The organism is Gordonia sp. NPDC003585, from assembly GCF_040610755.1.
Taxonomy (GTDB): domain Bacteria; phylum Actinomycetota; class Actinomycetes; order Mycobacteriales; family Mycobacteriaceae; genus Gordonia.
Genome location: NZ_JBEXMX010000025.1, coordinates 1 through 57,671, shown reverse-complemented (window position 1 = coordinate 57,671; position 57,671 = coordinate 1). Strand labels below are relative to the sequence as shown.

Here is a 57,671-nt window from a genome sequence, read left to right as displayed (position 1 = left end):
CGGTGTGGTCGCGGCGCCGACCGTACTGGGCGTTGAGTCCATGGCCACTGCGGCACCCCAAACCTGGTTCACCTCAACGACGAACCTCGGCTACAGCTACGGTCTGTCGCGGCCGACCAAGTCCGGGCCGGATCAGCTGACCATGCGGACACGGAAGAACTGCCTGGTGTACTTCAGCCGGGTGTCTGCACCGGGCGTCGGCAAGAAGACCATCGTCACGATCCGGGGGCGCAACGACGTTCCCGGCCGATTTGACTCGGTGCCGTCGAAGGCCGAGTTCCAGGCTGCAGCAGTGCGTCTCGGCTGCGCCTGACGCCTACGCCACCGGGGCAGCGAACCCTCGATCGGCCTCGCTCACGTCGCCGCGTTCGCCCGCGTTGTAGGCCCACCGTCCGAGCGTGAAGACGTAGGCGAAGAAGGCCGCCCACACGGCGATACCGATACCGACTCGTGCCCAGGTGGGCAGGCCCGATGGCGTCACGAACGCTTCGATCACGCCGCTGATCAGCAGCAGCCCAACGAGTCCCAACGCGACGCCGATGGCCGAGCGGCCCTCTTCGCCCAGCGCGGTCGCGCGGGATCTCGCCCCTGGCGCCACCCACGCCCAGAACAGACGCAGCCCGACTCCCGCCGCGATGAACAGGCAGGTCAGTTCGAGCAATCCGTGCGGCAGAATCAGTCCGAAGAACAGGTCACCGCGACCGTGCCGGATCATGATCGACGCGACGATCGCAATGTTGATGACGTTGAAGACGAGCATGAAGACGACGGGAAAGCCGAAGATTCCCAGCGCAATACACAGCGCGGCCAACCAGAAGTTGTTGGTCCACACCTGAGCCGCAAAGGACGTCGCGGCATGCTGGCTGTAGTAGCCCTCGAAGTCATTGTTGACCAGCCGCTCGATCTCGTCGGCCGATGCAAGGGAACTCTCGATGCGCGGATGGTCGAGCAACCACCACGTGACCGCGACGGTCAGGACCATTGACGCGCCCATCACCGACAGCCACCACCACCGCATCCGGTACAGCGCTGCCGGAAACGACTGGGTCACGAACCTCGCCATCTCGGCCCAGGTGTCCCCCTTGGTGCCTGCGGCACGGGAGCGGGCCCGGGCGAGCAGCGCAGACAGGTAGGCAACGAGCGACGCGTCGGGCGCGGCCGAACGAATCACCGACAGGTGCGTGGCGACGCGCTGATAGGTGTCGATGATCTCGTCGGCCTCGGCGCCCGAGAGTCCGCGTCGCCTCGACAGCTCGTCGAGTCGTTCCCACGTCGCACGGTGCGCGTTGACATAGGCATCGAGATCCACTCGGACAGCCTAGTGGTATCGAGTCGTTTGTCGGGACGGTGTCATTCGCTGGTAGGTCATTCGCTGATAGGTCATTCGCTGATTGCACAACCGCTTGTGACGAGGGCGGTGGACCCGGCGGTCCACGCTGGTGGTGTGTCTCGGGAATACGTGACCAGTCTTCGGTGGAGCGATCGGCGTTCTGGCAAGGCGGAGGAGGGAGCGATAGCGGCGCTATCGTGACCGACGACAACGTGGCCAGGCGTCGATCGAACGCCGGAGACTAGTTACGTATTTCCGAGACACACCATTAGGGTGGCGCTATGTACGGACCTGTGCCGCCGCACCCGCCTGGATTCGGCCCGGTCGTCGGACCGCCGGCGGCTCTGGCCTGGGGACGTGGCAGCGCCACCGTCGGCGTCGGGCGCGACGATCAGGTGTCCGGTGAGGCGGTCGCCTTGGAGTTGCCGCCCGCCAATCTCGGTTTGCGGATCTTGTCCGGCATCGTCGACGTCATCGTCGGCGTCGGCCTGTACGTGCTGCTCAATTGGGTGTTCGGCAGTGTGTTTGCGCAGGCCGACTCGGCGTTGAAGGATGCGCTGAGCACCGTGGCCGTGGTGATCGCTCTCGTCGCGGTACCGACAGCGGCCGAGACCGCCACCAAGGGAAAGAATCTGGGTCATCTCATCGTCGGCCTGCGGACGGTGCGCGACGACGCCGGACCGGTGGGCTTTCGCCATGCACTGGCGCGGGCGTTGATCGGGGTCGTCGAGATCTACGGCTGTCTTGGCCTGCCCGCGCTGTTCACCGCGGCGATCACGTCCAAGGGCAAACGCATGGGCGACCTCGTGGCCGGAACCTACGTCATCCGTGATCGCCGACGCCTGGAGATCCCCGACCCCGTCGTCATGCCCGCCGAGCTCGCGACGTGGGCGTCGTCGGCCGACATCGGCTCACTTCCGGCGCCGCTGGCCGTCATGCTGCGCCGATTCCTCGGACACCGCGAGAACATGCGGCCGCAACCGCGAGAGCGACTGGCACGTCAACTGATCTTCGACGTCGCACCGTTCGTCTCGCCCGCGCCACCGCCTGCTCCCGACGAGGCGGTGCTGTGCGCGGTGATGGCCGAACGCAGCCGGCGCGACGCAGCGCGGATCGAACGAGAGAACCGGCTTCGGGAGCGTCTGTTGCGATGAGTGTGTGGCCCTATTTGAGGTCGGCGCTGGACTTGCCGAGCACGCGTCGCGCGATGATCAGCTGCTGAATCTGCTGCGTGCCTTCGAAGATGTCCAAGATCTTGGCATCGCGCGCCCACTTCTCCAGCAGCGAGGTCTCCGAGAAGCCGGCTGTCGCACCGATTTCCACGGCCTTGTTGGTCAGTTCTGTGACCATGCGGCCGGCCTTCGCCTTCGACATCGACGCCTCAGCCGAGTTGGGCTGGCGGTTGTCCGCCATCCAGGCAGCCCGCAGGGTGTGCAACCACGAAGCCTCCCAATCGGATTCGATCCGAATGAACTCGCTCACCGCAGCGTGTTGAGCGGCGGCCGGCTTGTCGTAGTCGATGGTGTGGCCGGCCTCTTCGAGCATGCGGCGCATCTCCTCGAGGGCCGCGCGGCCCAGGCCGACGGCCATCGCGGCGACGACGGGTCGCGTGTTGTCGAAGGTCTGCATGACGCCGCCGAAGGCCTTCTTGGTGTCGATCTCCGGCGAGCCGAGCAGATTCTCCTTGGGCACGCGGGCATTCTCGAACCGGACCACCGCGGTGTCGGACGCCTTGATGCCGAGCTTGTGCTCGAGGCGCGCGATGCTGACGCCCTCGGTGTCCATCGGGACAACGAAGCTCTTGATCGCGGCACGGCCGATGCTCTTGTCGAGGGTCGCCCAGACCACCACGTGGTCGGCGCGTGAACCCGCGGTCACGAAGATCTTCTCGCCGTTGATCAGATAGTCGTCACCGTCGGCGGTCGCGGTGGTGGACACCGCCGCCGAGTCCGACCCGAAGCTGGGCTCGGTGATCGCCATCGCGGCCCAGACGTCGCCGAAGCGGTCGAGTTGTTCCTCGGTGGCGACCGCAGCGATCGCCGCGTTGCCCAGCCCCTGGCCGGGGATCGTGAGGAACAGCCCGACGTCGCCCCAGCTCATCTCACGCGCCGCGATCAGGGACCGCAGGTTGGCGCCGTTGACCGACGGCGCATCATCCTTCTTGTCGCCGCCCTTGTCGTCGGAACGTTCCGCGGAACGCGACTGCTTGGCGAGTTTGCCCAGCTCATCGAGTTCGACCGGGTACTCGTGCTCGGCTTTGTCGTATTTGCGGGTGATCGGCCGGAACATGTGCTCCGCCGCCAGATGGGTGCGCTCGACCGTCGAATCGAACTTCTTCGGGAGCTCCAGGTTGATCGCCATGCGGCTACCTTACTCCAGAGTAAGATCAGGCACCAGTCCCGACCTCGCGGCGTCTTGAGGTCCCCGCTGTGCGGTCTGAAGGTCACAGTCGTGTGCACCCTCTGGCCGCACGGACGCGCGGCCCCTACCCTCGTACCCGTGGCCTACGACGAGGATCTCGCCTACCGGATACGCGCTTTGCTCGCGACGGAATGCGGGCTCGACGAGAAGTCGATGTTCGGCGGTCTCGCGTTCCTGATCAACGGCAACATGGCGGTCGCCGCGAGCGGCCGTGGCGGGCTCATGGTGCGGGTGAAGCCCGAGGACACCGAGGGGTTGCTCGAGCATCCACACACCGAGCCGATGATCATGTCCGGGCGCGAGACGCGCGGCTGGCTCCGCGTATCCGATGAAGGGATCGCCGGCGACCGCGCGTTGAGCCGATGGGTCTCCATCGGCGCCGACTATGCGCGCAAACTGCCCCCGAAGTGATCCCGTGGGCGGTTTTGTAGCAATAGTGCGTGCCAGGCGCGCACTCTTGCTACAAAACCGGACGACCGGCGGGGCGTGGGTCAGGGAACGACGTTGACCATGCGGCCGGGTACGACGATCACCTTGCGGGGCTCGCCGTCGAGCAGCGCTGCGATCTTCTCGTCGGACAGCGCGGCCGACCGCACGGTGGCCTCGCTGGCGTCGGCGGCGACGGTGATTCGGCTGCGCACCTTGCCCTTCACCTGGATCGGGATCTCGATGGTGTCCTCCACCAGCCATGCCGCGTCGGCTGTCGGGAAGGGGCCGCGCACCAGGAGTTCGTCGTGGCCGAGCCGGCGCCACAGTTCCTCCGCGATGTGCGGGGCGAGCGGCGCGAGCATGATCACCAACGCCTCGACCGCCTCCCGTGGAGCGCCGGTGGATTCGAAGTTCTTGGTGAGGTGGTTGGTCAGAACGGTCAGCTTGGCGACCGCGGTGTTGTTGCGCAACGCGGCGTAGTCCTCACGGACCCCGTCGATCGTCTTGTGCAGCACACGATTCGTCTCGTCGTCGAGGGCGGCGTCCGAGACACGAACGACTCCGGACTCCTCGTCGACCACGAGTCGCCAGATGCGCTGCAGGAACCGCTGCGACCCGACCACGTCCTTGGTTGCCCACGGCCGGGACTGATCCAGCGGACCCATGAACATCTCGTACACGCGCAAGGTGTCGGCGCCGTAGTCACGGCAGATGTCGTCGGGCGCAACGGAATTCTTGAGCGACTTGCCCATCTTCCCGTATTCCTGGTTGACCTCGACGCCCTGGTAGAAGAACGTGCCGTCGCGCTCGGTGACCTCGTCGGCGGCCACGTAGACACCACGCGCGTCGGTGTAGGCGTAAGCCTGGATCATGCCCTGGTTGAACAGCTTTCGGTAGGGCTCGCGACTGGTCACATACCCGAGGTCGAAGAGCACCTTGTGCCAGAACCGCGAATAGAGCAGATGCAGAACAGCATGTTCGACACCGCCGATGTACAGGTCGAGGCCGCCCGGGTCGTTCTCCCCATGCAGCGCCGGACGCGGACCCATCCAGTACGCCTCGTTCTCCTTGGCACAGAACGTTTCCTGATTGGTGGGGTCGATGTAGCGCAGCTGATACCACGAACTGCCCGCCCACTGCGGCATGACGTTGGCGTCGCGCGTGTAGGTCTTCACACCGTCGCCGAGATCCAGTTCGACGGTGATCCAATCGGTGGCCTTTGCCAGCGGTGGGGACGGTTCGCTGTCGGCGTCGTCGGGGTCGAAGGACACCGGCGCGTAGTCGTCGACCTCCGGGAGCTCCACCGGCAGCATCGATTCCGGCAGCGCGTGCGCGTTTCCGGCCTCGTCATAGACGATCGGGAAGGGCTCCCCCCAGTACCGCTGCCGCGCGAACAGCCAGTCCCGCAGTTTGTATTGCACGGTCCCGGTGCCGGCCCCTTCGGACTCCAGCCAATCCACGATCTTGACCTTCGCGTCGTCGACCGAGAGTCCGTCCAGGAAGGACGAATTCACCAGCGGACCGTCACCGACAAAGGCCTCGGATTCGACGCCCTGCTCCGATCCGATGACCTCCCGGATGGGCAGGCCGAACACGGTCGCGAACTCGTGGTCTCGGCCGTCGTGGCCGGGGACAGCCATGATCGCGCCGGTGCCGTAGCCCATCAACACGTAGTCGGCGATGAACACCGGAATCGATTCACCGTTCACCGGATTGGTGGCGTAGGTGCCGGTGAAGACACCGGTCTTCTCCTTGTTCTCCTGGCGCTCGAGATCCGACTTCGCCGCGATCGCCGCACGGTAGTTCTTGATCGCTTCGGCGGGGTCTGTGGACTGATAAGTCCACCGCGCGTCGACGCCGTCGGGCCAAGCGGCAGCGGTCAATTCGTCGACCAGCGGATGCTCGGGCGAGAGCACCATGTAACTCGCACCGAACAACGTGTCGGGGCGGGTGGTGAACACCTCGATCCGTGCGTCGGTCTCGGGCACCGGGAAGGCCACCCGCGCGCCGCGGGATCGGCCTATCCAGTTGCGCTGCATGGTCTTGACCTTGTCGGGCCAGTCCAGCAGATCCAGATCGTCGAGCAGTCGGTCGGAGTAGGCGGTGATGCGCATCATCCACTGCCGCAGATGCTTGCGGAACACCGGGAAGTTGCCGCGATCGCTGCGCCCGTCGGCAGTGACTTCCTCGTTGGCCAGCACCGTGCCCAATCCGGGACACCAGTTCACGAGCGAATCACTCTGATAGACAAGGCGATAGCCGTCGACGACGCCTCGGCGGTCGGCCGGGGACAGATCGGCCCACTTCCGGCCGTCGTCGAGAGTTCTTGCTCCCGAATCCAGCTCGTCGACGAGCTCGGAAATGCGACGGGCCTTGCCGGCCTCGGCGTCGTACCAGGCGTTGTAGATCTGCAGGAAGATCCACTGCGTCCAGCGATAGAAGTCGACATCGGTGGTCGCGACCCGGCGTCGTTCGTCGTGGCCGAGCCCGAGCTGCCGGATCTGGGCCAGGTAGCGCTCGATGTTGGCCTCGGTGGTCGTCCGCGGATGGGTTCCGGTCTGCACCGCGTATTGCTCGGCCGGCAGCCCGAACGAATCGAAGCCCATCGTGTGCAGCACGTTGCGACCGATCATCCGCTGGTACCGCGCGAAGACGTCGCTCGCGATGAAGCCGAGCGGGTGTCCGACGTGCAGTCCGGCGCCGGACGGATACGGGAACATGTCCTGCACGAACAGCTTGTCGGCGGCCTGCGGACCACCCCCGTCGAAAGCACTCAGGTCGCCGGCGAGCGGCCCGACCGGATTCGGCGCCTCGTAGGCGTGCCGCTCGGTCCATTCCTGCTGCCACCGCTGTTCGATCTCACCGGCCATCTCGGCGGTGTAGCGGAACGACCTGCTCGCGGATTCTGAAGTCACCCGACCAGCGTAAATCGTGTCCATCGTGGGACAGAAACCCGGTGCGATTCGGTGTGGTACGACGCACGGTCGTATGGTTGAGCTCGTGAGTGTGGTGTCCGTCGTCGTCGCAGTGCTGCTGCTGGTGGTTGCCGTCGCATGGGCGGTCACCGGTGTGCTCGGCGTGACCGGACGCCTGCGCCGCAATCGGCGGCTCGGCGTGCGCGCCGATGATTCCATGGCCTCCGACGAGGCGTTTGCATTGGCCAATCGCGTTGCCGGCCCCGGTCAGATCGGCGCGGCAGCGATCTTGGTGCTGGGGGCTGTACTGACCCTGGGCGTTGACAGCGCATGGTCGGTCGTCTTCGGGGTGGCCGCGTTCGTCGCGGGATTGTTCATCGTCGGCCTGGTCAGCGCACTCGGTGTCCGCGCCGCCGCGGCTCTTCCCGTCGAAGACTCGGGTTGTGGTTGCTGCTCGAGTACCGACAACGAGGCACCGGCCGAAACCACAGAGCACGACGACCCCGCTTCGGACTGTGGCACCTCGAGTTGCGGGTCGTGCTCATTGCGCGGCGTCTGCTCCGACGAGACCGCCCAGGCCTGAGGCCGGGCGCTCCCAGCCGCGATGTCGATCCCTGCCACCCTGCGTCGATGGTGGGCTCACTCCCCCGTCGACGGTTTCGTCGTGGCCATCGTCGCGGCCGTGGTTGTCGCGGCCTTCCTGCCTGCACGAGGGGCCGCCGCCGACATCCTTGACTGGGTCGTCGTCGCGGCGATCGCGGCACTGTTCTTCCTCTATGGCACCCGGCTGCATCCGCGGGAGGCGCTCGAAGGTCTCAAGCACTGGCGACTGCATCTGACGATCCTGTCGTTCACCTTCGTCGCTTTCCCGCTCATCGGCCTCGCTATGCGGCCGGTGGTCGAGCCGATCGTCGGTGACGACCTCTATACGGGGCTGCTGTTCCTGTGCCTCGTCCCGTCGACGGTGCAGTCGTCGATCGCGTTCACGTCGATAGCCCGCGGCAACGTGCCCGGCGCCATCGTCAGTGCATCGGCGTCGAACATCCTCGGAGTGTTCCTGACGCCACTGCTCGTGGTCGCGCTGATGAGCACCAGCAGCGGCATCCACGTCGACGCCGGTTCGGTACTCAAGATCGTCGCGCAGATCCTGGTTCCGTTCCTGCTGGGGCAACTCGCGCGGCCCTGGGTGGGACCCTTCTTCAACCGGCACTCGGCACCGACCAAACTCGCCGATCGAGGCGCGATCGTGCTCGTCGTCTATGTCGCGTTCAGCGAGGGCGTCCGCCAGGGCATCTGGTCGGCGGTCGGGGTGGGCCAGGTGATCGCGGTGGCGGTGATCTCGCTGATCCTCGTGGTGGTGATGCTCGTCGTCACACGGTGGGTCCCACAACGACTCGGCTTCTCCCGAGCCGACGTCATCGCCATTCAGTTCTGCGGCACCAAGAAGAGTCTCGCCACCGGACTACCCATGGCGACCGTGCTGTTCGCCGGGTCGGTGGTCGGGATCATCGTGCTGCCGCTGATGATCTTCCATCAGATCCAGCTCATCCTGTGTTCGTGGCTGGCGACGCGATACTCGCGGGAGGTTGTGGACTAGCGGGAGTGATCTCGACACGGTGCCTCGCTCCGCTCGGTACCGGCTCGATCAGCGGGTCGACACGGTGCCTCGCTCCGCTCGGTACCGGCTCGATCAGCGGGTAGGAAGTGGTGTGGAGAGTGGCAGATTCACGAAGCTCGGATGTGTGGGATCGAGCTGGATGTGCTGTGGTGCCAGTCGTGATTCGTTGAGCAGCGGCCGAAGCGGCAGTCCACGAGGGAAATTCATGGCGAACACGTCGACGCGCAGTCGGTGGCCGGGCCGGATGAGGGCCTCGGTGGGCAGCAGCCCGATGTCGATCGCGACCGGCCGACCGGGTGTGACGCGCTGCCGGGTGGACAGGGTCAGGTTGTAGAACGGGTCGATGACGTCGCCGTTCGGTGCGAACTGCGACCGCGCCGGATCGTAGCTGCGCAGCGACGCCATCACCTGTCCGGAGCTGATCACCTTGGACGTCCCGTCGGGGGCAACATCATTGAGGGTTGCGGTCCAGTAGCCGTCGGTCGCGTTCATCACCGCATTCACCCGGACGTTGCTGTACCCGGACACGCTGCGCGTCGTGGTCATCGGCGCTGTGGTGAAGGAGAGCGCGTTACGTTCGGAGATGCGGGCATCCTTGGCGCAGAACGGGAACAGCGCCAGCGCACCGGCCAACTGCTGCGACGCATCACGCGAGCAGGCCGTCAGTACGCCCGGCGAAACCGTCAGTCGCCCATGCGATCCCGGCGTGGCCGTCACCAGGCTGCCGTCGCGGACGGCGTACGGGGCGGTGCCGCTGCGTCGGTCACTGAGATAGAGGCGCTGGCGCGACATACCGGCCCGCGGGAACTGCTGGGCGGAGATCCAACTGTCGCCCACCTGCTTGAGCTGGACCGGACCGTAGGCGTCGATGCCGTTGTCCTTGCCCTTGATCCACTTGTCGAACCACGCCTTCTGCAGCACGTCAAGGCGTGGTGGGGTTCCCGCCCGACCGGTCTGTCCGCCGCCGATCGTGAGGTGATAGCCGTCGCCCATGATCAACTGCTTGCGTCCCGGGGCCAGCGGGATGTTGTTGTACATCCGCACTTCACTGTTGGTGAACAGATCGAACCAGCCGCCGTAGATGAACGTCGGTGTGGTGATCCGCTCGGCGTGGTCTTGCCAGGCCTTGCGGGGACCCGAGTTGGTCTCCAGGAGTTCTTTCAACTGCGGTGGGACCGAGGGGATGTCGGGCGTCAGCAACGCAGCGAAGAGTTGCGGGTAGAACGTGAACGGGTCAGATATGCGGTCGGCCAACCACTTCCAGTCGAAGGTCCCGTTCAGCATCGACGCCACATTCGGGATCATCTTGGTGGTGTTGACCAGCGTCAACCACATCGGCAGGAAGCCGACGCCCAGCGCACCGCCCGGCGCGACGATGTCGCGGATCAGATCGCCACCCGGCTCGACCGGGAAGATGGCCTTGAGCGCTGCCGGCCGTTTGCTGGCCGCCTGGATCTGATTGATGGCCGAGTACGAGACCCCGGACATGCCGATCTTGCCGTTGGACCAGCGTTGCCGGGCGGCCCAGTCGATCACCTCGACGGTGTCCTGTTGCTCGCGAGCCTGGAAGACATCCCATTTGCCCTGCGAGAAGCCGGTGCCCCGGACGTCGACGACGACCTGCGTGTAGCCGCTGCGCACCAGATTCTCGTCGACCAGGAACGTCCGGGCACCCTGATCGCGGAGCGTGTTGGTCAATGTCGAAAGATCGGCGAAACCCTGGATCGGCCGCGAGACCTGACCGACTGCCGTGGCGACCTGCGTGAGGAACGGCCCGAGCACCGGATTCTGCGTCACTGCGGTGCCGACGGCGGTGATGAGCTTGGTGTAGGGCGTCATGTTGACGATCACCGGCGTCTTGCTCGACGTCGGTTGTTGGCGCGCGTTGGCGGGCCGATAGACGTTGGCGCGCAAGATGGTTCCGTCGCTCATCCGGATCGGCACATCCCAGGTGACGTTGACGCCCGCGTAGGGTTGCGGGCCGTCGTGACTTGCCTGCCAGCCACGCGCCGCAGCGCCGCCCGTCGGGTCGGCGGCTGCCGTCCCCCCGATGCCGACGACCAACGCCCCGATCGTCACCAGTGCTCCGACTACCACCCTGAGTCGCATGAATCCCCCACGCCCCGATACCCGATTGTTACTCGAGCGTAGGCTACGCGCGGGTCAGGTCACAGCACAAGCACAAAAGTGTTCTGGGTTACTCAGTTGAGGGCGAGGTCGATGGGGTGGGTGGCCAGCAGGGGCATCGGCCACGGTTGGCGACGCAGGATGTCGGACCACACGTCGATCGTCGGTGGCGCCAGGATGTCGCGGGGCAGCGCGGAGGCGACCATCCAGCTGCCGTCCTGCAATTCTCCGCCCAGCTGCCCGATCCCCCACCCGGCATAACCGGCGAAGATCCGGACACCCTCGAGGACCTCCGCCAGCTCGTCGGGGTCGCCGTCCAGATCCACCAGCACCACGCGACCGTCGATGGGCCGCAGTGCCTCGAACGGGGTGATGTCGGCACCGGGTTTGACGACGCCGAGGCACAGTGCGGCGTCCTGCTTGACCGGTCCGCCCACATAGAGCGCGCGCGGCGTCGCGGCCAGGTCGGTCCACTGCGGCAGCAGATTGTGAACGGCGGTCTGACTCATCCGGTTGATCACCACGCCGAGACTCCCGGCGTCGTTGTGCTCGATGACGTAGACGACCGATCGTGCGAAGGTCGGTTCGATCAGATCTGTGGATGCGAGAAGTGCGGTGCCGGGGCGCACACGATGGGCTGATTCGCGCTCGGCAGCGGCGCCGGGCATGCGGCCACCGCTACCTGTCCCAGCGGGATGTGTGTCGTCGCGGGAGTCGGGAGTGGGGTCATCTGCGTCGTCGGCGCCGGCCACGTGACCATCATCGCACGCTCACGCCGATCGGGGTCGCCAATGCAATGCCCTACGCTGTATCAGTGAGCTCCACCCCGCACCGTCAGCCCCGGGGTTGGCGCACATTCGTCGCCTCGCTCCGGCATTCGCCCGGGTTGGGTCGGTTGCTCGCGGTGCGCCTGTCCAGTCAGATCACCGACGGCATCTTCCAGGCGTCGCTGGTCGGCGGAATCCTCTTCAATCCGGAACGGCACGCCGATCCGCTCGCCGTCGCGGGCGGGCTCGCCGTGCTGCTGCTTCCCTACTCGCTGATCGGTCCGTTCGCCGGAGCGCTGCTCGATCACTGGGACCGTCGCAATGTCCTGATGTACGCGAACTTCCTGCGCGCGTTGATCATCGCTGTCGTCGCGGCCGCCATCGCGTCGGGCGCCCCCGACACCGTGGTGCTGGTCGGTGCGCTGGCCGTCACCGGCGCCAGCCGCTTTGTCGCAGCCGGCCTGTCCGCAGGTCTTCCGCACGTTGCCCGACGCGACGTCATCGTCGCGACCAACGCCCTGTTCACGACGCTCGGGGGCGCGATGCTCACCGTCGGGCTCGGTGTGACGCTGGCCCTGCGCGCGGTATTCGGCGACGACAACACCGGCAGTGCACTGACCATGGCGTCCGGTGTGATTCTGGCCGTCCTGGCCGGTGGTCTCGCCCATCGCTTTGCGCCGCTGCAACTGGGTCCGGACGAGCCGGACGATCCCGGCCGCTCCGCATTCCACGCGGTCGCCGTGGGTCTGCTGCACGGAGCCCGGGCGGTGGCGCACTGCCGGCCGGTCGCGGCCGCGTTGTCGGCCATCGGAGCACACCGGTTGGTGTTCGGCATGAACACCCTGATGATCCTGGTGATCGCCCGGCACACCGGATCCGGAGACGGCGTCGACCGGCTGAGCATGGTGGTCGGCTTCACCGGGGCGGGTGCACTGGTCGCGGCCATCCTCACACCCATCGCGGTCGCCAGAGTCGGGCGGCGCACAACGCTGATGGCCGCACTTGTGGTCGGTGCCGCCGCCGAGCTCACCATCCTCTCGTTCAACTTCGCCGTCATCTGCGCGGCCGCACTGGTCCTCGGGCTCGTCGGACAGACCGCCAAGCTGTGCGGCGACGTCGCGATGCAGGTCGACATCGACGACATGGTCCGAGGGCAGGTGTTCTCTGTGCAGGACGCGGTGTTCAACATCGCCTACGTCGGTGCGGTGACGGTCGCGGCGCTGGCCATCCCCGCCGACGGCCAGGCCACCGGACTCGTCGTCCTCGGCGTCGTGCTGTACCTCGTCGGCGTGGCCGTGGTCGCGGTGGTGCATCGACACCGGCCGGTGGATGCGACGACCGAGTCGCGGCCGGCCCCGGCGAGTCACTGACCGGCTCGCTGACCTGGGCAAATGCTTCGGTACCGTGCTCGCAAAATCTAGGGGAAGAGTTTCTTCCCCGGGGTTCACAGTCGTCCCCGAGGAATTTGTAGGGGAGGACTCTGAGGGTAGGGGACGAAGTTTCTTCCCCTATCTTCTTGCGGGTGCCGGGAGCGTGTGGCGCGTTCTGCGGAACGCGTCGATCGATGGTCGCGGGCTCGACGATGACGGTGGTCCGAGGCCGCCGCCGAGGCGCATTGTCGGCGTGTCGCGATCTCAGAAACCGCGTGTCTGGTCAGAAACCCGGTGCGCACCAGCGGTTTCTGGCCACACGTGCGGTTTCTGACGACAAGTGCGGTTTCTGCGACGAGGCCCCACTCGTCCCACCTCCACGATCAACGACGGAAGCGGGGGTCGGTGCTGTCGTAGTACGCGTCGACCCGGCCGTCGCCGTCCAGATCGACGAGGACGTGGTCGAAGGTTCCATCCCCGTCGGCGTCGACGTAGAGGCGGTCGGGGGTGATTCGACCACCGCGATCGGAACTCTCCAGCTTCGCGTCGACCCGCCCGTCTCCGTTCGTGTCCATCTCGGCGGGCGGACGATGTCGCGGGGGTGGCGGCGGTCCGTCCGGTGGCTTGGGCACCGGTGTCCGTCCGCGGTCGGTCTCGACATCCCACAGCCCACGCCCCGAGTCCCGGAAGAACGCGTCGCACACCCCGTCATCGTCGAGGTCGAGTGCACTGACGTCGGCGGTCCCATCGCCGTCGGTGTCCCACATGGCGTCATCACGACGACCGTCACCGTCGAAGTCCAGCGCGACCGCATCGAGGGTGCCATCCCGATCGAGGTCGAGGTCGGCCGACGACGTCCACGTGGTGGTCGAACCGTCACCGGGTCCGAAGATGTACTCGATTACCGGCTCCATGAATGGTTGGACGCATCGGCACCGGTTTCGGTTCCAGTTCACACCGGGCCGCTCGCTCCGCTCCCGGCGCCCACCACACACCGGGCCCGCTCGCTCCGCTCCCGGCGCCCACCACACACCGGGCCCGCTCGCTCCGCTCCCGGCGCCCACCCGGACGTCGACCGAGTGCCGGACGCATTACCGCCACCGGGTAGGTTCAAGGCCTATGTACGTGAGCGAACTCGGCGAACAGTGGCACGCGGCCCGAGTCGAACCTGCCTTCGCTCATCTGGACTCGGCGGCCGCGGGACGGTCGTCGAACGCCGTCATCGAATCGATCACCGGGCATCTCTGGCGGGAATCCGAACGCGGGTCCTACGTCGCCGCGGACGAGGTGGCCGACGAGATCGCCCGCGACAAACGTGATCTCGCATCGCTCATCGGGCACACCACCGACGAGCTCGCCTTCCGCGAGAGTGCCCGCGCCGCCCTGCGCGCACTGTTGACGCACTGGCAACTCCCCATCGCATCGACGGTGTGGGTGGCCAAGAACGAATTCGGTCCCAACCTGGTGGAGTTCGAACGCCGCGGCTACGCGGTTCGCACAATGCCCGACGCGGACGTATACGGCCACGTCGACACCGACGCGCTCGAGAACATGCTGCAGTTCGAGCAGCCCGATTTCATCCACATCTGCCACATAGGCTCGATGTCCGGTGTGGTGCAACCGATCTCGAAGATCGTCGAGATCGCGCACCAAGCCCAGGTTCCGGTGGTGGTCGACATGGCTCAGGCCGCCGGACACGTACCGACCGTCACCGGCGCCGACGTCGTCTACGGCACCAGCCGCAAGTGGCTGACCGGTCCGCGCGGTGTCGGGTTCGTCGCGGTGCGGCGGGACTGCCTGCGCCCGGTGGAGATCGACAGCTCCGAGGCGTTTGTCGCGGGTCGTCTCGGTCTCGGAGTCGCGGTCCGCGAGGTGCTAGCAGTCGGCCAGCAACGCGTGTTCCGCGAACTCGCCGCGGTCGGTCGCGCCACCCGCGAACGGCTCACCGGAATCGCGAGCTGGGAGGTTCTCGAACCGGTCGACGAACCGTCCGCGATCGTGACGCTGGCGCCGCCGCCGGGCTGGGGAGCCGGCGACGTCGCCGCAGCACGCGACAAGCTCCTGTCGCTGGGCATCCTGGTGACCGCGGCCGACCCCTGGCGGGCGCCGCTGGCCACCGAGCAGTCGGTGCTCCGCCTTTCGCCGCATCTCGATCTACGACGCACCGATCTCGACCGTGTCGCGGATGCGTTGCGGACGATGGGCTACTGAGCCTCAGGGAACGGTGGGCGCGATCTCGCCGACGATCTCGGTGACCGCTCCCCAGGCCGCCTTGGCGTCGGCGTCGACCAGGCCGATGCGGGTCCGGCGGTGGATGATGTCGTCGACGTCCAGCGCGCCTTCATGAGTCAGCGCGAATTCGACCTCGGCGCGGGTGACGTCGATGCCGGGCGCGATCGGATCGAGGGGCCGGGGCAGCCGGGCGTGGCCGACGACGGCCGGGGCTTCGGCGCCGAACCGTTCGACCAGCGACGCCGGGAGCTCCGCGTCGGCGCGTATCCCGATGGCTCCCACGAGCGGCGTCGTCGTGGTGACGCACTCGCCGCCCCTCAATTCGCCCACGGCGACCGCGGTGTCGACGGCATCCTGCGCCATGCGGCGGTAGGTGGTGAGTTTGCCACCGATCACGCTGACCAGACTGCCGTCGGTGACCTGGACGCGATGACGTCGGGAGACGTCGGCGAGGGCGCCGCCACCGTCGCCGTCGCCTGCGTCGATGAGCGGGCGCAGGCCGGCGAACGTGCCGATGATGTCGTCGCGGGTGAGTGACCGCTGCAGCGCCGAATTGATGGCGTCGAGCAGGAAATCGATCTCGGTGTCGTCGGGCTGCGGCTGATCGACGATCGGACCGGGCGCGTCCACATCCGTCAGCCCCAAGTACACCCGGCCGAGCTGAGCGGGCAGCGCGAACACGAACCGGGACAATGATCCGTCCACCGGAACCGTCAGTGCCGCGCTGGGTTTGCCGAACGATGCGGCGTCGAACACCAAATGTGTACCGCGACTGGGTCGTACGGACATCGTCCGATCCACGTCGGGTGCCCAGACGCCGGTGGCGTTGATCACCGTGCGCGCCGCGACGGTGAAGCTCTCGCCGGTACGCGTGTCGGTGAGTGTGGCACCGGAACCGTCCACTGCCGTGGCCCTGGTGTAGGTGCAGATCCTCGCCCCGAACGCCACCGCGGTGCGCGCAACGGCAACCACCAACCGGGCGTCGTCGACGAGTTGTCCATCGGCACTGGAGATTCCGCCGCGCAGCCCGGTCCGTCGCACGGTCGGGCAGCGGCCGAGCACCTCCATGGTCGACATCGGCGCAGGTGGCGGCAATACCGACGACGGCGTTCCGGCGTTGCGCCGCAACATGTCTCCCGCTCTAAACCCTGCTCGGATCAGGCTCGACCGCACGCGCGGACCGTTCTCGGGCACCACTTGGCGCAACGGTCGGATCAGGTGCGGTGCAATCACTGTCATCAGATGATGACGTTCGACGGCGCTCTCGTGCGCGATCGACAACTGACCGGTCGCCAGATAGCGCAACCCGCCGTGCACCAGTTTGCTGCTCCACCGCGAGGTGCCCGATGCGAGGTCGCCGGCCTCCACGAGCGCCACCTGCAGTCCGCGGGTCGCGGCATCGAGGGCGACGCCGACACCGGTGATCCCGCCGCCGATGACCAGCACGTCGAGCGGCTGGGTCCGTTCCGCGAGTTCTTCGAGATCGGCGCGCCGGGTGACGCCGGACAACACGGCCATCAGAAGTGCCCGTCACCGGGGATCGGACGCAGATACCCGCCCAGTACGTGGCACAGTTCGGTGCGCCAGTCGTCGGCGAGGATGTCGGAGACCAGCGCCCCCGACTGCAGGAACGCCTGGGCCATCATCAGCACCATGGCGGCCATCTGCTTGGTGTCCCCGACCCGCACCTGACCGCGGCTCTGCCCCTGCGCGAGCAGGTCGGCGAGCAGCGCGAGCACGCCCTGCTGACTGGTACCGAGGCGTTCGAACACGTAGGGCGCCATGAAGTCTAGCTGTTCGCGCCACAGCGAGGCGATCAGCTCGTTGGCACGCAGGGCGGCGACCACCCGCACGATGAGCGAGACCAGATCGTCGAGTTCCTCGGCACCGTCGACGAGGCTCGCACCGGCCGCCCTCTCCACCGTCCCGAGAACCTCCCGGGTGAGCAGCGCGCGGATGATCTCGGAGATGTCTGGCCACCGCCGGTAGACGGTGGGACGGCTGACGCCGGCCTCTCGCGCGACCTCGGACACCGTCACGCGGTGGCCGTTGCTACGGATGAGGCATCGGCGGGCGGCGTCGAGAACGAGATCCGCGATCTCCTCGTTACGGATTGACATGATGTGTAACACTGTAACGCATGACGAACCCGCCGCGACGACATCGGGCCCCCATCCGATGACCCCGGCCACCCCCGAACACGTCACCCTGCTGGTCAATCCGTACGCCCGGCACGGTGCCGGTACCCGCGTGGCGGCCGAGGCCGCCCGCGCGCTGCACAGCGCCGGCGTGGAGGTCGAGATGCTGGTCGGCGAGGACGCCGACGAGGCCGCTGACCTGGCCGGCAAGGCTGCACGCGGCGCGACCGACGCGCTCGCCGTGGTCGGCGGCGACGGCACCATCCGTCTTGCCGTCGAGGCGTCGATCGGCACCGGGACACCCTTGGCGATCATCCCGGCCGGCAGCGGCAACGACGTCGCCCGCAACCTCGACATCCCACTCGGGAGCCCGGCGAAGGCCGCCGAGATATTGCTCACCGGACGCCGCCGGACCGTCGACCTGGGGCGCGTGACCTTTCCCGACGGCCACACCGCACTCTTCACGACGGTCGCGGCCACCGGATTCGACGCCTCGGTCACCGAACGTGCGATCGCGATGTCGTGGCCGCGGGGTCAGGCCCGCTACACCCTTGCCGCCATGCGCGAGCTCGTCGGCCTGCGCACGAGGCACTACCAGGTCCGCGTCGACGACGAGCGTTCCGAGGGGGACGTCGTGTTCGCCGCGATCGGCAACACCACGTCGTATGGGGGCGGGATGCAGATCACGCCGGATGCGTCGATGTCCGACGGCGCCCTGGACGTGACCGTGGGCCATCGACCACCGCGGTTCGCGCGAACCACCGTTGCCCGCGTCTTCCCCAAGGTCTTCAGTGGCGAACACGTGAGCCATCCGATGGTGCGAACGCTGCGCGGGCGTGAGATCGAACTGTATTGCGATCCACCGGCAGCGGTGTCCATCGACGGTGACCTGGTCGGCGAACTGCCCGCCGTGTTCGAGGTGGTACCCGACGCGATCGAGATCTACGCACCCGCGGCCTGACCCTGCCTCACTTCTGACGCTCGGCCCACCACTCACGCAGGGCGTCCTCGGCTTCTTCGCGGCTCAGCGGTCCGCGGTCGAGGCGCAACTCCTTGAGGTGGCGCCACGCCTGTCCGACGAGCGGTCCCGGCGGTAGACCGAGCAACTCCATGATCGCGTTGCCGTCGAGATCGGGGCGCACTCGGTCGAGATCCTCGGCCTCCTGCAGCGCCGCGATCCGCTGCTCGAGGTGGTCGTAGTTCTGTTGCAGCCGGCGGGCCCGGCGCTTGTTGCGAGTGGTGCAGTCGGCGCGCACCAGCTTGTGCAGGCGGTCGAGCAGTCCTCCGGCGTCGGTGACGTAGCGTCGCACCGCCGAGTCCGTCCACGTTCCGTCGCCGTAGCCGTGGAAGCGCAGATGCAGGTAGACGAGGTCGGACACCTCCGAGACCACCGCGTTGGGGTACTTCAACGCGCGCATGCGCTTGCGGACCATCTTCGCGCCGACGACCTCGTGGTGGTGGAAGCTGACGCCGCCGCCCGGTTCGTGTTTGCGGGTGTCGGGCTTGCCGATGTCGTGCAGCAGCGCCGCCCAGCGCAGCACAAGATCCGGATCGCCCTCCTCGAGGTCGATGGCCTGCCGCAGCACGGTCAGCGAGTGTTGATAGACGTCCTTGTGCTGGTGATGCTCGTCGATGGTGAGTTTCATGCCGGGCACCTCGGGCAGCACCCGCTGCGCGAGACCGGTGTCGACCATCGCGTCGATCGCGTCGATCGGGTACTCGCCGCAGATCAGCTTGTCGAGTTCGGCGCGCACCCGCTCCGCGGTGATGCGGTCGATCTCGGGGGCCATCCGGCTGATCGCGTCGGTCACCCGGGGCGCCAGTGCGAAGCCGAGCTGCGAGACGAAACGCACCGCGCGCAGCATGCGCAGCGGATCGTCGCCGAAGGAGTTCTCGGGTGCCGACGGGGTGTCGATGACGCCCGCGAGCACCGCGGTCACCCCGTCCAGCGGATCGTGCAGCTCGCCGGCGCCGGCCGCACCGATCGCGACGGCCATCGCGTTGATGGTGAAGTCGCGGCGGACGAGGTCGCCGTCGAGGGTGTCCCCGAAGGTGACCTGCGGATTGCGGCCCACCTGGTCGTAGACGTCGGCGCGGAAGGTGGTGATCTCGATCATCGCCTCGCCCTTGCGGGCGCCGACCGTGCCGAATTCGATCCCGACGTCCCACACCGCGTCGGCCCAGCCAGTGATCAGTTCGACGACACGTTCGGGCCGTGCGTCGGTGGTGAAGTCCAGATCGTTGCCGAGCCGCCCGAGAATTGCATCGCGCACCGACCCTCCGACGAGGTACAGCTCGTGTCCGGCGTCCTCGAACACCGCTCCGAGTGGCTTGAGGATGTCGCCGAGGCCCTGCAGGGTGACCGCGCCGGCGGCGAGCAGTCGCGTACGCCGTTCGGGGTCCGGTCGGGCCGATCCCGGCGGCCGCGTCTGGCCGGGCCGGCCGGCGGTCGAGTCTGTCACGGCATGCCACCCTACCGTCGAGTCGTTCGCCGGGCGCCAGGAGTCATCCGCACCGCCACATGCCGAGGACTCCAGGCAAACAGCAGGTGACCAGCGGCTAGAGTCGGGGGCGTGCCCACCGATCCCTCAACCAACCCTTCAGGCGTCGCAGACGACGTCGCGTCGGGTGGTCGAATGACGAACGGTCGGGCAGCCGAAGCCGCCGCTCAGGACGATTCCGCGGGCTCGACCACCGGTCAGCAGGGTGCGTCGCGGCGCCGCAATCGTCGCGGACGACGTCGGCGTGGCGGACGCAAGGGCGAAGCACGGACACCCGACAGTCCGCAGCTGTCGGGCCGGACCGCCCAGCCGGTTTCGGCCGACCCCGGGCAGGCTCGAGGCGAGCGACGCGGCAGCGCGCCGTCGGCGCCCGTTCCCACACCCAACGACGTGGCGCACGGCCGTGCACCGGGGTCGACGGCTGCGCAGAGTGCCGACCGCCAATCCGCCCTGATCGAAGCCCCATCGGCAGACAACCGACCTGTCGACAAGCTGCCGGTGGACCCGGACCGGCAGAGGCCACGAGTGACCCCGCCGAAGCCCTCCGACCTCGTCTCCGTGACCGCGACCATCACCAAGACCGGTCTGGCGTCGGCCGCCAAGGTCCCGGGAAAGCCGACGACCAAGAAGCGGCGCCGACCACCGCGGGCCGAACGGCCCAACGGCGAACGACTGCGCACCGTGCGGGAGACCTCGGCCGGCGGCCTGGTGATCTCCGACCTCGACCTTCCCGTCGATCAGCTCGCCGCGGCACTGATCGGCCGGGTGGACCGGCGGGGCCGGATGATGTGGTCGTTGCCGAAGGGGCACATCGAAACCGGGGAGACCGCCGAGCAGACCGCCATTCGCGAGGTCGCCGAAGAGACCGGCATCCAGGGCACGGTGGTGGCCCCCCTCGGCAAGATCGACTACTGGTTCGTCAGCGAGGGCCGCCGCATCCACAAGACGGTGCATCACTATCTGCTGCGCAGCGTCGGCGGCGAGCTCTCCGACGACGACTACGAGGTCAGCGAGGTCGCGTGGGTGCCGTTGGCTGAGCTACCGCGCCGTCTCACGTACTCTGACGAGCGGCGACTGGCCCGGATGGCCCGCGGCGTGATCGCCGACCTCGCCGCCGATCCGAATCGACTGGCCCAGTCGGAGGCCGACAGCATCCGCACCGAACCCAACGCCTATGAGAAAGCCGCAGCCGCGCGCAACGAGCGCCGAAACGAGACGCCGCCACCGGCACGGTCTCGTCGGCGCCGTCGCCGGTCGCGTCGGCCACCGGCAGGCGATGACTGACGGTCCACCACGGTCGGTGGCGCCTCGAGTTCGTCGACGGTCTCGACGTGCACGGAAACTGCTCGTCTCGCTGTCCGTGACACTTCTCCTCGCGCTGCTCGCCAACCCGTTCGTGGGACTCAATCCGTTCGCGGGGCGCAGCGCGGCCGCACCCGACGACGCGGGCGCGTTCCCGTCGTTCGCGCGCATCGTGATCGAGTCGATGAACCCGACCATGGTGACCACCACGAGCAGCTCGACCGTGACCGTCACCGGATATGTCGACAACACGAGCGACCGCAGCATCCGCGACGTCACGATCCGCCTCGAACGCGGCGACGCAGTGAGTTCGGCGTCGCAGCTGCGCAGTTCGCTGGCGCTCGACCATCCGCCGGTGGCCGCGGCCAGTCCGTTCACGCGGGTGAGCGACGTCCTCCCACCGCGATCGCGCGCGCAGTTCCGGATCTCGATGGCGCTGTCGGCGGCCGACGGACTGCGGATCTCGCAACCCGGGGTGTACCCGCTGCAGGTCAACGTCAACGGGATTCCCGACTACGGGGACACCGCGCAGGTCGCCGGGTCGCGAACCCTGCTGCCCGTGTTGTCGTTGCCGCCCGACGCCGCCCGCGCCGCCGACTATGTGCCGCCGACCACCGAGGATCCGAGCGAGTCGAGCACGCCCGGCCTGGGACCGGACGGCTCGGTGTCGGCGAATCTCGCCAGCCCGTCACGGATGACGATGCTGTGGCCGCTGGCCGCGCCACCGCAGCTCGCGGCTGGTGTCCTCGGCGGCAACACCGAGCCCGTTCGCCTGATCGGCGAGGATCTGGCCCGTTCGGTGAGCGACGGTGGCCGCCTGCACACGCTGCTCGCCGCGCTCGAAGACGTCGTCGGCCCCGCACCTCGGGAGAAGGTCGAGTCCGGGTCGTCGCAGGAGGGCGATGACAACTCCGACGACAACTCCGGTGACCAGCAGACTCCCCCACCGCCCGCGGCCGCACTGGCCGGCGGCCTGTGCCTGGCCATCGACCCCGATCTCCTCATCACCGTCCGTGCGATGTCGCTCGGCTACCAGGTGTCGACGAATCTCGCCGACCCGCGCTCACCGACGGTCGACGGGATCGGCAGCGACGCCGCCGGTGCCTGGCTGTCCGAACTACGCAGGATCGCCGGACGCCTGTGCGTGGTGGCCCTGCCGTTCGCCCAAGCGGATCTGACCTCGTTGGCGCGGGTCGGGAACCTCGCGCTGTCCACCGCGGCCCTCGAGTCACCGGCCGACGTGATCGACGCGATCCTGGGGGTGCGCAGCATTCGAACCCTCGCGATCCCCGCGCTCGGCGCCGTCGACCGCGAAGGTGCGGGCGTCCTCACCGGCGCCCGGATTCCGGGAGTTGCGCTCACATCCGGCTCGGTGCGACCACAGAAGTCGGCCGAATCCGGCCTCTACCGGGTGGACGGGCTCGGGGTCGCCACCTACGAGGCCCCGATCAGCGCCGCGTTCGCAGGTCTCGGCACCGCACCCACGACACCCCCGATCACCCCATCCGACCAGGTCGTCGACCTCGCAGCGGAATCCGATCTCAGCCGTCGCCAGGCCGCGATCGCGGCGCTGGCCTATCCGGCGATCGCCGCGCCGGTGGCCCAGGCCTCGGCGAACAGCGCCGAACAACGGCGGCCCACGGTGGGCCGAAGCGAGCTCCTGATGCCGTCGACCTACTGGTCACCGACGCTCGCCGACATCAGGGCACTGTTCGACGCGACCCGGCTCCTGGTGGACTCCGGCGCAGCGACCGCGGTACCGCTCGGCACGGTGGCCGACGCGGTGTCGCGGGCCACCGATGCGGCCCGCCTCGCCAACCCGCCCGGCGTCGGTCCGATCGCCCGCCTGGGGTCGGTGCTCACCCCGTCGACCACCGCCGCAATCCGGGACAACGCCGAGGTCAGCTGGCAGCTCCAAGGGTCGCTGGTGTCGTCGGCCGACGTCGACGCCTCCCCCGAGCGATACATGTCGCCCCTGCGCGAAGATCTGTTGCGCGCCATGCAGACACCCGCGCTGGCCGGGACCGCCGCCCGTGCGCAGACGGCCGGCGCACAGAGCGAACGGGTGACCGCCGTGTCGTCGACCCTGCAGCGCATGCGTGGCGAGGTGACCATTCTCGATCCCGGCGGTCGGTACACGCTGGCCTCCGAACGCAGCCCCTTGTTGCTCGTGGTCCGCAACCAGCTCGACCTCCCGGTACGTGTGAAGATCACCACGAGCGGCCCGGCCGATCTGGAGGTCGGTGATGTCGGCGTGGTCGAGATCCCGGCCAACGGGACCAGGCAGATCCAATTGCCCACGCGCGCAGAGTCGTCGGAGGCCACGTCGGTGGCGATCAGCCTGTCCACGGTGACCGGCTTGTCACTCGGTGAACCGATCACGCTCTCCCTGCGATCCAACGCGTACGGGCGCGTCCTGTTCATCGTCACCATCGTCGCCGGAGCCGCGCTGGTGCTCCTCGTCGCACGACGGCTGTGGCATCGCTTCCGCGGCGAACCGGATCCCGCCGACGCCGACCGTCCCGAACCCGACGACCTCGAACGTCTCCTCGCAGGCAGCAGCTACCAGGAACGACGCCGCAACCTGCACCACGAAGAGATCGGGTCGCATCCGGACCCGGAGCCGCCCGACGACGCCGGCGGTCCGCGATGACCGAGGACCGCAAGAATCCAGGCATGAGCCCGGACCCACGGAACCGGCTGCGACCACCGAGTGGTCGGCCGACGCCACCCGACCGAGCCATGCCGCAACGTATTGAGCCGCAACGCAACGGACCGCAGCGCAACGAATCGCAACGCACCGGGCCGCGCCCGGGCACGCCGGCTCGCGGTGCCGCACCGTTGGCCGGACCGATCGGCGAGCAGCCTCCGATCGCCGGCCGCTCGCAACCGCCACGTCGACCATCTCCCCCCGAACGCCGCGCACCGCTGCCGGAGCAACCGGCCGGCCACGAACGGCCTGCGGCCGCGGTCACGTCCGACAACGAGCCGGCGTCGTCCACCGGACTGGCGCGCGACTCCGACTCGAGCATCCTGCGCACCAGCGGTTCGATCGCACTGGCGACCCTGACCAGCCGAATCACCGGATTCGTCCGGACGGTGCTGGTCCTGGCGATGCTCGGTCCGGCGGTCGCCTCCGCGTTCCAGGCCGCCTACGTGCTGCCCAACATGATCGCCGAGGTGGTGCTCGGCGCGGTCCTGACGGCGATCGTCATCCCCGTCCTGGTGCGTGCGGAAGCCGAGGACCCCGACGGCGGACGCAGTTTCATCAACCGGATCTTCACGCTCACCGTGGTCACGTTGGGTGCCGCGACGGTCATCGCCCTGATCGCCGCTCCCCTGCTCACCTATCTCAACGTCGGCAACGGCGAGGTCAACCGTCCGCTCACCACTGCGCTGGCCTATCTGCTCCTGCCGGAGATCCTGTTCTACGGGCTCTCGGCGCTCTTCATCGCGATCCTCAACATGAAGGGCTTCTTCAAACCGGGCGCGTGGGCACCGGTGCTCAACAACATCGTCCAGATCTCCACCCTGGTGCTCTACGCGTTGATGCCGGGAACGATCACCCTCAATCCGGTGCGGATGACCGACCCGCAACTGTTGGTGCTCGGCATCGGCACCACGCTGGGCGTCGTCATGCAGGCGTCGATCCTGCTCCCCTGGCTGCGTCGCGCGGGGGTGCACCTGCGCTTGGAGTGGGGACTCGACGATCGGCTCCGACGGTTCGGCAACATGGCACTCGCGATCGTCATCTATGTCGCGATCCTGCAGGTCGGACTGGTGATCACCTACCGGATCGCATCGTCGGCCACCGCGTCGGGCATCAGTGTGTACGCCACCCACTGGCAACTGTTGCAGCTGCCCTACGGCGTCCTCGGCGTCACCATCCTGACCGCGATCATGCCGCGGCTCTCGCGCAACGCCGCCGCCGACGACACCCGCGCCGTCGTCGACGACCTGTCGCTGGCCACCCGGCTCACCATGGTCGCGCTGGTGCCGGTGGTCGCCTACATGACGTTCTTCGGCCCGGCCCTGGGTGTGGCGGTCTTCAACTTCGGCAAGTTCAGCGCCGACGACGCCAGCCAGCTCGGCTCGGTCCTCGCCTGGGGCGCCTTCACCCTCATCCCGTACGCGATGACGCTGGTGCAGCTGCGCGTCTTCTACGCCCGCGAGGACGCCTGGACCCCGACCCTCATGGTCCTCGGCATCACCGCCATCAAGGTGGGTGCGTCCTATCTCGGTCCGGTCCTGTTCGACGATCCGGATCTGGTGGTCCGCTGGCTCGCCCTGTCCAACGGGCTCGGGTATCTCGTCGGCGCGATCGTCGGGCATTTCCTCTTGAAACGTCGGCTGGGCAACGTGCACTTGCGCGGGGTGACGCGGACGACGGTCGTCACCCTCGCCGTGTCGATCGCCGTGGCCGCACTCGTCTGGCTGGTCGCCACCCTGTCGGGACTGCACATGCTCATCGAGCATCTCGCCAAGTTCGGATCACTGCTGTACCTGGCCTTCACGGCCGCCATCGTGCTGGGCGTGACCTACGCTCTCCTCGCCGCGTTCCGGGTGCCGGACGTCGTGGCGATCGGAATGGCGGTCCGCCGCTTGCTCGGACGGTTCATCCCATCGCTCGCGCCGCCACCGGTTCCGCAGCAGGAGAGTGCCGCAACGATCACGGTTCAGTTTCCGCGCGTCACCGACGACGAATCGCTCCCGTACTCTGGTCAAGTACAAGTGCTGCGTCGGTTCGACCGGGGCACGGCGACGTGGCAGTCCTACTCGGTGCATTCCGGTGGCGCCACCGGCTATCGGGACGCACCGCGCCTGCAGAACGACCCGCGCCCAGCGGCGCCGCCCCGTGACATGCGGTACCGGAGGAAAGGAGTTCGGCGCGTGAGCGACAGCGAGGTCGACACCACAGCTTCCGATCCGGCGGCTTCACACCCCATACCGACGGATCCCCCCGGTCCCGACGCTGCCCCCCGCAACGACAGCGACCCGCGCGCCGAGTCCTCCCCCGCACCGGCACCCCGACCCCGAGGTCCGCGGCTGGTGCCCGGCGCCGTCGTCGCGGGCGGCCGCTACCGACTACTCGATCACCACGGCGGCACCCGCGGTCTGCAGTTCTGGCGTGCCCTCGACGTCAATCTCGACCGCAACGTTGCCCTCACCTTCGTCGACGCCGAACAACTCGCACCACCTCCCGAGCGCGGGGTCGCGGTCAAGGCATCTGATCAGGGCCCCCAGGCGGTGTTGTCCCGCACTCTCCGTCTCGGACAGGTGAACTCCGACGGTGTGGCGCGCGTGCTCGACGTCGTGCGCGGATCGTCCGGCGGGATTGTCGTCGCCGAATGGGTCGAGGGCTCGTCCCTGGCCGACGTCGCCGCGTCGGGTCCGTCCCCGATCGGCGCTGCGCGTGCCGTCCGATCGCTCGCCGCCGCAGCCGAACTGGCCCACCGTTCCGGTGGCGCCCTGTCCATCGACCACCCGAACCGCATCCGGATCAGCCACGAGGGCAATGCGGTCCTCGCCTTCCCGGGCACGCTCGCCGGTGACGACAAGGCGTCAGACGTTCGCGGACTCGGCGCGGTGCTCTACGCGCTTCTCCTCAACCGGTGGCCGTTGGACGCCGAATCGGGTTCGCGACTGACCACCACCGCCGGGCCAGGCAAGCCGGTCGGTGGACTCGCGGTCGCCGAGCCCGGCCCGGGTGGGGAGCCCATCGAGCCGCGAGAGGTCAACCCCGACATCCCCTTCGAGATCTCTGCGGTGGCTGCGCGGGCGCTCGACGGAAGTCGCGGCATCCGGACCGCCGCCACCGTTCAGCACGTGCTCGACCAGGCGACGGTGCTCGACCTCAACACCGACATGCTGCCGGCCATCCGCGACGACGCCACCGAGCCGGTCGCGATGGCGTCCCGGACCACCGAGCAGGACGATCCCGCGCACAAGAAGCGCAACGTCGGTCTGCTCGTCGGTGCCGGCCTGCTCGCCCTGTTCCTGGTCATCGCGCTGATCGTGTGGGCCTCCAACATCTTTGGCGGCGGGGGCGAATCCTCGGATATCGACTCCATCCTGACCACCTCCGCACCCCCGTCGGCCTCGGCGCCGCCCGCGGGTCCGGGCCCGGCGGCACAAGGTGCGCCCGTCGCGCTGCAATCGGTCACCGTGCAGGACTTCTCCAGTCAGCCGCCGGACCCGTCGACCAACGTCAACAACGTCATCACCGGTGCTGCTCCCCCGTGGAAGACCGATCCGTACATGCGCTCACCGGCGTTCGGAGGTCTCAAGAACGGCTTGGGACTGCTCTTCGACGTGGGCGGATCGAAAGCCGTCAAGACGGTCACAATCCGGACTGCGACACCGGGTTTCACCGTCTCCATCCGGACGTCGCCGAGTGCGAATCCGACCTTCGCTCAGACCACCGAGGTGGCCACCGGCAACGTCAACCGGCCGACGACCACCATCACCATCCCCAACCCGCAGGCAAGTCCGTACCTCATGGTCTGGATCACCTCACTACCGCAGAACTCACAGGGCCGCTACCAGGCCGAGGTCGCCCAGGTGTCGATGACGGCCTGATCACCTCGGCCGCGAATTACGCATCTCCTCAACGGATTTGCGCGTGAAGCCGGTGACGATGTCCAGGATCTCCCGGTAGGACGCCGTCCCGCGCCGTGCGACCGTCCCGTGACTGCTGCCCGGCGCGACCACGAGCCGGCCGAGTCCCCCGGCCGCCACAACCGCACTGATGTATCGCGTCGACAGCACGGCCGGCACCAGACGGTCGCTGTCGCCGTGCACCGCGATCACCGGCACCTGCGGATCGATGAGCGCGATCGGGTGGGTCGACGGCGCGGTACCGTTCGGGAACCTGCTCGGGTGTTCCGCCCATCAGCGCGACGATACGACTGTTGCCGTGTTCCGCGGCGAACGCCATGGCCAGCGGGGCCGACACCGACACCACTCGAGCGGGCCGGAAACGCGGCGTGCTGCCCAGTTCATGACTGACAGTCCGGTTGCCGGACAACCGATGTCGACATGCCAACCAGGTGGCGAGCTGTCCGCCGGAACTGTAGCCGAGAATCACGGTCTCGGCGAGATCGAGTTGCGGCCGGGTGCGCGCAAGGTCGACGAGACCGTTCACCGCGTCGGCCGCGTCGGTGAACGTCGTCGGCCACCCGCCGCCGGAACCCACCCGACGGAACTCGATGTTGTAGACCGCAAAGCCGCGTCGTACGAGATCGATGGCGAAGGGACGCATCATCGTGAGGTCGTACTCGGCCTTCCATGATCCACCGTGGACGAGGATCACGAGAGGGACCGATCGCGATGGATGCTTGCCGTCCGGCAGGTACAGATCGGCGAAATTCTGGGCCGGGTCACCCGCTCGACGCGTTCGATAGGGGAGTCGGGTCACACTGTAGCCCTTGACCGCTCGCGTTTCGGGTGCCGCCGCGAGCGCCGTCGGCTCCGGCGATCTCCCATCCGCGATCGGTGCACCCATCAGCGGGCCGGCGAACTCGGGCGGTGGGGATGGGTCGGACGAACACCCGGCGATGAGCGCTGCCGATGCCGAGACAGCAATCAGCGCGACGCGTACGTCACGCCACGTTCTCATGCGCAGGGATGCTACGCCGGGTCGCGGCCACGTCGGGTGCAGTTGCGCGAGTCCTCACCGAATCTTCACTGTGTCGTGCTCCGCGCGGGAGCTTGACACCTCGTCGGGGTCGGGGGCCGTCCATCCGGGCGGACCGAACAGGTACCCAAGCCGATTGCGAAAGCCTCTCGTGTGTCGGACATCTCGAAGGATCGCCGCATACTCGTGGGTCTGCAGACGCCAGATGTTGTAGGTGTCGATCGGCTTGGTGAGTCCATAGGTGGGACGCTGCGCCTCGGCGGTGAAGGTGCCGAACATGCGGTCCCAGATGATGAAGGTGCCGCCGTAGTTGCGGTCGAGGTAGTCGGCGTCACTGCCGTGGTGCACGCGGTGATGCGACGGTGTGTTGAAGACGAATTCAATAGGTCGCCAGAGCTTTCCGATGCGCTCCGTGTGAATCCAGAACTGGTAGACCAGATTCAGAGAGTACACACCGAACACCACGGCGGGTGGAATCCCGAGCAAGGGGAGGGGCAACCACATCACCAGTCCTGCACTGTTGTTCCACTTCTGCCGCAGGGCCGTCGTGAAGTTGAAGTACTCGCTTGAGTGATGGGCCTGGTGCGTCGCCCAGATCAGTCGGACACGATGCGCCATCCGATGTTCCCAATAGAACAGGAAGTCGAGCGCGACGAAGGCCACCACCCACGTCCACCACGTCGTCGCCGACAGTTGCCACGGCGCGAGGTAGGCGAAAATCGCGGAGTAGGCGAGGAGCCCAAGGGCCTTCCACCCTGCGCTGGTCGCGATGGAGACGAGCCCCATCTGCAGGCTCGCCCGCGAGTCACGCCAGTTGTAAGTGCCGGCCGCGGACGACTCGCGCACCTCTCGCTGCGACGGCCGCTGCGTCTCGGTGTGCTCGAGCTTGGCGGCGGCCACCCATTCCAGTACCACCATCGTCACGAAGAACGGGATCGCGACAACTGTCGGTTCTCGCATCGCTTCGGGCAGAAAGTCCAGCATGTCGGCTCCTCACGGTTCATCTGACACGAGATCGGGTCAGATAGCCAATTTCTGACACGATAGCATGTCAGATGCGTCCGGTCTATCGTCGGACGCGGCCGACAACGGAAAGAGGGTCGTGAGCGAAACCGAGGGTCGACGGTATGGAGGAGCCGACGCGGACCTCCGCCGCGAGCGTCGCCGCGCGGAGCTGATCTCCGCGGGACTCGAATTGTTCGGAACCCACGGCTTCCGCGCCGTTTCGGTGAAGCGGGTGTGCGACCACGCCGGTCTCACCCAGCGCTACTTCTACGAATCCTTCGCCGACCGCTCGGCGTTGCTGGCCGGCGTCTACGAGGACTGCGTCACCTTCGCACGATCACAGGTCATGGAGGTCGCGACGCCACTGTTGCCGGCCGACGGCGGGGGAGTGGCCACCACGGACGTCCCCGTTGTAGCCCGTGCCACCCTGGGCGCGTTCATCACCGCGCTCGCCGAGAATCCCCATCGGGCCCGCGTCATGTTGGTCGAGGTGGTGGGTGTCGACGAGGATCTGGAACGATTGCGCCTCAACGCAATTCACGGTTGGGCGGACCTCATCATTCTGCTCGCGAGGGGCGGTGTCCCCGCAGCGGCCAGTCAGCGTTTGGCCGCGATCGCCCTGGTCGGCGCCATCACCCAGCTCCTCGTGGACTGGTACACGAGTCACACCCAGGGCTTCGGCCCCGACGACACCGCCGACGCGTCGCTGTTCGACCTCACAGCCATTCGCGATGTCGGGGTTGAGCTGTTCAGCGATGCGCACGCACGCTGGCTGGCACCATGACGCCCCACGCAACCACCCACCAGGAGGACCGATGACCACGCAGACCGACACCCCGTCACCGTGGCGCGAACGCTCACTACTGATCGTGTTCCTCTCCGCGTTCGTCACCCAGAACGCCATCGCCATACCTTACGTCCGCGAGAACGGCTGGCGATCGGTCGGCGACTTCTTCGGCGGAGACATCCTCACGACCACACCCGGCCGCTTCGCGATGGTCGACCTGACCTACGTGGTGATCGCCTTCCACCTGTGGGCGGTCGTCGAGGCCAGGAAGCTCGGCATTCTGCGGTGGTGGCTGGCGTCGCTGGTGCTGACGTTCGGCGTGGGGATCGCGACCGCCATTCCCTTCTTCCTGCTGGTACGCGACCGCGCGGCTGCGGGTGGTCGTTGACAGTGTGCCGATAGCCCCGCATACTCGAGGTATCTGGTTACAGACGTAGTCAGATTGAGTGTTGGGGGAGACCATGGCGCAAGACACCCACCGGATGTCGCGGGTCGAGATGGATCACATCGACAGCAGGCTGTTTGCGAAGTCGCTGCTGTCGATGGGACAGACGATGAGTACGGCGAACGTCATCATGCAACTCGCCAATCCCGCCATCGGCTACGGAGTCGCACACAGCACGGTCGAGAGTGGACGCCTCGATCTGCATCCGATCAAGCGTGGGCGCACGACGGCGTCGTACCTCGCGGTGGCCGCGATGGGTAGTGCCGACGACCGACGGCGATTTCGGCAGGCGGTGAATCGTCAACACGCACAGGTCCATTCGGTCGACGACAGTCCCGTCGAGTACAACGCGATGGATCCGCGGCTCCAATTGTGGGTCGCGGCATGCCTGTACCTCGGCTGGGAAGACATCTACGAGCGTGTGCGCGGACCACTGCGCGGCGCACAGCGCGAGGAGTTCTACCAGCAGGGCAAGGTCTGCGGAACCACTCTGCAGATGCCGGCCGAACTCTGGCCTGTCGATCGCGACGCGTTCGAGACGTACTGGAATGAGCAGACAGCCAACCTCCACATCGACGACGAGATCCGCGAATTCTTGCTCGGCATAGCAAATTTCGGCTACGCGCCGCGCTGGGTGCAGAAGCGGTACGGACCGGTGAAGTACCGTCGTACCATCGGCTACCTACCGGAGCCGTTCCGAGCGGCCATGCGGGTCGAGTGGTCGGCCGACGACCAACAATGGTTCGACGACTACGTCGACAAGCTCGTCAAACGCGAGCGTCGCAAACCATTGTGGTTGGCACAGTTGATCTTCCGACTGTTCCTGTGGGACACTCGGGTACGCAACCGGTTGGGTATTCCGTTGGTGTGAGCGTCGACCTCACTTCGGCGCCGTCAACAGGGTGAACATCACCTCGCTGCGCACGACGAACCCGAGGTTCTCATAGAGCCGGATGGCATTGGTGTTGTCGCTCGCGACGTGCAAGAACGGAGTACGCCCGCGAGCGCGAATCCGGTTGCACAGCAGTATTATCAGACTACCCGCCAAACCCTGACCCCGGAACTGCGGATCGGAACACACGGCACTGATCTCGGTCCATCCGGGCACCAGCAGGCGTTCGCCACCCATCGCGACGAGCCGACCATGGCGGCGAATACCGAGGTAGGTGCCGAGTTCGATGGTCCGTTCGGCGAAGGGTCCGGGTCGCGTGCGTCCGACCAAATCCAGCATGTCGAGTACGTCGGACGCTCCGAGTTCGGCTGCCTCCTCGTCGGATTCGAGGTCGAGCATGTGCTCGGCCACCATCTGAACGCCGGGCATGCTCAGTCGAACATGCCAGTCGGGCGGCGGGTTCACCGGCACTACGGGGAGAAACAGGGAGCCGCCGGGACCGACGAGTTCGCATGCGTCGGCCCAATCCTGCTGGGTCGGATCCAACGGCAACGCTGCGATCGGGTTGACGTCCGCCGGATACCGCAGCGCCCGACCACGACGCTCGGCAACGTGGGCATGCGGGCCGGACAGTGCCGCATACGCGGGGTTGTCCAACGGGTTTGTGTCCACGCGACGACGGTACCGCCATGGCCGTCAGACGACGGACACTTGGTGTCCACGGATCTCGATACCGTTGCGCTCCAACGCCTTGGTGACCATCTTGTCGAGCAGCTCGAGGTGGTACGCCATAACCGCATCGTCTGGGTTGCCCTGCACCGACTCGACCACGGACGCGCGATAGGCGGTCGCCGTCGCAGAGAAGGAGGCCGCCTCGGCCGGCGTTGGTTTGCGGGCCCGCAGGGTCACCGTCGTCACCCAGGCCACCAGGAGCACCGCGATGACCGCGCAGGCAATCGCGAGGGCCGTCTTGGGCTCGGCCATTTCGTCGTAGCTCTTGGCACCACCGTTGGTGAAGATGCAACTGTCACCAGGGCTCATGGTCTCCCCGTCGCACGACGGCGCTCCCGGGTGCATTCCCCACCACCCCAGCCAGAACAGGCCGAGCACGGCAACGGTCAGGCTGCCCCACCACCAGGCGAGGTTCGACGCTCGTGCGCGCTGCGGCCAGGTGATCCACTCACCGACCTTCTTCTGCGTGTTGTCAGACACTGCCGTAATCTGCTTGGTGGTAAGGTGTTTCGCCGGATCCGTCATCGTCATCTGATTCCCCCTGTTCGGTGACGACCGTCGCAGGTCGCGGTTCCGCGCTGAGAATACCCACGGTTACAGTTGGTGCCGGGCGTTGTTGTTCAGTTTGAATGACATTCAGGCCGACCCGGCGAGCACGCGCTCGACAAGTGCGACGGCGTTGGCCACACCGTCCTCTCGCGCGAGGTGATCGGCCAACTCTCTTGCACGAAACCGATACTCGGCACCCTTGTCGTCGGACAACGCCGACAATGCCGCGGCCAGATTGTCGCGGGTGGCCGAGGTTCGGGGAATCGGCTCGGGCGCACAGCCGAGTCGATGCAAGCGCAGCGCCCAGAACGGTTGGTCCATGATCCCGGGTAGCGCGACGCTGGGGATGCCCGCCCGTAGAGTCGCGGCGGTTGTACCTGCGCCGCAGTGATGGATCGCGGCCGAGACACGCGGAAGCAACCAGCTATGAGGAACATCGTCGATCGTCAGCACATCCGGATCATCCGAGCCTCCATCGAGATTCGCCCATCCGCGATTAACGAGGCCGCGACGTCCCGCTGCGCGTCGGGCCGCTCTAACCATGTCGCTGATTTCGCTCCCATCGCTCAGCGCGGTGCTACCCAGGCCGACGTACACCGGTGGCGGGCCGTCCTCGAGGAAGGACGCCAATTCGGCCGGTGGCTGATACTCCGAATCATCGTCCGGCCACCAGTATCCGGTGATGTGAACGCTCTCCGGCCAGTCTCGGGGTCGTGCGACGACGGACTCACTGAAGCCGCAGAGTTGGATCCACTCACGCTTGCGCTTCTGCACACTGCTTCGCGATTGGTCCGGCAATCCCAGCGATGCCCGTAGATCGTCCACCAGAGGCGCAAACACGCGCTCACCGGCTGCGCCCAATCGCCAGGCCGTACGGTTACCGAAGCGCCCGAACGACCTGGTACCGAGTGCCGGGGGAGCGAAATCGCCTGTCGGGTAGGCAGGCTGCAGCATCAGCGCTGCGCTCCGGACACCGCAGGCTTGGGCCGCATGCCATCCGAGCAGACCGCCGACGGGCCCTTCACACAGGACGAGGTCGGCATCGGCGGACGCCTTCGCCATGGCTTCTCCGACGCCCACCAGATCTCGTCGCATGCCCGCCAACGCGTCCTTTGTCGGTCGCATTCGACGACCGTCGACCATCGCTTGTCCGTACTCTGAAGCACGCGTGTCACTCTCGGTGTCACGCGGCAAGAGTCGGAACTCGAGTCCAGCATCGGTGACCATCTGCTCGTACGGGTGCTGCGCCGCTACAGATACATCCGCGCCGAGGTCGCCTTGCAGACCCGCGGCCAGACCGATGATGGGCGCGACGTCGCCGCGGGTCCCGAAGGCCAGGATTGTGACACGTGGGCTCATGACTGTGCTCCTAACGCGTTGACGAACAAGTTCCGTACAGCGGCGCAGTGCGCGATCACGTCGTAGTCGGCGTCGCGCGACAGTTCGCTCACCGCCCCGTCGAGGGACGCGCGAAGAATGTTCTTGAGTGTCAGCGGATCTGCGTCGGACGCGAACTCGCCTGAGGTCAAACCCTTCTGCAGGATGACGAGTGGGTCGAGTATCGCGAATTCGCTTGGAATGCCGTGCTCTTCGACATCGGCTACCACCGCCTGATCGAATCGTCGACCCGACGCGTCGCGATAGCCAAGGGACACCTCGTGCAAGGCCACGGCTTCTCGACGGTGGCGATCGAGGAACTCACCATTCGACTCGATGTAAGCAATGAGTCGCTCCGGCGGCGTTGTCGCAGCCAGCACGCGCGGAGCAATGATCGCGACGGACGCCTCGAACACCGAGGCAACGACACCCTCGACGATTTCGTCCTTGTTCTTGAAATGATAGAGCACAACACTTTTCGCGATGCCAGCGCGCTCGGCGATCTTCGCCAGCGACGCCTGCGGGTAGCCGACTTCGGCGATCAGATCGATTGCGCATGCGACGATTTGCCGCCGACGCGCTTGGTCGGCAAAGGTCCGTTCGGATTCGAGTTTCGACCGCACGGTCTAATCATAGACCGTGCGGTCTAGATCCGCCACATGGTTGGAGGTCGTACGCGAGGCACAGTCGACCCTCTGGGGTATGACACCGCTTCGCGGGCGGGTCGAGGTGACGTGTCGAGCGATGTTGACGCCCGAGTCGATGTTCTCGGCGTGGCTGATCGGTCTGGAGGATCAGCCGGACCGCTGCGGGGAGATCTGTCTTGTCGAGGTCTTCGGCTCCACGTCCGCCACGTCCGCGCGTCGCCGTAGCCGGACTGTCCACGTCCACACCTCACACCGCTGTGCACAACCCCGACATCGACCATCGACCACCCCGATCCTGCACTAGTCTCAGCCCATGGCCTGGGGGAAACGTCAACTGCACGCGTCAGATACGCGCACCGACGAAGAACTCATCACCGCCCACGGCAACGGCGACCCCCAAGCCTTCACCATCCTCATCGAACGCCACCTCACATACCTCTGGTCACTCGCATACCGCACCACCGGAAACCCCGACGACGCCGCCGACGCCCTCCAAGACGCCCTGCTCAGCGCGCATCGCACCGCTCACCGGTTTCGGGCCGACGCCAAGGTCATCAGTTGGCTGCATCGCATCGTGCTCAACTCGTGTTTCGATCGGATTCGTCGGACGAAGGCACAGAAGGCCATCTCGCTCCCCGGATGGGATGTGCCGGAACTGATGGACGCAACGGATCACACTGCAGCCGTTGATCTTTCGGTGTCTATCGGTCGTGCTCTCGACGTGCTCACCGCCGACCAGCGCGCAGCGATCGTGGCTGTCGACATCGAGGGATACTCCGTCGCCGACGCGGCGAAGCTGCTCGGCGTCGCGGAGGGCACGATCAAGAGTCGCTGTGCGCGCGGCCGGCTGCGACTCGCCAAGGCGCTGGGGCATCTCCGTGAGAATTGATGGGAACCGAAACTGGATCGCGTGCGTCCAAGACATCGAGACCACCGAACCGATGCAGCCCCATCCGACGCACACCCAGAATGGAAGACTGAGACGATGACCCCGCGGAGTGATCTGCCAGATCCGCCTTACTCTGCCGAACTCCTCGCCGATCTCGATGCCGGGGTTCTACCCGATGATGTTGCGGCACATATGTTTCAGCAGATCGCGCACGACACGTCCGCCCAGGCCGTCCTGCGCTCACTGACGGACACGCGACGCGATCTCGCTGACAGTGCCACCCACATGGTCGATGTTCCCGACGATGTCCGCGCGCGTGTCGATGCCACCCTCGACGATCTCGCCGCGGCTCCGCCATCCCGCGCCCGATCGCATCCACCACGCACCCGGATTCTCTCGGTTGCCGCCGTCGTACTGATGTTCCTCGTCGTCGGGGTGTCGGTGCTCGTCGTGATGGCCTCCTCCGACGACCCCGAACCACCCGTCGCGGCGTCGTCGACCCCCGCCACGCCATCGCGCACCCTCAGTGGCGCAGAACTCGCCTCTGCATTGGCGGTCCTCGGTCACTCCGACAACGCTCCGTTCGGATCCGCGACCGCCCTGCGACGCTGCCTCGCCGCCAACGGCGTGCCCGACGACGCGGTGGTCGTGGGGTCGGGACCGATCACGACCGATGGACAGCCGGCCGCCGTCATTCTGCTGTCGACCGGTGTTGCGGGCCGTTTCGACGCGCTGGTGGTCGGCACCGACTGTGACACCGGTCACCCTTCGACGATCACACGGACCACCATCGGCGCACCCTGAGTCGGACGACTGGCCGAATCACTCGGTGCAGGTCACCGATGGGGGAACATCTCCGCTTACCCTTGTGTTGAAGCAGCCGTGACGCCCTCCCGGCAACCCGGGACGAGGCAATCGGCGTCAGAGCACGGAGGATGGATGAGCGAGACGACATCGAACCAGATCCATGAGGTGATCATCGTCGGTTCGGGACCTGCCGGATACACCGCAGCGGTGTACGCGGCGCGCGCCGAGTTGGCGCCGATCGTCTTCGAGGGCACCCAGTTCGGCGGCGCACTGATGACCACCACCGAGGTGGAGAACTTTCCCGGCTTCCAGAACGGCATCCAGGGCCCCGCACTGATGGACGAGATGCGTGAGCAGGCGCTGCGCTTCGGCGCCGACCTCCGCATGGAGGACGTCGACGCGGTGCGCCTCACCGGTGCGGTGAAGGAGGTCGAGGCCGGCGGCGAGGTCTTCCGGGCCCGCGCAGTCATCCTCGCCATGGGTGCCGCAGCCCGTTACTTGGGTGTGGAGGGGGAGCAGCAGCTCCTCGGCCGCGGCGTCTCAGCCTGCGCCACCTGCGACGGCTTCTTCTTCAAGGATCAGGACATCGCCGTGATCGGTGGTGGCGACTCGGCCATGGAAGAAGCGACCTTCCTGACCAAGTTCGCGCGCAGCGTGACGCTGGTGCACCGGCGCGAGGAGTTCCGGGCGTCCAAGATCATGCTCGAGCGGGCCAAGGCCAACGACAAGATCCGCTTCGTCACCAACGCCGGCGTGCAGTCGGTCATCGGCGACGGTTCGGTCAGCGGTCTCGTGCTCGCCGACACCCGGACCGGTGAAACCCAGAATCTCGACGTCACGGGCATGTTCGTCGCCATCGGGCACGACCCGCGCAGCGAACTGGTGCGCGGCCAGGTCGACCTCGACAGCGAGGGATATGTGCAGGTGCAGGGTCGCACCACGTACACGTCGCTGCCCGGCGTCTTTGCCGCCGGCGACCTCGTCGACCACACCTACCGCCAGGCGATCACCGCCGCCGGCAGCGGATGTGCCGCCGCGATCGACGCCGAGCGCTGGCTCGCCGAACAGGGGGAGGCCGCCGACCTGACCGTGGCCGACGCCGAGCCCGTCCAAGCCCCCGCCTGACACCAGCAACACACCTTATCCACTGAGGAGGACACCACCATGGGTGCAAACACCGTCGTCGTCAACGACGCCACATTCAAGGACACCGTGCTCGGCTCCGACAAGCCGGTACTCGTCGACTTCTGGGCGACCTGGTGCGGTCCGTGCCGCATGGTCGCGCCGGTGCTCGAGGAGATCGCCCGCGACCACGGCGACAAGCTCACCGTCGCCAAGCTCGACGTCGACGAGAGCCCCGCGACCGCGCGTGACTTCCAGATCATGTCGATCCCGACCATGATCCTGTTCGAGAACGGTCAGCCCACCAAGACCATCGTCGGAGCCAAGGGCAAGGCCGCGCTCCTGCGTGAACTCGACACCGTGGTGGGCACCTCCGCCTGACACCCACACCCGGGTAAGCAACATCCCAGGTCAAGGCCTCGGCAGCGCCAGTATTTGGCGGTGCCGGGGCCACCTGAGAGAATGCAGCCTGACGAGACGAGGAGTGTCAGCGATGCCATTGTTCCGCCTGGGGGATCACGGATCGGCGGTTGCCGAGATCCGCGCCATCCTGGCCGGACGTGGTCTTCTGACCGCCCCTGCCGCCGGATTCGTATCCAACTCGCGCACCAACGGCTGGACCCCACCGGAAGAGATCTTCGACGACGCGACTGATCACGCCGTGCGCGCTTTCCAGCAGGAGCGCGGGCTCATCGTCGACGGAATCGTCGGTCCGGCCACGTACCGGGCCCTTCGCGAGGCCTCGTATCAGCTCGGCGCCCGCGTATTGGCGTTCCGCTTCTCGGCGCCGATGGTCGGCGACGATGTGGCGACGCTGCAAAGCCGGCTGCAGAATCTCGGCTATTACACCTCACTGGTCGACGGAGTCTTCGGGGAAACCACCGACACCGCCGTCCGGCTCTACCAGAGCGAGTACGGACTGTCCTCCGACGGCATCTGCGGACCGGCGACCCTGCGTTCGCTCGAGCGTCTCGGCACCCGGGTCACCGGTGGATCGCCGCATGCGATCCGAGAAGAGGAACATGTCCGACGCTCGGGTCCTCGGTTGTCCGGTAAACGCATCCTGATCGATCCGGGTTCCGGTGGCCTGCACGACCTTTCGGTCGGCGACACCGCCGAGCGCGAATCGCGCTTGCTATGGGACCTCGCCGCCCGGCTCGAAGGGCGCATGGCGGCGGCCGGCATGGAAACGTTCCTGTCGCACGACGGCCGCGGACATCCCTCCGACGACGAACGAGCACGGGTCGCGAACCTCATGGACGCCGACCTGATGATCGCGTTGCGCTGCGGGCACTACCGCAACCCGAAGGCACATGGCGTGGCGTCGTTCTACTTCGGAAACAGCCACGGCTCGTACTCGACCATCGGCCGCAACCTCGCCGGCTACATTCAGCGCGAGATCGCTGCCCGCACACCACTGGCCGACTGCCGCACCCACGAACGCACGTGGGATCTGTTGCGACTGACCCGGATGCCCGTCGCACTCATCGACATCGGCTACATCACCAATCCCGAAGATGCTGCGACGCTTGCGGATTCGAACTACCGCAACGTCATTGCCGAGGCGATCCTGGTTGCGGTCAAACGCCTGTACCTGCTGGGCCAGGACGACAGGCCCACCGGCAGTTACACTTTCGCCGAGCTACTGGCGGCCGAAGAGATCTCCCGCTAGGCCCACCGGTACTGCGCTGCGCTCACGACCTGCCAGGTCGATCGCCGCCATCACCACCAGCTTCTCGAGGGCACTCTCGACCTCGAACTTCCAGCCGAGCCCCTCGTCGAGTTCCAGTCGAAATCGCGGGAACCGAGGATGGCTCGCGACAACGTCGAACGCAGAGTCCTTGAGGAAGCCGGCATCGATCATGCAGACGGGACACAGGTCATCTTGGGGGCCGTCGAGGATCTCTCGGGCGACTTCGACGATGGATTCGTCCGTCCACGAACTCAATCCCTCTTCCGAGGCGACCTCACCGCCACCCGCCTGGTGCGCCGACCGGACCAGACCGAACGCCTCGACAGCCCGAACGCCTCGTCGCATCAGATCTGCGAGCACCGCATCGAGCAGGACCGTCGCGGCTTCGTCGTGACCGGGTTCGGTTCGAATACTCGTCAGCAGCACAGCGTCGTGACTCACCGGGGAAGTGGGAAAGGACGTCGACCGGGGCACACGATTGGGCGGGGCGTAGAAGGCCGTCCCGACAACACTGTTGGTTGCCGTATCCACTGCGACCTGCCCGCACGTTCCCCATTCGAGCAGGAGTCCGGAGATCCACGCTTCTTTGTCGAACTCGCTCTCGAACGCTCCGAGGTCACCGAACATCGCCGTGTCAGGGGACCGCGCCTGATTTGTGGCCGGGTCCACCTCCCAGAACACACATCGTCGCGTGTGTTGGGGCAGCAACTCGAACGAGTCGAGGTCAAGGCGAACGATTCCGATGCCCATCGTCACCCGATCTCCGACTTCAGCACCTGTTCGGCCAAAAATGCTGCAGCCCAGGGCATTTCGGTGGCAGGGCGAGCTGTCGTCACAGTGACATAACTTCCGTGGGTCATCATGAGGGGATTTCCGGCCGACGAATCACTTCTTGGGGTCGATGACGCCGACAATCCGCTCGAGGTCTTCCACCGATCCGAACTCCACCACGATCTTGCCCTTTCGCTTACCCAATCCGACTGTAACCCTCGTGTCGAGCCGATCCGAGAGTCGCTCGGCAAGATCCTGGAGTCCGGGCATCTGCATCTGCCGACGCTTGGGCGCGGCCGGCGACCGACCGTCCGGTCCGTCCCCCCGGTTTGCAAGGGTGACCGCCTCTTCGGTGGCTCGCACCGACAACCCCTCGGCAACGATGCGTGCAGCAAGTGCCTCCTGCGCGTCGCTTCCGGTCTCCAACGAGAGGAGCGCGCGGGCGTGGCCCGCCGACAACACCCCGGCCGCGACCCGACGCTGGACCGGGATCGGGAGCTTCAGGAGGCGGATCATGTTCGAGATCAACGGGCGTGACCGGCCGAGCCGGGAGGCGAGTTCCTCGTGGGTCACGCCGAACTCGTCGAGCAGCTGCTGGTACGCGGCAGCCTCTTCCAGCGGATTGAGCTGAGCCCGATGGATATTCTCGAGCAGCGCGTCGCGCAGCATGTCGCCGTCGGCCGTCTCGCGGACGATCGCGGGGATGGCCTCGAGGCCGGCTTCCTGACTGGCCCGCCACCGTCGCTCACCCATGACCAACTGGAATCGGACGCCCGATGCCGTCGGTGTGGACAGCTCGCGCACGACGATCGGCTGCATCAGACCGAATTCGGTGATCGAGTGGACCAGTTCGGCGAGGGCTTCCTCGTCGAAAACCGTGCGCGGCTGGTTCGGGTTGGGTTCGATCTCGGCGGGCGGGATCTCGCGATAGACCGCACCGACCTCGTCGTGGGCAAGGGGTTGAGTGAGTGTGGCCGTGGTGGCCCCGCCTGCCGCGGCTGGCCCCTGAGTGCTGGACTCCGGAGCAGCCGACTTGCCGATCACGACGTCGGCAGCCGCCGCCCCCATGCGAGGCGCACCGGTTGCTTGGTCGTCCACCGGTCCGGTCGGGATGAGTGCTGCCAGCCCGCGTCCGAGTCCGCCACGACGCTGTGCGGTTTCACGTGGACTCATGATGGTTGTCCTCCCGGCAAGATCTTGATGGGTGTGCACTGCTGTCGATCGCAACCACTCCGCGTCATGCGCGTGCCGTCTCTGGTGCGGGGGAGCGAAGCGCGAGTTCACGCGCCGCGTCGAGGTAGCTCATCGCGCCACGCGATCCGGGATCGTATTCGATGATCGTCATCGCATAGCCCGGTGCCTCCGACACCTTCACGCTGCGTGGGATGATCGCGCCGAGGACCTTGTCGCCGAAGTGTCGGCGCACCTCCTCGGCCACCTGATCGGCGAGCTTCGTGCGTCCGTCGTACATCGTCAAGACGATCGTGGACACATGAAGTCCCGGGTTGAGATGTGCCTGCACCAGTTCGATGTTGCGAAGGAGCTGTCCCACACCTTCCAGCGCGTAGTACTCGCACTGAATCGGGATGAGGACCTCGCGGGCCGCGACCATCGCGTTGACGGTGAGGAGCCCGAGCGATGGGGGACAGTCGATGAAGACGTAATCGATGTCGAACTCGGCGAGGGTTCCCTCCGAGAGCGCATTGCGCAGCCGGTTCTCGCGTGCCACCAGAGAGACGAGCTCGATCTCGGCGCCGGCCAGGTCGAGGGTGGCCGGAACACAGAAGAGGCGCTCGTTGCTGGGACTCTGCTGGATCGCTTCCCTCAGCGTCACCTCGCCGAGCAACAGCTCGTAAACCGAGGCGATGTCGGGCGCGCGGTGGTCGATCCCCAACGCCGTACTCGCGTTGCCCTGTGGGTCGAGGTCGACGACCAGGACGCGCAGACCATGCAGAGCAAGTGCGGCGGCGATGTTCACGGCGGTGGTTGTCTTGCCGACACCACCCTTCTGATTCGCCACCGTCATGATGCGTGTTTGCGGCGGACGGGGGAGTTGGCCCGCACCACCCGGTGTCAGGACCTGACTGGCGCGTTCGGCGGCCGCTGCGATCGGAGTGTCGTCGTAGGGGACTCCCTCGGCTGTTTCACGTGAAACGTTCGGGTCCTGGTCGACCACGCGTTGACTCCTTTGCCCGACCTCGTAACCATTGGTGCCTGATGCACCGACGGCATCTGCCGAATGCGGTTGCGGGCCGCCATTCCCTTCGGCGGACCGCTTCCTATTCTGCGCCCTCCGCGGACTCCATACCACCTAGCTCACCGCTTCCTTCCGCGACCGCGTTCGCGACCGCCACGCTCCGACCTCACACCGACCACGACCGTCGTGGGGGAGGGCAGAATGGCCTCACCGCACAGCTCCACTCGCAGGCCGCCGATCCCGGCCCGACCCACTGCTGCTCCGTCACGTTCGATCTCTTCGACGGCCGACGCGCCTTTGATGGCGACCAGAAGACCCCCGGGCCGAATGAGGGGAGCGGACCACTTGCTCAGTCGCTCCAGGGGAGCGACCGCACGCGAGGTCGCCACATCCATGCCACCGAGCTCTTCCCTGACGACTCGCTCCTCCGCCCGACCGCGCACCACCCGCACCGGCAGGCCGAGCTCACCGACCGCCCGCTCCAGAAATGTGCTGCGCCGAAGCAGCGGTTCCAGGAGCACCACCTCGAGATCCGGTCGCGCTATCGCCAACGGGATCCCCGGCAAGCCGGCCCCGCTCCCGACGTCGACCACGGCCTCGCCTTCGCCGATCTGCTCCTTGATCACCGCGCAATTCAGGATGTGTCGGTCCCACAGTCGAGGTATCTCGCGCGGGCCGATGAGTCCATGATCGATCCCGTCCGCCGCAAGGATCCGGTGGTAGGCCTGAGCCAACTCGATGCGGTCACCAAACACGTCGGCAGCTGCCGCCGGCGGGGCGCTGGACATCTCGATTGCGTCGCTCCCCGTATCGGTGTCGTTGCGATCATCGTCGCGTCGTTCTGACACTTGCGTCGCCCCCTTGCGTTGAAGCTCGATGGTTCAGTGTTTCACGTGAAACAGTCGGTCGGACGGTCGGGGCGCTGACTATCCCCAGGCGACCGAGCGCCGGAACAGCCGTCCACAACCTCGCATGTTTCACGTGAAACAACACCGCTGTAATTCCGATCCCAGACACAGACAAGGCCCCGAACACCGTCGGGGCCTTGTCTGTAGATCGGGGATATCAAACAGTGGGAAGAACGACGACGCGCCGCTTCGGCTCAGCGCCCTCGCTCTCGCTCACGACGCCCTCGACGTCGGCCACCGCGTCATGCACGATCTTGCGCTCGAACGGCGTCATCGGGTCAAGTGCCTCGCGGTCACCGGACGCCAGTACGCGCTCTGCAACTTCCCGGCCGAGCCGGGCGAGACGGTCGCGACGATCCGCACGCCACCGCGCGATGTCCAACATCAGGCGACTGCGGTCACCGGTCGCCTGCTGGACGGCGAGCCTCGTCAGCTCCTGCAGTGCGTCGAGCACCTCGCCCTTGCGGCCGACCAACTTGGCCAGATCGTCTCCACCGTCGATGCTGACGATCGCGCGATCACCGTCCACATCGAGGTCGATGTCGCCGTCGAAGTCCAGGACGTCGAGGAGTTGCTCGAGGTAGTCGCCGGCGATCTCGCCTTCTTCCACCAGACGATCCTCTTCGTCGCCCTCATCCGCATCATCGTCATCGTCCGCGTCGTCGGTCTCGATGACCGCATCATCGACATCCGACTCCGCAGGTGCAACGGTCTGTGCAGACTCGTCGGTCGTCGCAGCAGTATCCACCTCAGCGGTATCTGCCTCAGGCGCGTCCACCGCTGCCGACTCGTTCACCTGCTCGGTCTCGCGATCGCTCTGGGTCGCAGTCTCCGTCATCTCACATCCACCTAACTCTGTGCTTCCACCAACAAGTCGTTGTTGCTCGAGATCGAGCGTCATCTTCGGCCACCGCGGCGGCCACCACGATTGGTGGCCTTCTTCCCCCCGCGATTACCTGAGTTCTGCTTCTTCGATCCAGGACTGGAACCCGAACCGGAACGCTGCCCCGGGCGCGCCGGTTTCTGTCCGGGCTTGGGTTTGGCGCCTGCCTCGGTCGGGGCAGTGGTCGCGTCGTCGCCCTTATCGGTCTCGGCTGCGGCAGCATCCGTCCCCGACGGTGTGTCGGACGCGTCGGTCTCGTCCGACGTCGACGCCTGGCCCTTCTTCATCCGAACCGGCTTCGCGCCCGGCTTGGGGGAGTTGGCCTTCAGCTTCTCCTGCTTCGCGAGCTTCGCTTCCTCTTCTTCCTTGGCGATACGTCCGAAGACGAGGTGCTGCTGCCCGTAGGTCCAGATGTTGTTGCTCATCCAGTAGAGGAGGATCGCGACGGGGAAGAACGGACCCGTGACCAGGATGCCCAGCGGGAAGATGTAGAGCGCGAGCATGTTCATCATGCGCGTCTGCGGGTTCTCGAGCGCGGCCTCGGGCTGGCGGGCCACCGATGCGCGGGAGTTCATGTGGGTGGCGATCGACGCGATGATCATCATCGGAATGACGACGACCGCGATGTGCGCACGAGTGAAGTCGATCGTTCCGAAGGCCGGCCATTCGGTGACCGGCTGGGTGATGAACGACGAGAGCGGCACACCGAACAGGCGGGCGTCGAGGAAGTTCTGCACCTGCTCGACACTGAAGAAGTAGTTCGGGGTGTTGCGCGTCTCCTCGACCGACATACCGAGCTGACCCATGCCGGTCGCCGTGCGGTTGAACGACCGCAGCACGTGGAACAGACCGATGAACACGGGAATCTGCAGGAGCATCGGCAGGCAGCCGAGCAACGGGTTGAACCCGTGCTCCTTCTGCAGCTTCTGCATCTCCTCGGTCATCTTGACCCGATCCTTGGCGTACTTCTTTCGAATCGCCTGCAGCTCCGGATTGATCTCCTGCATCTTCTTCGTCGTGCGGATCTGCTTGACGAAGGGCTTGTACAGGATCGCGCGAAGGGTGAACACCAGGAAGACCACCGACAGCGCCCACGCGATGCCGTCGCCGCCGGGAGTGTTCGGGGTGATGTGGTCGAACAGCCAATGCCAGACCCACATGATCCCGGAGACGGGGTAGTAGATGAAGTTGAGCACGGGTTAGTTGCCCCTCACTTCCGTCGGTGGTCTACGCCAGCGGAACCCGTGTTCGGGTACCGGGTCGTAACCAGGTTTGTGCCAAGGTCCACATTTGAGGAGTCGAACGATCGACAACCAGCCGCCATAGAAGAAGCCGTGGGTTTCGAGGGCTTCGACCGCGTACCCCGAACAGGTCGGCTCAAACCGGCACGTCGGCAGACGCAGCGGCGAGACCCAGGTGCGGTAGAGCTCGATCAGGAAGATCAGTGCCCGGCGGGGGAGGAGCTTGGTCGTTGTCCACAGCCGCCCCGTTGTCGTGGGAGAAGCCGCCGTCGTCGGAGGAGTCTGCATGCTCTGGTCCACAGTGTCCGTCATGGCCGATCACCGAGCCGGGCAAGTCGCGGATGCGTGAACGCTCCCTCGAGTTGTTCGGCCAGCTCGATGCTGCTACGGCCCGCAGCGCTGCGGTGAGCACGAACAACCACGAAGGTCTCCGGTGACGGACACGATTGCATGGTCTCGGCGAAGGCAGCACGCAGACGACGCGCGACGGCGTGCCGGGTCACCGCCGGGCCCACAGCTTTGCTCACGATCAGTCCCAACCAGGGTCCACCGGTCATCGCGACGTCGGATCGGACGTTGCGAGGATCGGGCCACATGGTCGGGACGGGCGATGCGTGCACCACCAGATCGCGCGACGAAACCCGCACGCCGTTTCGCAGCGTGCGAGAAAAGTCGGATCTCCGGGAGATCCGATGGCGAGGCGCAGTCATCGATCAGCGGAGACCGAGGCGGTGGCACCGACTCGGTCATCGGTCGACGATCAGGCCGTGAGCTTCGCGCGGCCCTTGCTTCGACGGCCGTTGACGATCGCGCGGCCGGCGCGAGTGCGCATGCGCAGCCGGAATCCATGCACGCGCGCACGACGACGGTTGTTCGGCTGGAAGGTCCGCTTGCCCTTGGCCACGGTGACTCCTTGTGCTCCGTGCGTGGGTGCCCGCCTCGCGTGCGAACCCACGGCTTTCTGGTTGGTCGGTTGATCCGGGAGCGGTGCCGAACTCGTGTCGGTGGTATCAGTCGGTTGACCTCGACGGAACCTGGTAAAGCTCCGCGCGGTCACCGCGCAAATCCGCAACCTGGATGACCAGTCGAGAGTACTGAGAGTGGCGCCTCAAATCAAACGAGGGTCCCGACGCCGACCGGGCAATCGCAGACCCTGTGATGAAGCCGACACGAGGTCGCCCGGGCCGGAGTCACCCAGCGCCATCCGCACCCCGACGCCCAGTGTTCTCCGTTGTCGCGAAGTGTTGTCCTTCTCGTGATCGAAAGCTTCGGATTCTGTTGTGACGGCAGCCACTGCTCTGTAACCTTCACCGAAGTGGTCGCCCGCGTCGACCATGGAACTTGGCCGCGAAGCGATGCTTCCGGTATCTTCATCCCTTCTGTACACAGATGTGGATAACTGTGTGGACAACTCGGCTCTATCGCAACGCAACGCCATCCTTGCCGGAGAACGCTGGTAGTTTTCCCGGGCAGGAGGGCCCCACGTGACTTCAGACCGCGACACATTTGGCGAGGTGTGGCAGCAGGTCGTCGCCGAGTTGAACGACGACGATGCCGCCGCACCCGACCACGAACCGCTCACCAGGCAGCAGAAGGCCTGGTTGTCGTTGGTCCGCCCGCTCACCCTGGCCGAAGGCTTCGCGCTGTTGACGGTGCCCACGCCACTGGTCCAAGAGCAGATCGAACGGAACCTCCGCGACACCATTCGATCCACCCTCAGCAAACACCTCGGGCAGCCGGTGGACCTCGGCGTTCGCATCGCCACGCCACGCGCGGAGGACACCCGCGCGGAGAACGGCTCCGACGTCGATGCCCGCGCAGACATCAACCGCGGTCCGGTGTCAGCTCCTTCTGCGTCAGCTCCTTCTGCGTCGGGTCCTTCTGCGTCGGGTCCTTCTGCGTCGGGCACGGCATTCGACGACGGGCTCCCCGGTGAGTCGATGGCGGGTCGTCCGCGGCCTGGTTTGGCCGACAACGCGTTCCGCTCACCTGGCGGCGAAGCCTCCGGCGACCGCCCGCGACCTGATTCCGGGGACTGGACCGCCTATTTCGCGGAACGTCCGACCACCGCACCGGCGGTGCCGAGCGCCAACCTCAACCCGAAGTACACCTTCGACACCTTCGTCATCGGCGCGTCCAACCGGTTTGCCCATGCATCGGCGGTTGCGGTGTCCGAGGCCCCGGCCCGGGCATACAACCCGCTGTTCATCTGGGGGGAATCGGGGCTCGGCAAGACTCACCTGCTGCATGCTGCCGGCCACTACGCTCAGCGCCTCTTCCCGGGTATGCGGGTCAAGTACGTCTCCACCGAAGAGTTCACCAACGACTTCATCAACTCGCTGCGTGACGACCGTCGGGTCGCGTTCAAACGCCGCTACCGCGATGTCGATGTCCTTCTCGTCGACGACATCCAGTTCCTGATCGGCAAAGAAGGTATCCAGGAAGAGTTCTTCCACACCTTCAACACGCTGCACAACGCGAGCAAACAGATCGTCATCTCCTCCGATCGACCGCCCAAACAGCTTGCGACACTTGAAGATCGACTCCGCACGCGATTCGAGTGGGGCCTGATCACCGATGTCCAGCCACCCGATCTCGAGACCCGCATCGCGATCTTGCGCAAGAAGGCACAGATGGACAACATCGCGGTGCCCGACGACGTCCTCGAACTCATCGCCTCCAAGATCGAGCGCAACATCCGCGAACTCGAGGGTGCGCTCATCCGCGTCACCGCCTACGCGTCGCTCAACAACGCCGAGCTCGACATGTCGCTCGCCGACGTCGTCCTGCAGGCGCTGCTGCCCAACTCCGGCACCCTGGAGGTCAGCGCGGCCAGCATCCTGGTGATCACGGCCGAGTACTTCGACATCTCCGTCGACGAACTCCGCGGACCCGGCAAGACGCGTTCGTTGGCCCAAGCGCGGCAGATCTCGATGTATCTGTGCCGTGAGCTCACCGACCTGTCGCTACCCAAAATCGGCGAGACCTTCGACCGCGACCACACCACCGTCATGTACGCCGAACGCAAGATCCGCAAGGAGATGGCCGAGCGGCGCAAGGTGTACGACCACGTCCAGGAGCTCACCGCGCGCATCAAACAGCGCGCCTCCTCCTGACGATTCGACCGCCGCGGCCACCGAGATAGCTCCGTCCAGACCCCTCGGGAATCTGTACCTGGGAGACCGGTCAAGTGCACTGTGCGTCTCGTGAGGTCAGGGCGTACAGATTCCCTATGGCGATCGTGGAACCAACCCTCAACCATCACGACAAGGTTGAGGTTCTCGTCGTCGATGCGGCGACTCACAATCCCACTGAGTATGTTCATCACCAGCTGTGGATGAGTCTTGGGATAACCGTCGGTAACTTGTGTACGCAAGGTGCACGGAATACGAACAACCTTGGTACTCCACATACCTCGGCGTAACCGTGCACGGATCGTCCACCGGACATCCACATCGCCAGAGGCGCTCGGACAGGGCTGATTCCCCGGTTGTGCACAGATTCCACAGCACCTATTACTGAGATGGATCCCTCTCTAGAGAACTTCTTTTGTAAGAAGGACTGTGCACAGTGTCAGTGCCGAAACCGACAGCCTCGCTCGGCTCGCATCCACGCAAAGCGCCTCGACTTGCACCCAACAGCCCACTCCGGCGCGGTGGCGTTCTACAGTGGGGATCCCCGAACGAGAGAAGGGCTGTTTCCCAGCATGAAGTTTCGTGTCGCGCGTGACGAGTTCGCAGATTCCGTTGCCTGGGTCGCCCGTAGCCTGCCTTCTCGACCGCCGGTACCGGTGCTCGGCTGTGTGGTCCTCGACGTCGACAACGGCCTGACCGTCTCGGGATTCGACTACGAGGTCTCGGCCCAGGAGTCCATCGCCGCCGAGGTCGCCGAACCCGGCAAGGTCCTCGTCTCGGGCCGACTCCTCGCCGAGATCACCAAGGCGCTGCCCAACAAGCCGGTCGATGTGACCCTCGACGGTTCCCGCGTGGCCATCGCGTGCGGGAGCGCCAAGTTCTCGCTGCCGACGATGCCTGTGGAGGACTACCCACAGCTGCCCGACCTGCCCGCGGTCACGGGCACCATCCCCACCCAGCTGTTCGCCGAGGCGATCTCGCAGGTCGCCGTCGCGGCCGGGCGTGATGACACGCTGCCGATGCTGACCGGTGTGCGCGTGGAGATCGAAGGCTCCGGCGTGGTGCTCGCCGCCACCGACCGATTCCGTCTGGCTGTCCGCGAATTGCAGTGGGAGCCCACGGATCCGGACACCACCGGGGCGGTTCTGGTACCCGCCAAGACGCTTTCGGAGAGCGCCAAGACCGCCGGCGCCGAGGGCACCGGTGTGGTGTCGCTGGCATTCGGTGCGGGCTCGGCGATCGGCTCCGACGGCATCCTCGGCATCCTCGGTGAGTCCAAGCGCACCACCACCCGATTGCTCGACGCCGAGTTCCCCAAGTTCCGTCAGTTGCTGCCCGCAAGTCACACGGCGGTTGCCACCATCGACAGCGCGCCGCTCATCGAGGCGATCCGACGCGTCGCGCTGGTCGCCGAGCGTGGCGCCCAGGTGCGCCTGGAATTCGCCGAGGGATCCGTGCTCCTCACGGCCGGTGGCGACGAAGCCGGCAAGGCCGAGGAGGAGTTGGCTGTGCAGTTCAGCGGCGAACCCTTGACGATCGCCTTCAACCCGGGATACCTGCTGGACGGCTTGTCGGCCATCAACGCCGACACGGTCGATTTCGGATTCACGACGCCGAGCCGGCCCGCTGTCCTGCGTCCGGCGAGTGGTGACGAACCGGTGGCCGACGAGTCGGGTGCCTTCCCGGCGCCGGCGAGCGCGTTCACGTACCTGCTCATGCCGGTCCGCCTTCCGGGCTGACCCGCGCGCCCGCGCCCGTCGAGAAGCTGCCGTGTTCGTTCGTGAGCTGCACCTTCGCGACTTCCGGTCGTGGCAGTCTGCCGACATCGAGCTGCGTGCCGAGCCGACCATTTTCACCGGGCGCAATGGTTTCGGTAAGACCAACATCCTGGAAGCGCTCTACTATCTGGCGACGCTCCGGTCCCATCGGGTGTCCAGCGATGCGCCGCTCGTCCACACTGGAAAGCAATCGGCGCTGGTCACGGCGACCGTCGAGAACAGTGGACGCGAACTCACCGCGCAACTGCGGATCAACGCCGAAGGTGCCAACAAGGCGTCGATCAACGGTGGTCCGGCACGTCGCGCCCGCGAGGTCGTCGGGATTCTGCGCGCCGTGCTGTTCGCGCCCGAGGACCTGTCGCTGGTGCGTGGGGAACCGACCGATCGTCGACGCTTCGTCGACGAACTGGTCGCGCAGAAGGGCCCGCTCCATGTTGCGGCCCGCTCCGACTACGACCGCGTACTGCGCCAGCGGTCCGCCCTGCTGAAGACCGCGGGGGCCGCGATGCGACGCGGGGGCAGCGACGCCGAATCGGTGCTGAGCACACTGGACGTCTGGGACGGTCAGCTCGCCGAGCACGGAGCGGTGGTCACGGCGGCACGCATCGACATCCTCGAAGCCCTGCGCCCGCATTTCATCGAGGCGTACGGGTCGATCGCCCCGCACTCGCGTCCGGCAGACCTGGCCTACCTCCCCACGGCGGGAGCAGATCTGCTGCCGCCGGCAGGTGAGTCGGCCGACGTGGAGCACATTCGTCAGTCACTTCTTGACCGGTTGGCCGATCTGCGGTCCAAGGAGATCGATCGTGGCGTCTGCCTGGTGGGTCCGCATCGTGACGACGTCGGCGTGATTCTTGGTGACGAGATCGCGAAAGGCTTTGCCAGCCATGGTGAATCGTGGTCGCTCGCATTGTCGCTGCGGCTCGCGTCGGTGGCCCTTGCGCGTGCCGAGGGCGTCGAGCCGGTGATCATGCTCGACGACGTCTTCGCCGAACTCGACGCGGCGCGGCGTCGTAAACTGGCGGAGTTCACCGCCGACGCCGAACAGTTGTTGGTGACCGCTGCCGTGGCGGAGGACATCCCGTCGGGCATCGGTGGCCGACGCGTCGCCATCGAAGTCGTCGCCGACGAGGAAGGCCGACGGTCGGTGCTGGCGACAGGGGAGGAGGCGACCGGTGACTGACGAAGACGACGCCGGTACGCCCGAGAACCTGGGCGGATACGAACGCGCGCGCCGCGCCCTGGAAGAGGCCCGGGCGGCGGCGAGGGCTGCGGGAAAGTCGGTCGGACATGGCCGGGCGTCCCCGGTTCGACGTCCGACCAGCGGAAAGAGCAAGCGCCGACGCTGGTCGGGGTCGGGACCCGACGGCCGGGATCCGCAGCCGCTTGGCCGGCTCGCCGGTGGTCTCGCCCGCGAGCGTGGGTGGCAGCCCAAGATCGGTGAAGGCACGCTCTTCGGCATGTGGGAGCAGATCGTCGGTGCCGACGTTGCGGCGCATGCACAGCCGGTTGCTCTGCGCGACAACGTCTTACACGTTCAGGCCGAGTCCACCGCGTGGGCCACCCAGCTGCGTTACGTGCAGGCTCAGATCCTGGCGAAGATCGCCGCGGCCATCGGCGACGGGATGGTCACCTCGCTGCGGATCACCGGTCCCAAGGGGCCGTCGTGGCGAAAAGGGGAGCGGCACGTCCCCGGTCGCGGACCCCGCGACACCTACGGGTGACAACGGTCTCCAGAACGAGGTTTTGTCCCCAGGCCACGATCGAACCGGCAACTATCCAAAAAAATTCGCCAGCGAACGCGTCAGCGGCCCCGGATGCGGGTTCCTGGTCGGGTTAGGCAGTACACTGGTGATGTTGTCCCGACAGGGGTGGGAGCACGACCATCACATGTGGCGGTCGCGGGCCAGACGAGGCCTGCGACGAACCTGACTTGTGTCCACACCGATGGTAGTCGTCCCACCACGTCGACGGAACGACGACGCACGTCTGATGGCGTCGTCCAGAGCAGAACAGGAGCGGACGCACCTCGTGGCCGACAGTAACGACACCGCAGGATCCAAGGGTCGCAAGACAAAGAAGTCCGGCGAGTACAGCGCCGATTCGATCAGCATCCTCGAAGGCCTCGAAGCCGTCCGCAAACGACCGGGCATGTACATCGGCTCCACCGGTGAGCGCGGTCTGCACCATCTGATCTGGGAGGTCGTCGACAACTCGGTCGACGAGGCGATGGCCGGTTACGCCTCCAAGGTCGAGGTCACGCTGCTCGAGGACGGTGGCGTCGAGGTCGTCGACGACGGCCGCGGCATCCCCACCGACATGCACGCGACCGGCGTCCCGACGGTCGAGGTCGTCATGACCCAGCTGCACGCGGGCGGCAAGTTCGACTCGGACGCCTACGCGGTGTCCGGCGGTCTGCACGGCGTCGGCATCTCCGTGGTGAACGCTCTGTCCACCAAGGTGGAGCTCGAGATCAACTACGGCGGCTTTCACTGGGAGCAGACCTACGATCACGCCAAGCCCGAGGCGCTGCAGAAGGGCGACCCCACCCGAAAGACCGGCACCACGGTGCGGTTCTGGCCGGACGCCGACATCTTCGAGACCACAGTGTTCAGCGCGGAGACGGTCGCGCGTCGCCTGCAGGAGATGGCCTTCCTCAACAAGGGCCTCACCATCACGCTGACCGACAAGCGCCCGCACGTCGTCGACACCCCCGGGGACGCCAACGGTGACACCCCGCCCGCGGACACCGCGGAGACCGTCAAGTCCGAGGAAGAGAAGAAGACCGCGGCCGCCAAGCCGAAGACGCGGACCTATCACTACCCCGACGGCCTGGTCGACTACATCAAGCACCTCAATCGCACCAAGCAACCGATCCACACCTCGGTCATCGGCTTCACCGCCAAGGGCACCGGGCACGAGGTGGAGATCGCGATGCAGTGGAACGCCGGCTACTCCGAGTCGGTGCACACCTTTGCCAACACGATCAACACCCATGAGGGCGGCACCCATGAGGAAGGTTTCCGCGCGGCGCTGACCAGCACGGTCAACAAGTACGCCGTCGACAAGAAGCTGCTCAAGGAGAAGGACGGCAAACTCACCGGCGACGACATCCGCGAGGGACTCGCGGCGGTCATCTCGGTGAAGGTCGGCGACCCGCAGTTCGAGGGCCAGACCAAGACGAAGCTCGGCAACACCGAGGTCAAGGGCTTTGTGCAGAAGACGTGCAACGAGCACCTGGCGCATTGGTTCGAGTCCAATCCGGCCGAGGCCAAGATCATCATCCGCAAGGCCGTCGACTCCGCGCAGGCCCGCATGGCGGCGCGTAAGGCGCGAGAGTTGGTGCGGCGCAAGACCGCAACCGACATCGGCGGTCTGCCCGGCAAGCTCGCCGACTGCCGCAGCAACGATCCGTCCAAGTGTGAGGTCTACATCGTGGAGGGTGACTCCGCGGGTGGCTCGGCCAAGTCGGGCCGGGATTCGATGTACCAGGCGATCCTGCCGTTGCGCGGCAAGATCATCAACGTCGAGAAGGCACGTATCGACCGGGTGCTCAAGAACACCGAGGTCCAGTCGATCATCACCGCGTTCGGTACGGGCATCCATGACGAGTTCGACATCGCCAAGCTGCGCTATCACAAGATCGTGCTCATGGCCGACGCCGACGTTGACGGACAACACATTTCGACGCTGCTGCTGACGCTGCTGTTCCGTTTCATGCGCCCGCTCATCGAGCACGGTCACGTTTATCTGGCACAGCCGCCGCTGTACAAACTGAAGTGGCAGAAAGCCGAACCGGAGTTCGCCTACTCCGACCGCGAGCGCGATGGCCTGCTCGAAGAGGGTCGGGCCGCCGGCAAGAAGATCAACGCCGACGACGGCATCCAGCGCTACAAGGGCCTCGGCGAGATGAACGCCAAGGAACTGTGGGAGACCACGATGGATCCGGAGGTCCGCGTCCTGCGTCAGGTGACGCTCGACGACGCGGCCGCTGCCGACGAACTCTTCTCCATCCTGATGGGCGAGGATGTCGCCGCCCGCCGCAGCTTCATCGCCCGCAACGCGAAAGATGTTCGCTTCCTTGATGTCTGACGCCTCCCCATCGCAGGCTCACATGCGAACCGCCGCACTCCGCTGGTTGAGGTGCGAGCGAAGCGAGCCTCGAAACCACCCGGCAGAAAGAATGAGCAATGACTGACACCACGCTCCCGCCCGCCGGCGGTGAAGGCGATCGCGTCGAACCGGTCGATCTCGGCCAGGAGATGCAGAAGAGCTACATCGATTACGCCATGAGCGTGATCGTCGGGCGCGCGCTGCCCGAGGTGCGCGACGGCCTCAAGCCGGTGCACCGTCGCCTGCTCTACGCGTCCTACGACGCCGGGTTCCGCCCCGACCGCAGCTACGTGAAATCGGCGAAACCCGTTGCGGAGACGATGGGTAACTACCATCCGCACGGCGACACGGCGATCTATGACGCGCTGGTGCGCATGGCTCAGCCATGGTCGATGCGCTACCCGCTCATCGACGGCCAGGGCAACTTCGGTTCGCGCGGCAACGACGGCGCAGCCGCGATGCGTTACACCGAAGCGCGTCTGACGCCGCTGGCGATGGAGATGTTGCGTGACATCGACAAGGAGACAGTCGATCTCACGCCCAACTACGACGGCAAGACCGAGGAGCCGACGGTTCTGCCGGCGCGCATCCCGAACCTGCTGATCAACGGATCCGGCGGCATCGCCGTCGGCATGGCCACCAACATCCCGCCGCACAACCTGACCGAGGTCGCCGACGCGGTGTTCTGGGCGCTCGAGCATCCCGACGCGGACGACGAGACGTTGCTCAACGCCTGCATGGAATCAATCAAGGGACCCGATTTCCCTACGGCCGCACTGATTGTCGGCAGCCAGGGCATCCGCGACGCCTATACAACCGGGCGCGGCAGCATCCGGATGCGGTCGGTGGTCGACATCGAGGAGAACAAGGGCACCACCACTCTCGTCGTCACCGAACTGCCGTACCAGGTCAACCCCGACAACCTGATCCAGTCGATCGCCGAGCAGGTGAACGAAGGAAAACTCAAGGGCATCAGCCGAATCGAGGATCAGTCCTCGGATCGTGTCGGCATGCGGATCGTCGTCACCCTGCGCCGCGACGCGGTCGCCAAGGTGGTGCTCAACAACCTGTACAAGCACAGCCAGCTGCAGACCAGCTTCGGTGCCAACATGCTGTCCATCGTCGACGGTGTGCCGCGCACGCTGCGTCTCGACCAGATGATCCGTTACTACGTCGAGCACCAGATCGACGTCATCGTGCGTCGCACGCGGTACCTGCTGCGCAAGGCCGAGGAGCGCGCACACATCCTGCGTGGTCTGGTGAAAGCCCTTGACGCCCTTGACGAAGTGATCGCGTTGATCCGCGCGTCGGCCAACACCGAGGCCGCTCGCACCGGCCTGATGGGTCTGCTGGAGATCGACGAGATCCAGGCCGACGCCATCCTGGCGATGCAGTTGCGTCGCCTCTCGGCGTTGGAGCGGCAGAAGATCATCGACGAACTCGCCGAGATCGAGCGCGAGATCGCCGACCTCAAGGACATCCTCGACAAGCCCGAGCGTCAGCGCGCGATCGTGCGCGACGAGCTCAAGGAGGTCGTCGAGAAGTACGGCGACGAGCGTCGTACCCAGATCATCGCGGCCGACGGCGACGTGTCCGACGAGGATCTGATCGCCCGCGAGGACGTCGTCGTCACCATCACCGAGACCGGCTACGCCAAGCGCACCAAGACCGACCTGTATCGCAGTCAGCGTCGGGGCGGCAAAGGTGTGCAGGGTGCCGGCCTCAAGCAGGACGACATCGTCAAGCACTTCTTCGTGTCGTCGACGCACGACTGGATTCTGTTCTTCACCACGAAGGGCCGCGTCTACCGAGCCAAGGCGTACGAGTTGCCCGAGGCCAACCGCACCGCACGCGGCCAGCACGTGGCGAACCTGCTGGCCTTCCAGCCGGAAGAGCGCATCGCGCAGGTCATCCAGATCAAGACCTACAACGACGCCCCGTACCTGGTGCTCGCGACGCGCAACGGTCTGGTGAAGAAGTCGCGGCTCGAGGACTTCGACTCCAACCGGTCGGGCGGCATCGCGGCGATCAACCTGCGCGGCGAGGACGAACTCGTCGGTGCGCAGCTGTGCAGCGCCGACGACGACCTGCTGCTCGTATCGCAGAAGGGGCAGTCGATCCGGTTCCACGCCGACGACGAGGCGCTGCGTCCGATGGGTCGCCAGACCTCCGGCGTGCAGGGCATGCGGTTCAACGCCGACGACACCCTGCTGAGCCTGAACGTGGTCCGCGAGGGCACGTATCTGCTGGTCGCGACGTCGGGCGGCTACGCCAAGCGCACCGGCATGGACGACTACCCGGTCCAGGGACGCGGCGGCAAGGGCGTGCTGACCATCGCGCACGACCGCAGGCGCGGCGAGCTGATCGGCGCACTCATCGTCGACGACGACTCCGAGCTGTATGCGATCACCTCCGGTGGGGGCGTCATCCGCACGGGTGCCAAGCAGGTGCGCAAGGCCGGACGTCAGACCAAGGGTGTGCGGCTGATGAACCTCGACGAGGGCACCACCGTCATCGCCATCGCACGCAACGCCGACGAGCCCGACGAACCGACCGAGTAGCTGACAGCGGCGGCGGTAACGCGGATGTGACCTCGACTACCGTTAGGCTGGGAACGACGTGCTGCCGACAACACGGTGACCAGAAGACGCCGAGCGAGGGAATTGCGAGTGAGCACACCGAACAATCGGGACAAGGACAACGGTGGTCCCAACGCTGGGGGTCAGCCGGGCACAGGCACGCCGACGGGCGGTCTGGTCCCGCCCTGGCAGCGGGGCCAGACGGACAGCCGTGACCAGGTGGATCCGGGCGTCACGCAGGAGATCGAGCGGCCGACCCGGGACACCGTCGTAGGTCCTAATGGGCAGGGTGCGCCAACCGGGCCGAGCGGCCCGCCGCCGAACGGACAAGGCGGC

At 66.4% G+C, this 57,671-nt stretch carries 49 protein-coding genes and 1 pseudogene (1 of these 50 running past the window's edge); 26 read left to right on the top strand and 24 right to left on the bottom strand.

Going from position 1 to position 57,671, the window contains the following annotated elements; all coding sequences use genetic code 11:
- Window positions 1-313, top strand: partial view of a hypothetical protein gene (locus ABZW74_RS09240; RefSeq protein ID WP_240855421.1) — the 3' portion only. 86 nt of this gene lie to the left of the window's left edge; 313 of the gene's 399 nt are visible here — the last part of the coding sequence; its start codon lies off the left edge, out of view; the stop codon is at window positions 311-313.
- A gap of 3 nt (window positions 314-316) precedes the next feature.
- Here the strand turns inward: ABZW74_RS09240 and ABZW74_RS09235 are convergent, their stop codons facing one another.
- Window positions 317-1,309: a stage II sporulation protein M gene (locus ABZW74_RS09235; RefSeq protein WP_355275760.1), complete on the bottom strand. Its 993-nt coding sequence runs from the start codon at window positions 1,307-1,309 to the stop codon at window positions 317-319.
- A gap of 302 nt (window positions 1,310-1,611) precedes the next feature.
- On the opposite strand from ABZW74_RS09235, the gene ABZW74_RS09230 reads away from it, so the two are divergent.
- The gene (locus ABZW74_RS09230; RefSeq protein WP_240855425.1) at window positions 1,612-2,484 is read left to right on the top strand and encodes an RDD family protein; all 873 of its coding nucleotides are present in this window, start codon (window positions 1,612-1,614) and stop codon (window positions 2,482-2,484) included.
- Window positions 2,485-2,494: 10 nt separating this feature from the next.
- Here ABZW74_RS09230 and ABZW74_RS09225 read toward each other — a convergent pair whose 3' ends face one another.
- A complete protein-coding gene (locus ABZW74_RS09225) occupies window positions 2,495-3,691 on the bottom strand; it encodes an acyl-CoA dehydrogenase family protein (protein ID WP_240855426.1) in 1,197 nt (398 codons plus the stop codon).
- A 138-nt stretch (window positions 3,692-3,829) separates the two neighbouring features.
- Between ABZW74_RS09225 and ABZW74_RS09220 the strand changes: the two genes are divergently transcribed.
- The gene (locus ABZW74_RS09220) at window positions 3,830-4,162 is read left to right on the top strand and encodes a TfoX/Sxy family protein (RefSeq protein WP_240855427.1); all 333 of its coding nucleotides are present in this window, start codon (window positions 3,830-3,832) and stop codon (window positions 4,160-4,162) included.
- A gap of 80 nt (window positions 4,163-4,242) precedes the next feature.
- Here ABZW74_RS09220 and leuS read toward each other — a convergent pair whose 3' ends face one another.
- Window positions 4,243-7,119: a leucine--tRNA ligase gene (gene leuS, locus ABZW74_RS09215; RefSeq protein ID WP_355275757.1), complete on the bottom strand. Its 2,877-nt coding sequence runs from the start codon at window positions 7,117-7,119 to the stop codon at window positions 4,243-4,245.
- A 49-nt stretch (window positions 7,120-7,168) separates the two neighbouring features.
- Between leuS and ABZW74_RS09210 the strand changes: the two genes are divergently transcribed.
- Window positions 7,169-7,678, top strand: coding sequence for an SdpI family protein (locus ABZW74_RS09210; protein ID WP_355275755.1), 510 nt, complete (start codon window positions 7,169-7,171; stop codon window positions 7,676-7,678).
- Window positions 7,679-7,699: 21 nt separating this feature from the next.
- Window positions 7,700-8,692, top strand: a complete 993-nt coding sequence (locus ABZW74_RS09205) for a bile acid:sodium symporter family protein (protein WP_355275753.1) — start codon at window positions 7,700-7,702, stop codon at window positions 8,690-8,692.
- Between the two features lie 93 nt (window positions 8,693-8,785).
- On the opposite strand, the gene ABZW74_RS09200 is transcribed toward ABZW74_RS09205, so the two are convergent.
- The gene (locus ABZW74_RS09200; RefSeq protein ID WP_240855439.1) at window positions 8,786-10,822 is read right to left on the bottom strand and encodes a CocE/NonD family hydrolase; all 2,037 of its coding nucleotides are present in this window, start codon (window positions 10,820-10,822) and stop codon (window positions 8,786-8,788) included.
- Between the two features lie 92 nt (window positions 10,823-10,914).
- Entirely contained in the window at window positions 10,915-11,592 is a 678-nt protein-coding gene (locus tag ABZW74_RS09195; RefSeq protein WP_240855441.1) for a YqgE/AlgH family protein, read from the bottom strand.
- 62 nt (window positions 11,593-11,654) lie between these two features.
- On the opposite strand from ABZW74_RS09195, the gene ABZW74_RS09190 reads away from it, so the two are divergent.
- Window positions 11,655-12,977 (top strand): MFS transporter, encoded by a 1,323-nt coding sequence (locus tag ABZW74_RS09190; RefSeq protein ID WP_355275750.1) that lies wholly within the window; start codon window positions 11,655-11,657, stop codon window positions 12,975-12,977.
- Between the two features lie 383 nt (window positions 12,978-13,360).
- Here the strand turns inward: ABZW74_RS09190 and ABZW74_RS09185 are convergent, their stop codons facing one another.
- A complete protein-coding gene (locus ABZW74_RS09185; RefSeq protein ID WP_240855445.1) occupies window positions 13,361-13,891 on the bottom strand; it encodes a hypothetical protein in 531 nt (176 codons plus the stop codon).
- Between the two features lie 205 nt (window positions 13,892-14,096).
- Here ABZW74_RS09185 and ABZW74_RS09180 point away from each other — a divergent pair, with 205 nt between their 5' ends.
- Complete coding sequence (locus ABZW74_RS09180; protein WP_355275748.1) at window positions 14,097-15,188, top strand: aminotransferase class V-fold PLP-dependent enzyme; 1,092 nt, start codon at window positions 14,097-14,099, stop codon at window positions 15,186-15,188.
- Between the two features lie 3 nt (window positions 15,189-15,191).
- On the opposite strand, the gene ABZW74_RS09175 is transcribed toward ABZW74_RS09180, so the two are convergent.
- Together ABZW74_RS09175 and ABZW74_RS09170 are read right to left on the bottom strand one after the other, a co-directional pair.
- Entirely contained in the window at window positions 15,192-16,727 is a 1,536-nt protein-coding gene (locus ABZW74_RS09175) for a glycerol-3-phosphate dehydrogenase/oxidase (RefSeq protein ID WP_355275746.1), read from the bottom strand.
- Complete coding sequence (locus ABZW74_RS09170; RefSeq protein ID WP_355275744.1) at window positions 16,727-17,329, bottom strand: helix-turn-helix domain-containing protein; 603 nt, start codon at window positions 17,327-17,329, stop codon at window positions 16,727-16,729. The genes ABZW74_RS09175 and ABZW74_RS09170 overlap by 1 nt, the downstream gene beginning before the upstream one ends.
- 58 nt (window positions 17,330-17,387) lie before the next feature.
- Between ABZW74_RS09170 and ABZW74_RS09165 the strand changes: the two genes are divergently transcribed.
- Complete coding sequence (locus ABZW74_RS09165) at window positions 17,388-18,308, top strand: YegS/Rv2252/BmrU family lipid kinase (RefSeq protein WP_355275773.1); 921 nt, start codon at window positions 17,388-17,390, stop codon at window positions 18,306-18,308.
- Between the two features lie 7 nt (window positions 18,309-18,315).
- Here ABZW74_RS09165 and ABZW74_RS09160 read toward each other — a convergent pair whose 3' ends face one another.
- On the bottom strand, window positions 18,316-19,728 hold the full coding sequence (locus tag ABZW74_RS09160; protein ID WP_355275771.1) for a CCA tRNA nucleotidyltransferase: 1,413 nt from the start codon (window positions 19,726-19,728) through the stop codon (window positions 18,316-18,318).
- Between the two features lie 192 nt (window positions 19,729-19,920).
- On the opposite strand from ABZW74_RS09160, the gene ABZW74_RS09155 reads away from it, so the two are divergent.
- The 3 genes from ABZW74_RS09155 to murJ are packed head-to-tail and all read left to right on the top strand — an operon-like array spanning window position 19,921 to window position 27,729.
- Window positions 19,921-21,132, top strand: a complete 1,212-nt coding sequence (locus ABZW74_RS09155; protein WP_240855453.1) for an NUDIX domain-containing protein — start codon at window positions 19,921-19,923, stop codon at window positions 21,130-21,132.
- Window positions 21,125-23,803, top strand: a complete 2,679-nt coding sequence (locus ABZW74_RS09150; protein ID WP_355275741.1) for a DUF6049 family protein — start codon at window positions 21,125-21,127, stop codon at window positions 23,801-23,803. Before ABZW74_RS09155 ends, ABZW74_RS09150 begins: the two co-directional genes overlap by 8 nt.
- 23 nt (window positions 23,804-23,826) lie before the next feature.
- Window positions 23,827-27,729 (top strand): murein biosynthesis integral membrane protein MurJ, encoded by a 3,903-nt coding sequence (gene murJ, locus ABZW74_RS09145; RefSeq protein WP_355275739.1) that lies wholly within the window; start codon window positions 23,827-23,829, stop codon window positions 27,727-27,729.
- 28 nt (window positions 27,730-27,757) lie between these two features.
- On the opposite strand, the gene ABZW74_RS09140 is transcribed toward murJ, so the two are convergent.
- Both ABZW74_RS09140 and ABZW74_RS09135 read right to left on the bottom strand, forming a co-directional pair.
- On the bottom strand, window positions 27,758-28,768 hold the full coding sequence (locus ABZW74_RS09140) for an alpha/beta fold hydrolase (protein WP_355275737.1): 1,011 nt from the start codon (window positions 28,766-28,768) through the stop codon (window positions 27,758-27,760).
- Window positions 28,769-28,822: 54 nt separating this feature from the next.
- Window positions 28,823-29,770, bottom strand: a complete 948-nt coding sequence (locus tag ABZW74_RS09135; RefSeq protein WP_240855466.1) for a sterol desaturase family protein — start codon at window positions 29,768-29,770, stop codon at window positions 28,823-28,825.
- A gap of 118 nt (window positions 29,771-29,888) precedes the next feature.
- Between ABZW74_RS09135 and ABZW74_RS09130 the strand changes: the two genes are divergently transcribed.
- From ABZW74_RS09130 to ABZW74_RS09120, 3 genes are all read left to right on the top strand, one after another.
- Complete coding sequence (locus ABZW74_RS09130; protein WP_355275735.1) at window positions 29,889-30,575, top strand: TetR/AcrR family transcriptional regulator; 687 nt, start codon at window positions 29,889-29,891, stop codon at window positions 30,573-30,575.
- A 31-nt stretch (window positions 30,576-30,606) separates the two neighbouring features.
- Window positions 30,607-30,966 carry a DUF2834 domain-containing protein gene (locus ABZW74_RS09125; protein WP_355275733.1) on the top strand — a complete coding sequence of 120 codons (360 nt, stop codon included), beginning with the start codon at window positions 30,607-30,609 and terminating at the stop codon, window positions 30,964-30,966.
- A 73-nt stretch (window positions 30,967-31,039) separates the two neighbouring features.
- The gene (locus tag ABZW74_RS09120; RefSeq protein ID WP_355275731.1) at window positions 31,040-31,894 is read left to right on the top strand and encodes an oxygenase MpaB family protein; all 855 of its coding nucleotides are present in this window, start codon (window positions 31,040-31,042) and stop codon (window positions 31,892-31,894) included.
- Window positions 31,895-31,903: 9 nt separating this feature from the next.
- Here the strand turns inward: ABZW74_RS09120 and ABZW74_RS09115 are convergent, their stop codons facing one another.
- The 4 genes from ABZW74_RS09115 to ABZW74_RS09100 all read right to left on the bottom strand — a co-directional run bounded on the left by ABZW74_RS09115 (window position 31,904) and on the right by ABZW74_RS09100 (window position 35,196).
- On the bottom strand, window positions 31,904-32,587 hold the full coding sequence (locus ABZW74_RS09115; protein WP_355275729.1) for a GNAT family N-acetyltransferase: 684 nt from the start codon (window positions 32,585-32,587) through the stop codon (window positions 31,904-31,906).
- A gap of 24 nt (window positions 32,588-32,611) precedes the next feature.
- On the bottom strand, window positions 32,612-33,127 hold the full coding sequence (locus tag ABZW74_RS09110; RefSeq protein ID WP_355275727.1) for a hypothetical protein: 516 nt from the start codon (window positions 33,125-33,127) through the stop codon (window positions 32,612-32,614).
- A gap of 156 nt (window positions 33,128-33,283) precedes the next feature.
- Window positions 33,284-34,555 (bottom strand): glycosyltransferase, encoded by a 1,272-nt coding sequence (locus tag ABZW74_RS09105; RefSeq protein ID WP_355275725.1) that lies wholly within the window; start codon window positions 34,553-34,555, stop codon window positions 33,284-33,286.
- Window positions 34,552-35,196: a TetR/AcrR family transcriptional regulator gene (locus tag ABZW74_RS09100; protein ID WP_240855485.1), complete on the bottom strand. Its 645-nt coding sequence runs from the start codon at window positions 35,194-35,196 to the stop codon at window positions 34,552-34,554. Before ABZW74_RS09100 ends, ABZW74_RS09105 begins: the two co-directional genes overlap by 4 nt.
- Window positions 35,197-35,533: 337 nt before the next feature.
- On the opposite strand from ABZW74_RS09100, the gene sigM reads away from it, so the two are divergent.
- From sigM to ABZW74_RS09075, 5 genes are all read left to right on the top strand, one after another.
- Window positions 35,534-36,109 carry an RNA polymerase sigma factor SigM gene (gene sigM / locus ABZW74_RS09095; protein ID WP_355275722.1) on the top strand — a complete coding sequence of 192 codons (576 nt, stop codon included), beginning with the start codon at window positions 35,534-35,536 and terminating at the stop codon, window positions 36,107-36,109.
- Between the two features lie 96 nt (window positions 36,110-36,205).
- Window positions 36,206-36,913, top strand: coding sequence for a hypothetical protein (locus tag ABZW74_RS09090; RefSeq protein ID WP_355275720.1), 708 nt, complete (start codon window positions 36,206-36,208; stop codon window positions 36,911-36,913).
- A gap of 135 nt (window positions 36,914-37,048) precedes the next feature.
- Window positions 37,049-38,041 carry a thioredoxin-disulfide reductase gene (gene trxB, locus ABZW74_RS09085; protein WP_240855491.1) on the top strand — a complete coding sequence of 331 codons (993 nt, stop codon included), beginning with the start codon at window positions 37,049-37,051 and terminating at the stop codon, window positions 38,039-38,041.
- Between the two features lie 39 nt (window positions 38,042-38,080).
- On the top strand, window positions 38,081-38,419 hold the full coding sequence (trxA, locus tag ABZW74_RS09080) for a thioredoxin (RefSeq protein WP_240855497.1): 339 nt from the start codon (window positions 38,081-38,083) through the stop codon (window positions 38,417-38,419).
- A gap of 112 nt (window positions 38,420-38,531) precedes the next feature.
- Entirely contained in the window at window positions 38,532-39,710 is a 1,179-nt protein-coding gene (locus ABZW74_RS09075) for an N-acetylmuramoyl-L-alanine amidase (RefSeq protein WP_240855498.1), read from the top strand.
- Here the strand turns inward: ABZW74_RS09075 and ABZW74_RS09070 are convergent.
- The 9 genes from ABZW74_RS09070 to rpmH form a co-directional block, all read right to left on the bottom strand.
- Window positions 39,681-40,481, bottom strand: coding sequence for a hypothetical protein (locus ABZW74_RS09070; protein ID WP_240855501.1), 801 nt, complete (start codon window positions 40,479-40,481; stop codon window positions 39,681-39,683). The two genes, ABZW74_RS09075 and ABZW74_RS09070, sit on opposite strands and share 30 nt — an antisense overlap.
- A 135-nt stretch (window positions 40,482-40,616) precedes the next feature.
- Window positions 40,617-41,675, bottom strand: a complete 1,059-nt coding sequence (locus tag ABZW74_RS09065; protein WP_240855503.1) for a ParB/RepB/Spo0J family partition protein — start codon at window positions 41,673-41,675, stop codon at window positions 40,617-40,619.
- Window positions 41,676-41,739: 64 nt separating this feature from the next.
- Complete coding sequence (locus ABZW74_RS09060) at window positions 41,740-42,678, bottom strand: ParA family protein (RefSeq protein ID WP_240855504.1); 939 nt, start codon at window positions 42,676-42,678, stop codon at window positions 41,740-41,742.
- Window positions 42,679-42,818: 140 nt separating this feature from the next.
- Window positions 42,819-43,487: a 16S rRNA (guanine(527)-N(7))-methyltransferase RsmG gene (gene rsmG / locus ABZW74_RS09055; RefSeq protein ID WP_240855584.1), complete on the bottom strand. Its 669-nt coding sequence runs from the start codon at window positions 43,485-43,487 to the stop codon at window positions 42,819-42,821.
- 277 nt (window positions 43,488-43,764) lie between these two features.
- Window positions 43,765-44,445 carry a R3H domain-containing nucleic acid-binding protein gene (locus ABZW74_RS09050; RefSeq protein WP_355275716.1) on the bottom strand — a complete coding sequence of 227 codons (681 nt, stop codon included), beginning with the start codon at window positions 44,443-44,445 and terminating at the stop codon, window positions 43,765-43,767.
- Between the two features lie 59 nt (window positions 44,446-44,504).
- Window positions 44,505-45,686: a membrane protein insertase YidC gene (yidC, locus tag ABZW74_RS09045; protein WP_240855508.1), complete on the bottom strand. Its 1,182-nt coding sequence runs from the start codon at window positions 45,684-45,686 to the stop codon at window positions 44,505-44,507.
- Between the two features lie 3 nt (window positions 45,687-45,689).
- A complete protein-coding gene (gene yidD, locus ABZW74_RS09040) occupies window positions 45,690-46,043 on the bottom strand; it encodes a membrane protein insertion efficiency factor YidD (protein WP_355275714.1) in 354 nt (117 codons plus the stop codon).
- Window positions 46,040-46,441, bottom strand: coding sequence for a ribonuclease P protein component (gene rnpA, locus ABZW74_RS09035; protein WP_355275712.1), 402 nt, complete (start codon window positions 46,439-46,441; stop codon window positions 46,040-46,042). Before rnpA ends, yidD begins: the two co-directional genes overlap by 4 nt.
- A 50-nt stretch (window positions 46,442-46,491) precedes the next feature.
- Window positions 46,492-46,635, bottom strand: a complete 144-nt coding sequence (gene rpmH / locus ABZW74_RS09030; RefSeq protein WP_006337454.1) for a 50S ribosomal protein L34 — start codon at window positions 46,633-46,635, stop codon at window positions 46,492-46,494.
- Between the two features lie 580 nt (window positions 46,636-47,215).
- Between rpmH and dnaA the strand changes: the two genes are divergently transcribed.
- The 7 genes and pseudogenes from dnaA to ABZW74_RS08995 all read left to right on the top strand — a co-directional run.
- Entirely contained in the window at window positions 47,216-48,847 is a 1,632-nt protein-coding gene (dnaA, locus tag ABZW74_RS09025) for a chromosomal replication initiator protein DnaA (protein ID WP_240855517.1), read from the top strand.
- 590 nt (window positions 48,848-49,437) lie between these two features.
- The gene (gene dnaN, locus ABZW74_RS09020; RefSeq protein WP_240855521.1) at window positions 49,438-50,604 is read left to right on the top strand and encodes a DNA polymerase III subunit beta; all 1,167 of its coding nucleotides are present in this window, start codon (window positions 49,438-49,440) and stop codon (window positions 50,602-50,604) included.
- 31 nt (window positions 50,605-50,635) lie between these two features.
- Complete coding sequence (recF, locus tag ABZW74_RS09015) at window positions 50,636-51,826, top strand: DNA replication/repair protein RecF (RefSeq protein ID WP_355275709.1); 1,191 nt, start codon at window positions 50,636-50,638, stop codon at window positions 51,824-51,826.
- A complete protein-coding gene (locus tag ABZW74_RS09010; protein ID WP_240855525.1) occupies window positions 51,819-52,367 on the top strand; it encodes a DUF721 family protein in 549 nt (182 codons plus the stop codon). The genes recF and ABZW74_RS09010 overlap by 8 nt, the downstream gene beginning before the upstream one ends.
- 307 nt (window positions 52,368-52,674) lie before the next feature.
- On the top strand, window positions 52,675-54,735 hold the full coding sequence (gene gyrB / locus ABZW74_RS09005; protein WP_240855526.1) for a DNA topoisomerase (ATP-hydrolyzing) subunit B: 2,061 nt from the start codon (window positions 52,675-52,677) through the stop codon (window positions 54,733-54,735).
- A gap of 98 nt (window positions 54,736-54,833) precedes the next feature.
- Entirely contained in the window at window positions 54,834-57,317 is a 2,484-nt protein-coding gene (gyrA, locus tag ABZW74_RS09000; protein WP_355275706.1) for a DNA gyrase subunit A, read from the top strand.
- Between the two features lie 108 nt (window positions 57,318-57,425).
- Window positions 57,426-57,671, top strand: a pseudogene (locus ABZW74_RS08995) (hypothetical protein); the annotation flags it as partial.

Excerpts from the sequence above, each read along its gene's own strand:
- trxB (WP_240855491.1), top strand. The coding sequence starts at position 37,049 with ATGAGCGAGACGACATCGAACCAGATCCATGAGGTGATCATCGTCGGT.
- ABZW74_RS09105 (WP_355275725.1), bottom strand. The coding sequence starts at position 34,555 with ATGAGCCCACGTGTCACAATCCTGGCCTTCGGGACCCGCGGCGACGTC.
- sigM (WP_355275722.1), top strand. The coding sequence starts at position 35,534 with ATGGCCTGGGGGAAACGTCAACTGCACGCGTCAGATACGCGCACCGAC.
- ABZW74_RS09205 (WP_355275753.1), top strand. The coding sequence starts at position 7,700 with ATGTCGATCCCTGCCACCCTGCGTCGATGGTGGGCTCACTCCCCCGTC.
- rsmG (WP_240855584.1), bottom strand. The coding sequence starts at position 43,487 with ATGTCCAGCGCCCCGCCGGCGGCAGCTGCCGACGTGTTTGGTGACCGC.
- trxA (WP_240855497.1), top strand. The coding sequence starts at position 38,081 with ATGGGTGCAAACACCGTCGTCGTCAACGACGCCACATTCAAGGACACC.
- murJ (WP_355275739.1), top strand. The coding sequence starts at position 23,827 with ATGAGCCCGGACCCACGGAACCGGCTGCGACCACCGAGTGGTCGGCCG.
- gyrA (WP_355275706.1), top strand. The coding sequence starts at position 54,834 with ATGACTGACACCACGCTCCCGCCCGCCGGCGGTGAAGGCGATCGCGTC.
- ABZW74_RS09175 (WP_355275746.1), bottom strand. The coding sequence starts at position 16,727 with ATGGCCGTGTTGTCCGGCGTCACCCGGCGCGCCGATCTCGAAGAACTC.
- yidD (WP_355275714.1), bottom strand. The coding sequence starts at position 46,043 with ATGACGGACACTGTGGACCAGAGCATGCAGACTCCTCCGACGACGGCG.
- rnpA (WP_355275712.1), bottom strand. The coding sequence starts at position 46,441 with ATGACTGCGCCTCGCCATCGGATCTCCCGGAGATCCGACTTTTCTCGC.
- ABZW74_RS09090 (WP_355275720.1), top strand. The coding sequence starts at position 36,206 with ATGACCCCGCGGAGTGATCTGCCAGATCCGCCTTACTCTGCCGAACTC.
- ABZW74_RS09070 (WP_240855501.1), bottom strand. The coding sequence starts at position 40,481 with ATGGGCATCGGAATCGTTCGCCTTGACCTCGACTCGTTCGAGTTGCTG.
- ABZW74_RS09120 (WP_355275731.1), top strand. The coding sequence starts at position 31,040 with ATGGCGCAAGACACCCACCGGATGTCGCGGGTCGAGATGGATCACATC.
- ABZW74_RS09185 (WP_240855445.1), bottom strand. The coding sequence starts at position 13,891 with ATGGAGCCGGTAATCGAGTACATCTTCGGACCCGGTGACGGTTCGACC.
- ABZW74_RS09230 (WP_240855425.1), top strand. The coding sequence starts at position 1,612 with ATGTACGGACCTGTGCCGCCGCACCCGCCTGGATTCGGCCCGGTCGTC.
- ABZW74_RS09225 (WP_240855426.1), bottom strand. The coding sequence starts at position 3,691 with ATGGCGATCAACCTGGAGCTCCCGAAGAAGTTCGATTCGACGGTCGAG.
- ABZW74_RS09140 (WP_355275737.1), bottom strand. The coding sequence starts at position 28,768 with ATGAGAACGTGGCGTGACGTACGCGTCGCGCTGATTGCTGTCTCGGCA.
- ABZW74_RS09125 (WP_355275733.1), top strand. The coding sequence starts at position 30,607 with ATGACCACGCAGACCGACACCCCGTCACCGTGGCGCGAACGCTCACTA.
- ABZW74_RS09075 (WP_240855498.1), top strand. The coding sequence starts at position 38,532 with ATGCCATTGTTCCGCCTGGGGGATCACGGATCGGCGGTTGCCGAGATC.
- ABZW74_RS09200 (WP_240855439.1), bottom strand. The coding sequence starts at position 10,822 with ATGCGACTCAGGGTGGTAGTCGGAGCACTGGTGACGATCGGGGCGTTG.
- ABZW74_RS09210 (WP_355275755.1), top strand. The coding sequence starts at position 7,169 with ATGGTTGAGCTCGTGAGTGTGGTGTCCGTCGTCGTCGCAGTGCTGCTG.
- dnaN (WP_240855521.1), top strand. The coding sequence starts at position 49,438 with ATGAAGTTTCGTGTCGCGCGTGACGAGTTCGCAGATTCCGTTGCCTGG.
- ABZW74_RS09065 (WP_240855503.1), bottom strand. The coding sequence starts at position 41,675 with ATGAGTCCACGTGAAACCGCACAGCGTCGTGGCGGACTCGGACGCGGG.
- ABZW74_RS09135 (WP_240855466.1), bottom strand. The coding sequence starts at position 29,770 with ATGCTGGACTTTCTGCCCGAAGCGATGCGAGAACCGACAGTTGTCGCG.
- ABZW74_RS09180 (WP_355275748.1), top strand. The coding sequence starts at position 14,097 with ATGTACGTGAGCGAACTCGGCGAACAGTGGCACGCGGCCCGAGTCGAA.
- ABZW74_RS09050 (WP_355275716.1), bottom strand. The coding sequence starts at position 44,445 with ATGACGGAGACTGCGACCCAGAGCGATCGCGAGACCGAGCAGGTGAAC.
- ABZW74_RS09170 (WP_355275744.1), bottom strand. The coding sequence starts at position 17,329 with ATGTCAATCCGTAACGAGGAGATCGCGGATCTCGTTCTCGACGCCGCC.
- leuS (WP_355275757.1), bottom strand. The coding sequence starts at position 7,119 with ATGGACACGATTTACGCTGGTCGGGTGACTTCAGAATCCGCGAGCAGG.
- ABZW74_RS09165 (WP_355275773.1), top strand. The coding sequence starts at position 17,388 with ATGACCCCGGCCACCCCCGAACACGTCACCCTGCTGGTCAATCCGTAC.
- ABZW74_RS09150 (WP_355275741.1), top strand. The coding sequence starts at position 21,125 with ATGACTGACGGTCCACCACGGTCGGTGGCGCCTCGAGTTCGTCGACGG.